We start from the raw sequence: 57,061 nt of genomic DNA, 5'->3' as shown, positions 1-57,061 counted from the left end.
GTGGCGCAACGGCATCGCGCCCGTCACCCGCTATCTTTCCGCCGTCGCCCTGATGGGGCAGCCGGCGTTGTTCGTCTACCTGATGTCCGGGTCGGCGTGGCAGATGGACATGCACATGTACTTCTTCGCCACGCTGGCGCTGACGATCGCCTGGTGCGACCGGCGGGCGGTCATCGTCGCGGCGGGGGCGATCGCGTTCCACCACCTGCTGCTGGACTTTCTGTTGCCTCAGGCCGTCTTCCCGGCGGGGGGCGATCTGGCGCGGGTTCTTCTCCATGCGGGGATCGTCGCCTTCCAGACGGCAGTGCTCGTCTGGCTGAGCGACACGCTGGTCGAAAGCTTCGGCCGGATCGGTGCGATGAGTGCCGAGATCATGGCCAAGAACGAGGCGCTCGAGGCGCGGACGCAGGAGGCGGAGGAAGCCAATCGGGCCAAGAGCATGTTCCTGGCGAACATGAGCCACGAGATACGCACGCCCATGAATGCGATCCTGGGCTTCTGCCACCTGGCGTTGCGCACCGACCTCACGCCGAAGCAGAAGGCCTATGTTTCCAAGATCAACGGCGCCGCCGTTGCGCTGCTGCGGCTGATCAACGACATCCTGGACTTCTCCAAGAACGAGGCCGGAAAGCTCACGCTCGAGACCCGGCCTTTCAGCCTCCAGATGTCGCTCGACAACCAGCTGCACCTGGCCGCGATGGACGCGGAATCCAAGGGCGTGGTCGTTCGCTCGGTGATCGACAAGGCCGTGCCGCGAACGCTGGTGGGGGACGAGCTCCGCTTCAATCAGGTGGTGCTGAATCTGGTGAGCAATGCGGTGAAGTTCACCGAGAACGGCACCGTCACCGTGTCGGTGGACGTGCTGGCCCGGAGCGAGAAAGGCATCACGTTGAACGTGTCCGTGCAGGACACCGGCATCGGCATGACGCAGGCGCAGCAGGCGGCGCTGTTCAATTCGTTCAGCCAGGCCGACAGCTCGACCACCCGCCGCTTTGGCGGCACCGGCCTGGGCCTGGCGATCAGCAAGCAGATCGTCGAGCTGATGGGTGGTTCGATTCGCGCGGAGAGCCGTCCGGGCGCCGGCAGCACGTTCTTCTTCACGGTCGTGATGGGCATCGGCGAAGACATCGCCGTGCCGGCCACCGGCCTGCCGTCGGCGGAAATACGGGATCTGCGCGTCCTCATCGCGGACGACAACCCCGCGTCGCGGGAGATCCTGCAGGGTGTCTTCGCGTCCTGGTCGATGCCCGTGGACCTGGTCGCCTCCGGCGAGGAAGTGCTCGGCGCCCTGGACATCGCGACCACGGCAGGGAACCCCTACGATCTGGTCCTGATGGACTGGAAGATGCCGGGCCTCGACGGCATCGAAACCGTCAAGGCCATGCGCGCCAACACCAAGTTGACGCGCCTGCCGGTCGTGCTGCTCGTCACGGCCTACCGGCACGACGAGTTCAGGGGCGAGGCCGAGGCCAACAACATCGCCGCCTTCCTCGTCAAACCGGTCGACCCGAACGTGCTTCTCGAGACGATCACCGGCCTGTTTTCTGCGGGCGGCGCGCCGAAGGCCGGCAGCGCGGAAGTCACGAACGCGATGATCCCCATGGTGACGGTGCCGCTGCGCGGGTTGCGGGTGCTGCTGGCCGAAGACAACGACATCAACCGCGAGATCGCCGTCGAGTTGCTGACCGATGCTGGCCTGGAAGTCGACACCGCGGAAAACGGCCGCATCGCGTGCGAGCGCCTGGCCGAGGACGGGGCGCGCTACGCCGCCGTGCTGATGGACGTGCAGATGCCCGAGATGGACGGCGTCGAGGCCACGATCCGCATCCGGCAGGATTGGTCGGCCGACAAGCTGCCGATCATCGCCATGACGGCACATGCCTACGAGGCCGAGCGCCAGCGCTGCTTCGCGGCGGGCATGAACGATCACATCGCCAAGCCGGTCGATCCCGCGCTGCTGGTGCTCACGCTCGACCGTTGGCTGAAGCCGCGCGGGTCCGGCGGCGAAGTGCGTGCGCCGGTGCGCACCGTCGTTGCGGAACCGGTGGCCGTGAAGGTCGACGACCTGCCCGACAGCCTGCCGCCTTTCGACATCGAAGCCGCCCTGAAGCGTGTCAACGGCAAACGGCCCTTGCTGCGCAAGCTGATCCTCGGCTTTGCGGATGGTTTCGCCGAGGCCGTGCCGACCTTGCGCAGCCAGATCGCCAGCGGCAGCCGGGCGGAAGCCAAACGACTGGCCCACACGCTCAAGGGTGTCGCCGCATCGCTGGAGGTGCCCGCGGTCTCCGATGTCGCCGCCCGCATCGAGGCCATGCTGAGCGACGGCGAGCTGGATGGCATCGAGGCCCTGCTCGACGAGTTGGCGCAGCACATCGCGCCTGCGCTTGCGGCCGCCCGGAGCCTTGCGCCGCCGGTCGCGCCGGCCGCTCGACCGCAGGCGGGCGGGGCGGTCGATGCCTCCGCCGCGGAAGCGTCGACCGAGGCGTTCCGCATGGCGCTCAAGCGCCGCAGCCTGGGCGCGCGCACCGCATTCGAAAAACTGGGTCTGGCGCTGGGCATGGCACCCGACACGATAAGGACGCACCCGATCAAGGCCGCACTCGACAAGCTCGACTACGACGGCGCCATGCGACTTCTCGATGAAGGCTCCGCCACCGGCGTCGCCTCCGGACCTTCAACCCCATTCCAAGAGCGCTCCGATGACTGACCGTGCCGTGATACTGATCGTCGATGACGAGGTCTCGAACATCGAGATCATGAATGCGGCGCTGGAGGACGACTACGAGATCTGCTTCGCGACTTCCGGCGAGCAGGCCATCGAGGTCGCGCGGTCCGTGCTGCCCGACCTGATCCTTCTCGACGTGCTGATGCCCGGCATCGACGGCTACGAGGTCTGCCGCACGCTGAAGAGCGACCGGCTGCTGGCCGACGTGCCCATCATCTTCACCACCGGCCTGGACGATCAGGACGCGGAAGCCAAGGGGCTTTCTCTCGGCGCGATCGACTACGTGACGAAGCCGATCCAGCCGGTCGTGCTGCATGCGCGCGTGCGCAACCACATCGAGCTCAAGCGGCTGCGTGACCAGCTGGCCCAGATGGCCGTCACCGATGCGTTGACCGGTCTCAGCAACCGCCGCCGCCTGGAGCAGACGCTCGAGGTCGAGACGGCCCAGCTGTCGCGCACGGGCGAGTGGCTGTCGGTGTTGATGGTCGACATCGACTTCTTCAAGCTGTTCAACGACACCTATGGGCACCCGGCCGGCGACCGCTGCATCACGATGGTCGCGTCGGCACTCTCGCGCGCCGTTCGCCGCGCGTCCGACCTGGCCGCCCGCTACGGCGGGGAAGAGTTCGCCTGCGTGCTGCCCGGCACCGATTCGGACGCGGCCCTGACGATCGCCCGGGAGATCCATGCGCAGGTGCATTCGCTGGGCATTCCCCACACGGGTTCCACCATCAGCTCGCACGTGACCGTGAGCATCGGCATCGCGACCGCGCGCTGCCTGCCCGGCATGGCGGCCGATCTCTGGATCAAGCATGCCGACCGCCAGCTCTACCTGAGCAAGTCGGGCGGGCGCAACAGGATCCTGGGCGACACGTTCGAGGCGGCTTGAGCGGCATCGTGAACTCCCCGCCGAGGCCGTGCCGGCATGTCCATGCGGCGCCGCACCGCGTTCGTCGTTGAATAACATGGAAGAGGCACCAATTGCCCAGGATGAAGACCATCGACGAGATGCTGAACCTCGATTTGCTCACGTCCGAGCAGCACCATCAGATCGGCTCCTGGATCGCACGTGCCAGTTCGCCTGAAGAGATCATGAAGATGCCTGCACCGCTGTGGCAGGCCATCGAACGGGCCAGCGAGATCATGGGGGTCAACGAAGACCTCATGCGCCCGCCGGCGTTGGACGGCGGCTGAGCCGCCAGGCCGCATTCGTTCGCTCCGTCAAGGCGGCCGGCGTGTTTCGTGTCTCATGACGCCACGGCGAAACGCTCCGCCATGAAATCGATGAAGGTCTTCAGCTTTGGCGACCGGTACCGGTCTTTCGGATAGACCACGCTCAGCGGCCGGCTCGGCAGTTCATGCGCGGGGAACAGCCGCACCAGATGCCCGGCGGCCACGTCGGCCTCGAGCAATATCGCGGGCTGCAGCACGATGCCCAGGCCGTGCAGGGCCGCCACGCGCAGTGCGTGGCCCTGATTGACCTGAAGCCGCCCGGAGACGGGAATTCGAAACCGCCCATCCGTGCCGTGCGTTCGCCAGCCGGCCAGCGCGGCCGGGTTGAAGGACAGGCATTCGTGCTGGCTCAGGTCCTCCGGCTTGCTCGGCGAGCCTCTGCGCGCCAGGTAGTCGGGCGAGGCGCAGATCATCAACCGGTAAGGCGCGAGCGGCTTGGCGATCAGGGCCGAGTCCGGCAGCTGGCCGATACGGATCGCGGCCTCGAAGCCTTCTTCCACCAGATCGACCACGCGGTCGCTCAGCGACACGTCGACGCTCACTGCCGGATAGCGCGCCAGGTACACCGACAAGGCCGGCATCAGCGCCTCGGTGCCGAAGGTCACGGGCGCGCTGATGCGCAGCGTTCCGGCAGGCGACGATTGCAGGTTCTGCGCCTGCGTGTCCGTCTCGGCCACCAGCCGGAGGATCTCCTTGCACCGGACGTAGTAGTCCTCGCCCAGGGCCGTGAGGTGCTGGCGCCGGGTGGTCCGATGGAGCAGCTGCATGCCGAGGCGCTTTTCCAGCGTGCGCAGATGGTTGCCGGCCATCGTCGCCGAGATGCCGCTCGCCGCGGCGGCTGCGCTCAAGCTGCCTTTTTCGACGGCCAGGACATACACCTGCATGCTGTCGAGCAAGTCCATTGGCAACTCCTGATTTCGAATGAGTCAAACGGGCCGCAGTTTATCTCTCGGAAATTTCAAATGACACTGCCCCCTTCTGCAGTTTTGCGAATTCGAAAGGGCGTGATGGACTTGAATCTCAAGGGGCGTACAGCCCTGGTCACCGGTGCCAGCGCCGGCATCGGAGCGGGCGTGGCCAGGGTGCTGGCATTGGAAGGCGTGCGCGTGGCCATCACCGCGCGCCGCGGCGATGCGCTCGGGCAACTGGCGGCCCAGATCGCCAGGAGCGGCGCCGAGGCGCCCTTCGTCGTGACCGGGGACATCACCGATGCGAACGACGTGAAGCGCCTGGTGGCCGAGGCCACGGCGGCCGTCGGCCCGATCGACATCCTGGTCAACAGCGCGGGCGGTGCCCGGCTCATCCAGCAGGATGCGCCGGACGCGGATTGGGACGAAGCCTTCGCGCTGAATTTCAGCGCCGCGCGCAGACTGGCACAGGCCGTGTTGCCAGCCATGCAGGCGCGGCGGTGGGGACGCATCGTCAACATCAGCGGGTCGATGGAGCCGCGCTCGCTGAATGCGGCGAGCGCCGCCAAGGCGGCGCTGCATCTGTGGGCCAAGGGGCTGTCGTGCGAAGTGGCGGCGCAGGGCGTCACCGTCAACACGATCCCGCCCGGCCGCATCAACAGCGAGCAGATCCTCGGCAAGCTGCATCCGACCGAGGAAAGCCGGCGCGCCTTCATCGCAAGCCACATTCCCATCGGCTATTTCGGCGAGCCGGAAGACATCGGCCATCTCGTGGCGTTCCTGGCTTCGCCACTGGCGCGCTACATCACCGGTGCCGTGATTCCGGTGGATGGCGGGATGCACTTCTTCGCGCATTGAGCCGGCACAGCGCCAACAAGGCCGTAGCGCGCGGCGCGGATTCCCGGCCGTGACCTACGTGACAATGTGAAGGCATCAAGGTGTCACGTGTCGCTCAACTCTCCCCTCGAATCCGCGCCGGAAGGTCCTACCAAACAAGTGCGGGCCGCCATCCGTGCGCTGGACATCATCGAAACCGTGGCCGCTGCGCGATCGCTCAAGCATTCGGACATCGCCGAGCGGCTCGGCATTCCCAAGAGCACGACCACGTTGATCCTGGACACGCTGGTGCAGTCCGGCTACCTGCAGCGAGATGCGATGAGTCGTGCCTATTCGCTGGGTTCGCGCATCCTCGGCATCGCGGGCCGCTATCTCGCCGAGATGGACATCGTGCAGATCAGCCAGCCCGTGCTCAGCCGTCTGGTGGTCGACGTCGACGAAAGCTGCTTCCTGGTCCAGGCCGAAGGCAACGAGGTGATCGTGCTGTGGCGCGAGGCCTGCAAGCGGCGTCTGACCTACACCTTCTCGCTGGGTGAGCGCGCAGCCATCACCGAGACGGCGGGCGGCCTGGCGCTGCTGGCCTGCCGCGATCCGCAGCAATGGGCGCCGACGCTCGCGGCCTGCGGCCCTGCCGATCCCGCTGCACGGCGGGAACTGCTTGCGCAGCTCGAACGCATCGCCGATGGCGGCGTGGCCGTGCAGACGCACGGACAGGTGCGCGAGGTGTCGTCGCTCGCGCTGCCGATCCTCGGCTCGTTCGGCACGCCGCTGGCGGCGCTGTCGGTCGCCGTGCCCGCAAGCCGGCTCGACGCGGCGCTGCAGGCGCGCATCGAGACCGCGCTGCGGCAGGCGCGCGACGAGATCGCCGCGCAGGCTGGCTACGGGGGCTATCCGCGCCGGGCCTGAGCGCGACGTCGGTGCTTACCAGCCCATCGCATAAAGCAGCGCAATGAACACGCCGGCCGCCGCCGAGGCTGCCAACGTGTAGCGCAGGTTCCAGCCGAAGGCGATCTCGCGCGGCGACACACCGGTGATGCCGCCAGCGATCAGCAGCGTCGCGCTGACCGGCGAGATGCCGATGGCGAGCGACCAGCCGAGCGTCAGCGCACACGCGAAGGTCACCGGCGTCGCCGTGCCGAAGCCGCTGTGCGCCACCAGTTGCGCGAGCAGCAGCACGACGATGGTCGGCGCGATCGACAGCATCGCGATTGCGGGGATCAGCCACACGCACAGCAATGCAAGCGACAGCGGCCCGAGCAGCGGCGGCCATCCCGCGCCGGCGCTTGCCGCATGGGCCAGGATGATCGCGACGATCGCCTGTCCGATGAAGGTCGACGCCGAGAAGATGAAGGTCTCGCTGCGCATCTCCGTGAGCACCTGGAAGAAGCGTGCGGGGAGCCCCGGCCCGGCGGTCGGTGCGGGATCGCGTTCCAGTGCCAGCCAGAGCAGGCTGAAGCAGGGCAGCGTGGTGGCCGAGGCCATGATGAAAGGCAGGCCGGACAACTGGTAGAGCAGCAGCGTCGCACCGAACAGCGCAGCGGCCATGCCGAGGATGATGAACAGCGACTGCACGTCGCCGTGCGGCGCATCGGCGGGCGGTTGCCGGTCGAGCGGCATCGGCCTGTGCAGCAGGCAGCCGCCCGCGAGCACCAGGGTCGCGGCCAGCAGGCCGGCGCCCATGAAGGCGAGCGGGCGCATCTGCGGCAGCGCGGTGCTCACGATCGCAAAGCTGATCGCCATCGGCGACCAGGCCGTGGTCATCGACAGCCCGCGGATCACCGCCATCAGCATCTGGCGCGCGCCGGGGCTGGTGCGCGCGTCGAGGCCCGATCGCCGCAGCATCTCGCCCATCATCGGCACCACGCCGAAGCTGAAGATCAGGCTGAGCAGATGGCTGCCGAAGGACAGCGCAGCGTAGCGCCGCCGTGCACCGGTCGCGACCAGGCAGGCTGCGGCGCGCGCGATGAGGCGGGACCGGCGCATCGGCAGCCGCAGTGTGGCGAGCGCGGCGAGCAGCGTGGCGAACTGCACGCTCTGCACGCCGGCGCCTGCCAGTACGGCCGTACCCGCATCGCTGAGCAGGAAGGCCGCACCGCTGGCGACCGCGCCCAGCACGACGAATACGCGAGCCTGCCGGCCGACGCCGGGCCACACGGCGGCCATGAAGCCGAGCAGCGCGGCGCAGGCGAGTTCGAGCAGGGCGTCGAACGGCCAGACCAGCCGCAGGTAGGTGCTCGCCACCAGCACGACCATGCAGATCGCGGCCAGCCGTTCGCGCGGTGCCATGGCGGCCGGCGCTGTGCCCACAGGGTGCCTCCGCCCCGCGGGCGGTTGCGTGGCGCTCATGCGTGCAGGATGTGCACGGCCGAGCGCTGCCATTGCGCGCGCACCGGCGTGCCGACGCCGAAGGGCAGCGCGTCTTGCAACAGGCCCTGGTCGTTGCCCTGGCGCACGCTGAGCATGCTGCCGTCGGGCAGGCGGACCATGTAGTCGGAGGCACTGCCGTGGTAGATCGCCTGCGTCACCTGGCCTTGCACGCCATCGCCGCCGAGCGGACCGGCTGCGCTCAGCCGGATGCGTTCCGGCCGCAGTGCGACCTCGACCGGCTGGCCGATCGGCAGCGTCGTGGACGGCGCCTCGAACGCATGGCCGAAGGCCTGCAACGTGCAGCCGTCGTCGTGTGTGCCCACCACCTGCGCACGCACGAAGTTCGACAGGCCCATGAACTCCGCCACGAAGCGGTTGCGTGGGCGTTCGAAGAGCTCGATCGGCGAGCCGACCTGCTCGATGCGGCCCTGGTTCATCACGGCCACGCTGTCGCTGAGCATCAGCGCCTCTTCCTGGTCGTGCGTGACGAAGAGCGAGGTGATGCCGAGTTCCCGCGTGATGCGGTAGAGCTCGGTCTGCATCGCCTCGCGCAGCTTGCGGTCCAGCGCGCCGAAAGGCTCGTCGAGGATCAGGATGCTGGGCTCGACTACCAGTGCGCGTGCCAGCGCCACGCGCTGCTGCTGGCCGCCCGACAGCTGGCGCGGATAGCGTTCGCCGAAGCTGCCCAGGTGCACCAGGTCGAGCGCACGCTTCACGCGCGGCGCCTGCTGGCCCGCAGGCACGCCGCGCATCTTCAGGCCGAAGGCCACGTTGTCCTGCACCGTCATGTGCGGGAACAGCGCAAGGCTCTGGAACACCATGCCGATGTTGCGCCTGGGTGCGTCCAGGCGCGTCACGTCGCGGCCTTCGATCAGCACGCGGCCCGAATCGGGTTGCGACAGGCCGGCGACGATGCGCAGCGTCGAACTCTTGCCGCAGCCGCTCGGGCCGAGCAGCGTGAGGAACTTGCCGCTCGGGATGTCGAGCGAGATGTCATTGACCACGACGTTGGCGCCGTGGCTCTTGTGCAGGTGGTTCAGCGAGACATGGGCCATGGTCAGCTCCCGAGGATTTTCTTGAGGCCGAAGAAGCGTTCCACGGCCAGTGCACCGCCCAGCGTCGCGATGATCAGCATGGCCGAGATCGCGGCGATCGAGGGGTCGAAGTTGTATTGCATGTAGGACATGATGGCGATCGGCAGCGTGGTGGTCTGCGCACTGCTCAGGAACAGCGAGACCGACACGTCGTCGAAGGACAGGATGAAGCTCAGGATGGCGCCGGCCGCGATGCTGCCGCGCAACTGCGGCAGCGTGACGTGCCACAGCACCTGCCAGCGCGAGGCACCGAACACGCGGCCGGCTTCCTCCAGCGACGGGTCCATCCGCGCCAGGCTGGCAAGCACCGTGCGCACGGTGTAGGGCAGCACGATCAGCGTGTGGCCGAGCAGCAGCCGCAGCGGCGCGGTCGCGAAGTCCATGCCTGCGAGTGCGACCAGCACCGCAATGCCGATCACGATGCCCGGCACGATCAGCGGCGACAGGAAGAAGGCCTCGAGCGCCGCCTTGCCGCGCCATTGGCCGCGCGACAGGCCGAAGGCCGCCGCCACGCCGATCGGCACCGCGATCAGCGCGGCCGCCAGCGCCAGCCAGGCGCTGGTCGCCAAGCCGCCCATGAAGTTCTCGGACTGCAGTGCGACCGCATACCACCTGAGCGACAGGTCGCGCGGCGGGAAGCTGGGGACGGGGCCGCCGTTGAGCGACACCACCACCACGAACACCAGCGGTGCGAGCAGGAAGACATAGAGAAAGGCCGTGGTGGCCTGTCCGAGTCGATGAAGAAGCGCGTTCATTTGGCGGCGTTCCAGTGGCGCGTGTGCCAGCCGGCCCACGACAGGATGGCGCACAGCACCAGCAACGTGGCGCCCAGCAGGACCGCCACCAGCGTGGCGCCGAAGTGCCAGTTCATCGTGACCGAGAACTGCTGGTAGATGAAGGTCGTGAGCACGCCGGACCGGCTGCCGCCCATCAGTGCCGGCGTGACGTAGGACGACATGGCCAGGCTGAAGACGATGATCGATCCGCTCGCCAGGCCGGGCACCGTCAGCGGCAGCAGCACGTGGCGGAAGGTCGCCCAGCGGCTCGCGCCGAGCGAGCCGGCCGCCTCGCCGAGTGACGGATCGATGCGGTCGAGCGAGCCGAGCAGCGACAGCACCATGAAGGGCAGGAACACGTGCACCAGGCCGATCAGCACGGCGGCCGGCGTGTACATGATCTTCACCGGCTCGTCGAGCAGGCCGACGCCGACCAGCAGCGTGTTGAGCACGCCCTTGTCGCCCAGCACCACGATCCAGCCATAGGTGCGCGCCACGATGCTCACCAGCAGCGGCGCGAGGATCGCGATCACCATCAGCCCGCGCCAGCGCGGTGCCGCGCGCCAGACCGACAGCGCGAGCAGCATGCCGAGCGCGGCCGTGATCAGCGTCGTCAGGCCCGACAGCCACAGCGTCTTGAACAGCACGCCCAGGTAGAAGTCGCTGCCGAAGTAGCGCTGGTAGTTCTGCAGCGTGAGGTCCATGCCCGGCGCCATCACGCCGGCCTCGGGCGGGTTCAGGCTCATCCAGAGTACCTGGCCGACCGGGATCAGCATGCCGAGCACCAGCAATGCGCAGGCCGGCAGCAGCAGCCACAGCGCGACCGGGACGCGCGGCGCGCGTGGTTCCGGCGGGAGCGGCAGATGCGGTGCGGCGGGCAACATGTCGAGTCGCGCGCTCATGATGCGGCGAGTGCTGCCGGCACGTGGGTCTGCCACGCGTCGATGATGCGATCCGACGGCTCGACCAGTGCGAAGTAGGTGCGCAGCTGCTCGAGTGAAGCTTCATGCAGATGCCGTACCGAGTTCTTGGTGCCGACGCAGTCTTCGGCGACCACCAGATAGAAGTCGAGCATCGACGCATCGCGTGCCGAGGATTCGATGCAGCAGTTGGTCGTGACGCCCGCGAACACCAGCGTGCGGATGCCGCGTGCGCGCAGCAGCGCTTCCAGCGGCGTGTCGATGAACGCGCTGAAGCGATGCTTCGTGATGACCGGTTCGCCCGGCAGCGGCGCGACCGCATCGATCACCTGGCCGCCCCAGGAGCCACGCAGACAGACCTCGACCTCGCCGGGTGGAAACTCGTGGTTGCCATGCAGCTCTGCGGCCGATGCGCTCCAGACGGCGCCTTCGCGTGTGCGCGTGCTCGGAAAGCGATAGGGCGAACCGACGTGGCGCACGTGCTGGCCATACTCGGCACGCACGTGGACCACCAGGCAGCCGGTGTCGCGCGCGTGCTGCAGCAGCACGGGAATGCGCGCTGTCGCGCGATCGACCATCGGCATGGCCTCGCGCTGGCCGGTGGCGCCGGCCGGGCTCACGAAGTCGTTCTGCACGTCGATCAGCACCAGGGCCGTGTGTTGCGGCGCCAGTCGCTCGTCGAGCGTGCGCAGCAGCGCGGCTTGCTTGGCGTCGGCATGCCAGTTGCGCGGACCCGGCCGCGCGGCCGTCCATGCGGCGGCGATTGCGTCGGCCGCGTCGGCATGGCGCCCATCGGCGCGGCGAGCGCGGTATCCACGCACGTCGGCGTCGCGTACCGTGCAGGAAATGCCGAGCGACTCGTCGCTGCCCGCGAGCACCAGTTCGGCGATGCCGTTGGCGCGCAGCACCAGGCCGAAGGTGCTGGTGCCGAACGGGCTGCCGCCCAGCGTGCGGATCACGAACTCGCTGGGGCCGGGCTGCGGTGCCAGGCTTTCGTCGAGCCCGGCTTCGGCGTCGTCGCGTTCCGGTTGCAGAAAAAGGATCAGTGCCTGGGCGCGGCGTGCGGCTGTCAGCAGCCGCCGAAGCGTCTCGGCGGCCGGCGTACCGGCGGGCAGTGCCTCGGGCGTCGCGTCGACGATCACCAGCGCGGACTGCGCCGGGTCGGGCAAGGCCGAGGCAGGGGCGGCTGCCCCATCGAAAGAAGTGCTCAGCATCGGATCAGCCTGCGATTTCCTGGTTCCAGCGGTCCGTGAGTTCCGACATCTGCGGGATCACCTTCTGCCAGTCGAACAGCTTCAACTGGTCGAGCGAGGGCACGCGCTCGGCGGCGCGGCCGCTCAGCCTGGCGTTCTTGTTGGTCGGCCCTGCGATGACCGCATTGCAGAAGGCTTCCTGCGCTTCCTTGCTCAGCGCATGGTTGATGAACTGCATGCACAGGTCGGCGTTGGCCGCATTCTTCGTGACGTGATAGGACACCATGCCCACCATCGCGCCGTCCTTCGGGAACACGAACTTCACCGGCTTGCCGCTGTCGATCAGCGCATAGGCCGGGATGTTGGTGGTCATCGCCACGACCGACACCTCGCCGGTGTCGAGCATCTGCATCGCATCGGTCGATCCGGTGAAGAAGCGCCGCACGTTGGGCTTCAGGTCGCGCAGCGCCTTGAAGCCAGGGTCGAGGTTCGACTCGCTGCCGCCGCGGGTGCGCGCCGCCGCGACCAGCATCTCCCAGCTGCCCCAGACGCCGATGTCGGGCAAGGTGACCTTGCTCTTGAGCGCCGGGTCCCAGAGGTCGCTCCAGGATTCGGGCGCCTTCTTCACGAGATCGGTGCGGTAGGCGATGCCGTAGGCCACATAGTCCAGGCCGACCGCCTCCTGGCGGAACTGGTCGAACCACATCGGATGCACGTCCTTGATGTTCGGGATCTTGTCCGCCGACAGCTTCTGGCCGATGCCGGCGCGCACCGCCTTGATGCTGTCGGGGTAGGGCAGCAGCAGCATGTCGATCTCGGGCTTGCCGCGGTTGACCATGGCGCTGGTCAGCCATTCGCTCGCGGTGCCGAGCTTGAGTGCGACCTTCACCCCCAGCTTCTTCTCGAAGCTGTCGACGATGGCGGCGCGGTAGTTCTTCTCCCAGACGCCGCCGAAGACCGTGGAGGTCATCGTGCCGGCGGCGCGGGCCGGCAGGGCCAGGCCGAGCGTGAGGGCGGCACCGCCGGCGAGAACCGATCGGCGGGACAGGGCAAGGGTGTCGATAGGCAGCGTCATGGTGTGGGTTTGTTCAATATCAAGAACATAGTTCAACGGGATGAACAAACTCAAGCAAGACGTGTGCCCGGCCGCTTCGACTGATTCGGACCCCAAGCGTGTGATTGAAGAGATGCCGGAATCGCTCCATTGGCAGATGCGCACTGAGAACGGGCAACGCGCACCAGTGCGGCATGTGGCGGCGAACCTTCCGACCTGCCGGAGGGCATGCCGGTCTCGGCCTGCGCGGCTTGCGCACGTGCAGCGCATCGACGAAGCGCTGGCGGCCATAAACTGCCAGGTCCATTCAATTGCTCGAATCCGCCATGCCTGAATCCTTGCAAAGCCTGCGTGACTGGGTCGAGGCGGCAGACGGACCGGTGCTGTTCGCCGTCGAAGAGAAGCAGGACCATGAACTGGGCTCCGGCCCGCACCGCCACGCGCGTGGCCAGTTGTTCGGCTCGCTTCGCGGGCTGTTGTCGGTCGGCGTGGAAGACGGCGTCTGGCTGGTGCCCGCCATCCATGCGGTCTGGCTGCCGCCACACCACGAGCATTCGGGGCGTTCGCACGGCGCGTTCCATGGATGGAGCGCCTACGTGGCGGAAGCGGCCTGTGCCCAACTGCCTCAGCGGCCTTGCACGATACGAACCTCCGGCTTGTTGCGCGAGGCCGTGCTGCGCGCATGCGCCTGGCCGGTGGACGTCCCGCTGCGGGAACTGGAGCCCGACGAGGCGCACCTGGCGGCGGTGATCCTCAATGAAATCCGGACCTTGCCGGTCGAGCCCTTCGGGTTGCCGCTGCCCACCGATCCGCGGATCCAGCGGATCGCCCGGGCGTTGATCGACAACCCCGCCGATGAGCGCGACCTGGATCGCTGGGCCGAGTGGGGCGCGGTCAGCGCACGCACGCTGAGCCGGCGTTTCGTTGCCGAAACCGGCTTCAACTTCACCACCTGGCGACAGCGCGCCCGCATGATGCGGTCGCTGGAGATGCTTGCCGCCGGAATGCCGGTGGCCCACATCGCACTCGACCTCGGCTACGCGACCGCCAGTGCCTTCATCCATCTGTTTCGACGCACGTTCGGCGAGACGCCGACCCGCTATCGACAACGGCTCTGAAGGTTCGGGCGCTCCCCGGCAGCGCGTTCATGCCGATGCTGCCTGCCCGATCGCGTCTGCGTGCCGGGCGACGAATGCGTCCATCCCTTCCTGGCCCATGTCGACGGCCTTCGCACCGCCGCCCGCCACGATCGTCACGTCCGAGATGCCGATGACACCCAGAATCAGCCGGAGATAGGGCGCGGCGATGTCCCGGTCGCGGATGGGAGAGCCTTCGGTATAGACCCCGCCCGAAGCGATCAGCACCGTCGCCTTCTTGCCCGCGACAAGACCCTGGCCATCGAAGCCGAGCGTCTGCCCCTTTCGAACGATGTGGTCGATCCACGCCTTGAGCGCGGCAGGCACGTTGTAGTTGTAGACGGGCGTCGCGATGACCAGATGATCGGCCGCAAGAATCTCGGCGACGAGGACATCCGACAGGCGAAGCGCCTCCTTCATGTCGGGCGACTGCCGATCTTCCGGCGTGAAGTAGGCCTGCAGCCAAGGCGCGTTCACGTGAGGAAGGTCGATCTCGGCGAGATCGCGCAGGACCACCTCGCCCTGTGGGTGCGCGGCCTGCCATTCGGCGACGAAGCGGCGCGTCATCTGGCGCGATACCGAGGCGGCACCGCGGGGGCTGGTTTCTACGACGAGTAGCTTGGACATCTTGTTGTTCCGTGGATGGATGATCAGTGACAGGAGCGAATCTATGGCGTCAAGACCCCCTGCGGAAGAGATGAAAATATGATCATCTCCATCAGATGGATAGATTGATCATGATCGGCAGCCTCACTCTCGACCAACTGCGTGTGCTCGTCACCATCGCCGATACCGGCAGCTTCTCCGCTGCGGGGCGGCAGCTTTACCGGGCGCAATCCGCGATCAGCCAGGCCGTGGCCGCGCTGGAAAATGTTCAGGGTGTCGTTCTGTTCGACCGCAGCGGGCATCGCCCCCGGCTGACCGAGATCGGACGGGTGCTGGTCGATCAGGCACGCAAGGTCCTGGCGACCGCCACCAGGTTCGAAGCCGTGGCGGCCGGCACGCGGGCCGGTATCGAGCCCGAGCTGGCGCTGGCCATCGATCCGCTGATTCCGACGGCACCACTGATCGAAAGCATCCGGGCGCTGAATCTCGCGTTCCCGGACCTCGCGGTCACCTTCTCGACGGAAGCGCTGGGCGGCGCGTTGCGACGCCTGCGCAGCCGGTCAGCCGCCCTGGCGGTCTGCGTGCTGCTCCCCGCGGTGCCGGACGACGTCGTCGCTTTTCCGCTCATGCGCGTCCGCCTGCAGGCGGTGGTGTCGCGCGACCATCCGCTCGCTGCGCTGGGGAGGCCGGCCGATCGCGACGATCTGGCGCCCCATGTGCAACTCGTCCTGTCCGATCCGGCCGATCCGGGCAGTCCGAATTACGGATTGGCCGGCGACACGTTGTGGCGATTCGTCGATCTCGGACGGCGGCTCGACTTTCTCCTGGCAGGTTTCGGCTGGTGCCGGATGCCCTTGCATCTCGTCGAGGAGCCGCTGGCAACCGGCCGTCTCGTGCCGATCGAGATCGCGGAAGACCCGACACCGGCGGACGGCCTGACCATCCACGCCGCGCATCTCCGCGAGCGCGTGCCGGGGCGTGCCGGGCGTTGGCTGCTCGACGACCTGAGGGCGCGGCTCTCCGGAGCGAACCTGGCTTGATCGTCCGTTCTGCAGAGGCCTGAGCGCACCTGTCAGTGCGACGTCACCCATGCCTGCTCTCCGCGCACGGCAGGCATCGTAAAGCCGGACTTCAGGCGCGCGACTTCTTCGCTGGGGCTGAGTCCGAAGAAGCGCTTGAACTCGCGGCTGAACTGCGATGCGCTTTCGTATCCCACTTCGATGCTCGCCGCCGACGCCGTCTTCGCGTTCCGCAGCATCAGCAGCCGGGCCTGATGAAGGCGTACCGACTTGAGGTACTGCATCGGAGAGTTCTGGGTGACCGCGCGAAAGTGGGTGTGAAATGTCGGAATGCTCATGCCCGCTTCACGGGCCAGGCGGTCGACACTGAGCCGGTCGCCAAAGGTGGTGTGGATGCGCCGGACGGCTTTGGCGATCTTTCCGAACTGACCTCGGCTGGCGAGCGCCGCGCGCATCGATGCGCCTTGCTCTCCGATGAGCACCCGAAAGTAGATCTCGCGCACGATCGCCGGGCCCAGCAACACAGCCTCGACCGGCGAACTCATCGCCTCGAGAAAGCGCAGGACGGTCTGCGCCAATGCGTCGTCCATCGGTGTCGAGAACATGCCGACCGGCGGCACGCCCGAACTCCCGATGAGTTCATCGACCTGCAATGCGAGTCCGGCCAACACGGTGAGATCGAGGCTGAAATAGATCGCGAGCAAGGGCTCTTCGGCGCTGGCGTCGGTTTCCATCGTGAACGGAACCGGCACGGACACCGCCAGGTAATGCTGGGCGTCGTAGAGATAGACCTGATCGGCCCAGAGTCCGCGCTTGCGTCCCTGGCAGACGATGACGATGCCGGGTTCGTACAGCACCGGGGTCGAAGCCAATGGCCGGTCGGAGCGCAGAAAGCGCACGTCCGCAAGGGCGGTCGGCGTGTAGCCTTCCGTCGGAGCGAGTCGTTTCAAGAGCATCACCATGCGGGCCTGGCGCTCTTCGTGCGCGTTGCGGAGGCGATGGGTCATTGATGCTTGCACTTTGCTCATTCGGCGTACTGTGCATCAATTCGAGTGATCGATCGCCTGCAAGACGATGGCTTTCATAGGAATAGGCAAGTCATCCAGACGATTGCAAATGGCCTGCCGACAGTCCCGATTTCACAATCGGTGCATGCAAAACACCAAGACATTCTTCATCACGGGCGTCAGCAGTGGCTTCGGCCGTGCCATCGCCAACGCAGCGCTGCGGGCGGGTCACCGGGTCGTCGGAACGGTTCGTACCGAGCAGGCGGCCATCGAATCCGAAAGGCAACTCGTGGGCGATGCCCATGTGAGGCTGCTCGATGTGACGCAGTTCGACACCGTCGCGCCCCTGGCGGCCGCCGTCGAAGCGGAGATCGGGCCGGTGGATGTCGTGATCAACAACGCGGGCTATGGCCACGAGGGCATTCTGGAAGAGTCGCCGCTCGATGCGATGCGGCGGCAATTCGACGTCAACGTCTTTGGTGCGGTCGCAGTCGTCAAGGCCTTCCTGCCGTTCATGCGCCAGCGTCGGCGCGGCCACATCATCAACATCACGTCGATGGGCGGCTACATCACGATGCCCGGAATCGCCTATTACTGCGGCAGCAAGTTCGCCCTCGAAGGAATCTCCGAGACCTTGGCGAAGGAAGTGAAAGACCTCGGCATCGCCGTCACCGCAGTCGCCCCGGGCTCCTTCAGGACAGACTGGGCCGGCCGGTCGATGGTGCGCAGCGAGCGGTCCATCGGCGACTACGACAGCCTGTTCGATCCCATCCGCCAATCGCGCATCGACAAGAGCGGCAAGCAGCTGGGCGATCCTGGCAAGGCAGCGGCGGCCATCCTCGCCCTGGTGGAGATGCAGGAGCCGCCGGAGCACTTGCTGATCGGCAGCGATGCGCTGGGTTTGGTCCGGGCGAAGCTGGATGCGATGCAGCTGAGTCTGACGCGGCATGAAGAGTTGACTCGCTCGACCGATGGCGATCGAGATGGCGCCTGAAACGACGAAGGATGCCGCATACGGCGCGACCCCTGAAGAGAAACACGCGCATTTGCTGGCGCCGTCATCGACCACCCTCCAGACATGATGGTCTCTAACGCAGTCATCAGCAGGCCATGTCAGGCCCATAACCTTCCTCCCCATGTGCCGCGAACCCGCGGTATTTTGAAAGGGAAGACATCATGAACTCCGCTACCAACTCCATCACTCATCGCATCCTCGCCATCGCAGCAGTTTCCTGGCTGCTTGCCTGCAGCGCCGTGCAGGCCCAACCGACGCAAGGCCGCAGCCGCGCCGAAGTCGAAGCAGAAGCCGTGGCTGCCGCTCACGCACCCAATCAGAACGTCACGCGCGGCTCCCGCGGCGCGGACCCCTTCACGTCGACCGAGGACCCCGTGGCCGTACAGCGTCAGGCAGTGGAAACCGCCAATGCGCAGAACCAGAACGTCACCCGCGGTTCGCGCGGTGCCGACCCGTTCACGTCGACCGCCAACGAGAGCTCGGTGCGCCTGCAGGCCCGGGCTGCCGCATGGGCGCCCGATCAGAACGTGGTCAGCGGCTCGCGCGTGAACAGCAAGGTCATCTCGACCATGCGCCCGGCCGAGGAAGGCGCACGGGCCTCGATACAGCCGACACCCGCGCGCTGATGCATCTGCTGGCCGAGTCCTGAGGCCATGACACAGAGCCCGCAGTGGCACGGCACATGCCGTGCCGCTCGCGGAGTCTCACAAGAGTTTCACCGGGGAGCGCAGCTGGCGCCTGCATCGAAGAGGCAATGCATCCCGGATTCACATACATGAAATCTCTTTCACATATGTGAAAGACGTCGAACGACAGCGATTGATGAAGATACTTGGGGTTCTTTCTCGGAACACCCAATGTCTTCTACGTACGATTCAATCCTCATCGACAAGAACGGACCGGTCTGGCGGATCGTCCTGAATCGGCCCGAGGTTCGGAATGCCCACGATCTCGGCACCTTCAAGGAGCTGGTCCACGCATTCGACGAAGCAGAGAATGCCGCAGAGTGCCGTTGCATCGTCTTGACCGGACAGGGCGACTTCTTCAGTGCCGGCCAGGATATTGGATTCACGCGCGACGCCGATGCGCAGGCCATGGATGCATATGGGCGATGGAACGTCGCGGCGCGGCAGCGCATCCAGCGCAACTTCAAGCCCGTCGTTGCTGCGGTCAATGGCCCCGCCATTGGCGGCGGGACCTATCTCGCCGCGGCTTGCGATCTCATCGTGGCGGTCGATACCGCGTACTTCCAGATGCGAGAGATCCAGGCCGGCAACCATGCCGGCGGCGCCTTCCTGTTGTCGATCGGGCGTGTCCGGTCGCTCGAGCTGTCGCTGCTCGGACGAAAGCTCGGTGCACCGCAAGCCCAGCAATGGGGCCTGATCAATCGCAGTGTTCCGGCTTCTGAATTTCAGGCCGCGGTCGATGACTATGTCAACGCGCTGGTGGAACTGCCTCCATTGGCAATCCGCTATACCAAGAGTGCGACGAACCTGCTCATGGACTCTGCCGGATTCAGCAGCCATCTCGAGTCGGGAGGCAGCCTGCAGCGCTACCTGAGCCTGACGCCGGATGGGCGCGAGGCAAAGCGCGCGTTCAAGGAGAAGCGCAAGCCCAGGTTCACCGGCGCGTATCCGCGTACCGATGCATGAGGCGGAGTGCGAGGGCATGAATCAAGCACTTTTCAACTATCGCATCCTCGACTTCAGCCACGTGCTGGCCGGACCGATCGCGACACACTTTCTCTGCATGCAGGGCGCCGATGTCATCAAGGTGGAGTCGGGCAAAGGCGACACGATGCGAAATTACGGCGGCGAAAGCCATGCCGAGGGAATGGCGCCATCGTTCGTCACGGTCAACACCGGAAAGCGATCGATCGTCCTCGACCTCAAGGATCCTGAACAGCTGGATGTGGCGAGGAAGCTGGTGGGATGGGCGGATGTGCTGGTGGAGAACTTCCGGCCGGGCGTCATGGAGCGCCTGGGCCTGGGGCCGGCGGCGTGCAAGGAGATCAATCCGGCACTCGTGTATTGCTCGATATCGGGCTTTGGGCAAACCGGGCCTTTGCGTGGGAATCCGGCCATCGACCAGATCATCCAGAGCATGTCGGGATTGATGGAGGTCTCCGGCGATCCCGGTGATTCACCCATGCGCGTGGGATTCCCGATCGTGGACACCTTCACCGGACTGCTCGCAGCCTTTGCAATCACCAGTGCGCTGTTGCAACGTCACTCGAGCAATACGGGGCAGTACATCGACATTGCCATGCTCGATGCGTCTCTCGTGATGATGATGTCGATTGTCGGGCCCTACCTCATTGCCGGCGTACAGCCGCGCCGGACGGGGAATCTGGGGTACAGCAAGTCGCCGACGGCCGATACCTTTCCCACGGGTGAAGGGCAGATCACCATCGGTGCCGTAAGGCAGGAGCAATTCGAAGACCTGTGCCGCGTCATCGAAAGACAGGATCTGGTGGCCGACGATCGATTCAAGGACAGACGCAGTCGCCAGGTTCATGCCGAAGCGCTGCGCGCGGAAGTGATCGTTGCACTCCGTGCCCACTCCGCACTCGAGTGGGAGCATCGCTTGAACGAAGCAGGCGTCGCCGCCGGTGCGGTGCGCACGCTTTCTCAGGCACTCGATCTCGATCACGTCGCGCAGCGGGGATTGCTGCAGCCAACGGCCATACCTGGAGCTTCCGATGCCGCTGTTCTTCGCACCGGCTTTCTCTTCGCACACGACGGTGCCGGCGCAAGCAGGCCACCCCCACGGCTTGGCGAGCACACGCGCGAAGTCCTGATGGAAATCGGCTGCGAAGCCTCGGTCGTTGAACGAATCGTTGGTTCGATGCAATTGTGAAGTCGAGGAAAAAAATGAATAAGAGAGACATCCTGAAGTTGTTGGCCGTCACGCCAGTTGCGGGCGCGATATTTCCCGGCATCGCCGAGGCTCTGGCCTATCCCGTGCGGCCGATTCGGCTGATATCGCCTTTTGCCGCAGGCAGCACCAGCGACACGTCGGCGCGATTCATATCGCAGCATCTGACGATGGCTTTGGGGCAACCCGTCGTCGTCGAGAACCAGCCCGGCGCAGACGGTCGGATCGGCATCATGACCGTCAAGAATGCACCTGCCGACGGCTATGCCATCGTGGCTGGGAGCTGGACCAATCTCGCGGTCAATCCCATCCTGATCAAGGACCTGCCCTACGATCCGTTGAAGGATTTCAAGCCGATCGCCGGCATCGGCCGCAGCATGCTTGGCATCGGTGTCGCCGACAAGTCGGACATCAAGACCTTGCAGGACTTGCTGGCCGAAGCGAAGCGCAGACCACGGGCTGTCAACTTCGGCAACTTCGGCGCCGGCTACAGGTTGGCCGTGGAATGGCTGTCTGAACATGCGGGCGTGGAGTTCACCCACGTGCCGTATCGCACGACGGGTCAAATGAATACCGACCTGGCTGCGCAACAGATCGATGCGGCCATCGATGGCGTCACATCGATGGCCGCCCTGGTGAAGGGCCGGCAGCTGCGGTTGCTCGCCGTCACCGGGGACAAGCGCCACCCTGACTTTCCTGAAGTCCCGACAGTCAAGGAGCTATATCCGGACTACTCGATCTATGGCTGGTCGGCGCTCATGGTGCGCACCGAAGTACCCGATGCCATTGCCGAACGACTCGCGGACGCAGTTCAGAAGATCCTGACGTCGAAGGAAGGCCGGGAATTCGCCGTCAAGGTGGGATCCGAGCTGCTCAACCAACGCACCGGGGAGATGCGCAAGTACCAGATGGCGCAGATCGAGCGGCTTCGCCAGGTTGCCAATACGGCAGGACTGAAAGCCGAATGATGTCGTCATCGTCTGCGAGGCGAGTTCGCTGGAACGAAGGTGTTCGGAAGCGCTTCCATGTGATGCCGGTGCTGTCGGACCACCTCATTCAATGCGTCGACGAACCGGTCTCTGTTGGCGCGCAGCGCCGTGATCCTTCCGCCCAGGCCGATCACCATCGGCGGTTGATGCTGGGGTGCGGCCAAGAGCATCGTGATGGTGCCCGAGCCCGCTGTGAACAAGCCCTCGCTGCTCGCATACCCCTGGCTCTTGTAGGTGTCGATCCGTGTCAGGAGCTCCGACATCCGGACCTGGTTCTGCGGCTGTTCGCGCGCATTGAGGCGACTGACCAGGCCGCGGAGTTCCGCCTTCGTCTTGAGTGCCAGGATCACCAGTCCCATTGCACTGCGGAGCAAGGGTCGAACGGCACCGGTGGCGACGTCGGTGCGGTCGGCGGCGTCCGTGCCCTTGACGACATGGATGTACTGCACCTGGTCGCCGCTTTGGACACCGAGCACTGCCGTGCAACCGGTTTCGTCGCGGAGTCCATACATGAGACGGACGATCGTTCCGTTCTGCAAAAGCGCATCGTTGACCCACAGGCCGAGGAGCGCCGCGCGCACGGTCGGAACGAAGGTGCGGTCTTCCGAGGCGTAGTCCAGGTAACCCAGGTCGCGCAGCGTGTTCAGCAAAGAGAAGGTGCTCGACGGGGGATAGTCCAGCGTCGAGCAGATCTGAGTCAGCGTTGCCGGAGCGCGCCGTTGTGCGAAGTACTCGAAGACTTCGACGACGCGCTGGGCCGATTTGACGCGAGGTGCCATGCACCGATCGTAGCGTCCATTTATCCAATTCGAACCACAAAGGCTATTCAATGAAGCTTGTCACGATAGATCAATCGCCCACTGCAGTTGCAGCGTTGTATTGCGATGATGGCGTCTATGACCTTTCCGCCGTGCTCGCCAGCATGACGGCCGATCGATCCGGATCGATAGGGCTGCGTCACGGAGATCCGCTCACCATGCTGGACCTCATTGCGGCCGGCGAGGCAGGGTTGGCGCTCGCGCGCGAGGTCCTGGAGAACAGGAGCTCCTTTGCCTGGGCGCGCAAGGATGCGCGCACCGTGCGGTTCCTCGCGCCCATTCCGCGACCTCCGAAGAACGTGTTCTGTCTCGGCCGGAATTACGCGGAGCATATCCATGAGGACAACGTCTCTCGCGACAAGGAAACGGAGTTGCCGCAGCACGCCCAGTTCTTCACGAAGCCGGCGACTTCCATCGTGGGGCCCGATGCAGACATCCGCTATGACGAGAAGGTCACGCGTCGACTGGACTATGAAGTCGAGTTGGCGGTCGTCATTGGCCGGCAGGGCCGTGATATTCCGGTCGATCGAGCCTATGAGCACGTCTTCGGCTACACGATCGTCAATGACGTCTCGGCACGCGACCTGCAGAAACGCCACGACCAATGGTTCAAGGGAAAAGGGCTGGATACCTTCTGTCCCATGGGGCCGTGGATCGTGACCGCGGACGAGATCGCGGATCCGCATGCGCTGCGAATCCAACTCTCCGTCAATGGCGAGTTGCGTCAGGACGCGAGTACCGGCGACATGATCTTCCGCATACCGGAGACGATCGCTTCACTCTCGGCCGGACTGACGCTGGAGCCCGGCGACGTGATCGCCACGGGCACTCCGTCGGGCGTGGGCTATGCGATGAACCCGAGGCGCTGGCTCGGAAACGGCGACAAGATCGTCTGCAGCCTGGAAGGTGTCGGTACGCTTGCCAACCAGGTGGTCGCTGTCTGAGAAGTCGCCGGGGGATGGGCGCCCGGATGGAGATTCGAGTCGCCGTGTAAAGAGTTGCTTGACGCCGCACGTCCCCGGGCCCGCGACGCCGAACCGCCATCGAGGGCGGGTAAGCTCGCGGCCCATGAAGCGCAACAGCACCCCCAGGCCGCCTGCCGGCAAGGCTTCTGCCGCCGCAGACAAGAGCCACGCATTGCCCGCCGCCGAAACTCCCGATGCATCGGTCTCCGCCGTGCTGGCACGCATCCAGACCCTGTCGTCATCACTGGGCCCGGTGGGCCAGCGCATCGCCGACTTCATCGTGAAGAACGCGCGCGAGGTGGTGCACATGTCGGTCAGCGAAGTGGCCGAGCGCACGGGCTCCAGCGAAGGCAGCATCGTCGGCCTGTGCAAGAACCTCGGGGCCACCGGCTTCCAGCAGATCAAGATCGCACTCGCGCAGGAACTGGTGCGGCCGGTGCAGTTCATCCATGAAGACCTCGACCCGCAGGACAACGCCACGGCGGTGATCCGCAAGATCTTCCAGAGCAACGTTCAGACGCTGCACGACACCGAGGCCACGCTCGACGCCAAGGCGATGGAGCGCGCCGTGAAGCTGTTCCGCAAGGCCGAGCGCATCGAGATCTACGGCATCGGCAGCTCGGCCACCATCGCCGAGGACGCGCACTACCGCATGCTGCGCATCGGCCTGAACGTGAAGCTGGCGGTCGACTCGCACGTGCAGGCCATCAGTGCGTCGCTCACCGATGCGAAGACGGCCGTCCTCACCATCTCGCATTCGGGCAGTTCGCATGAGACGGTGACGGCGACGCGTCTGGCCAAGGAGGCGGGCGCCTCCACGGTGTGCATCACCAACTTCGGCAAGTCGCCGATCCAGGCCTACGCCGACGTCCTGTTGTTCACGATGGCGCGCGAGACCCACTTCCGCACCGAGGCGATGACGAGCCGGCTCGCGCAGCTGGCCATCATCGACGTGCTGATCGCCTGCCTGGCGCTGTCGGACTACGACGCTTCCGTGCGCACGTTGCGCCAGACCTTCGACGTGCTGTCGCTCAAGCGGTACTGAGACGACTCCGCTGCGGTTTCGGCTGCCGCGGCAATAGTCTCCTCGGGCCCGGCCAGCAGCCCGGCCACCGACGGCGCGACCGCGCCGCTCGCCGTTCCGACCAGCACGCAGTCCATGCCCAGCCGGGTGGCGCCCTCGGCGTCGGTGAGCGGGTTGTCGCCGACCACCACCGTGTCTTCCGCGCGCGCGCCAAGGCAACGCAGCCCTTCCTCGAACAGCAGCGGCGCGGGTTTGCCGGTCACGCGCCAGGGCTGAACGCCGCTGGCCGCCACCACGGCCGCGAGCAGCGCGCCGGTCTCGGGCACCACGCGGCCTTGCGGGCCGGGATGGGTGGCGTCGGCATTGCTCACGATCAGGCGTGCGCCGCGCAGCAGCTCGTTGACCACCAGCGCCAGCCGCGCGTGGCTGAAGTGCATGTCCAGCGCGAGTAGCACGAAGTCGGCGCCGGCCTGCACCTGCTGGCAGCCCAGTGAACGCGCCAGCCGTTGCAGCGCGGGGCTCGCGGCCATCAGCACGCGGGCACCGGGGTGTTCGCGCGCCAACTGCCGCACGGTGAGCTCGCCGGCCAGCACGATGCGTTCGGGCGGTACGCGAAATCCGAGGCGGCGCAGGCGTTGCGCCAGGCCCGGCGCGGTGTGCGTGGAGTTGTTCGAAACGATGGCGTAGCGCCCGTCGAAATGCGCCAGCAATTCAGCCGCACCGGCGATCGGCTCCTGCTGGCGCACCAAGGTGCCGTCGAGGTCGACCAGCAGGTGGCGAGCCCGCGCCAGGCGGGCGTCGGTGACCACGCCGCGCGGGCTGCCGTTGTCTGAAGGGGCGCTCTGTGTCTTGAGGTTCGTGCTCATGGCGGCGCATTGTATTGAACAATGTTCAGAGAATTGCTTGGTTTTGATTGAGCAAATTTCATTTGCTTGTCATCTTGGGTTTCTAAAGTTCCGGACATCGGCCCTTCAACACCGCCTTGAAACGAAAGAAACGCACCATGAAAAAGCTCCTCGCCCTTGCTGCCGCCGCCATGTCGCTGACAGCGGCACTCTCCCTGCCGTCGCATGCCCAGTCGGTGGCCGACGGTTCGCGCGAACATCCGCTGCGCGTGCTGCTGATTCCTGCGGACGGCGGCACCGAGTCGGGCACCAAGGCCGACTACGCGCCGGTGTTCAACGCCATCACCCGCACCACCGGCCTGAACTTCGACCTGAAGGTGGGCCAGTCGTACGGCGCCGTCGTCGAGGGCATGTGCAACCAGCTCGCCGACATCGCGTTCTTCGGGCCCGTGGCCTACGTGCAGGCCCACAAGCGCGGTTGCGCCCAGCTGTTGGCCGTGGGGGTGGAGAAGGGTGCCTCGGTGTACTACGCCGGCATGTTCGCCAAGGCCAACGCGCCCATCGCCGGGATCAACGACGTCAAAGGCAAGCGCGTGGCCTTCGGCGACGTCAACTCGGCCTCGAGCTTCACCTTCCAGGTCGCGATGCTGCTGGACGCGGGCATCGATCCCGCGCGCGACCTCGCGGCCATCCGCATGACCGGCAGTCACGCCAGCAGCCTGGCCGCGCTGGTGCAGGACCAGGTCGACGTGGCGTCGCTCTCCTTCGACTCGTTCGAGAAGGCCGTCAAGCAGGGCGCGGTCGATCCGAAGACGGTGAAGGTGATCGCCAAGAGCATGGCCATTCCGTATCCGCCGCTCGCGCTGAATTCCAAGCTGCCCGAGCCGCTGAAGGCCAAGTTGAAGGACGCCTTCCAGACGGTGAACAAGGCGCCCGGCGTCACGCCCGACATGATCCGCGGCTATGGCGGCGGCAAGATCGACGGCTACGACACCAAGTTCTCGGAAGACGAGTTCAACGTCGCGGCGGAGAAGCTGGGCCTGCTCACCGACGAGCTCAAGGGCAGCATCCTGGCCAAGGCCGCACAGCGCTGAGCACGGTGCCATGCTGAATTTCGAATCGGTCGCCATGCGCTATGCCGACGGCACGCAGGCGCTCGGCGGCGTCTCCCTGCAGGTGCCCGCGGGCCAGTTCTGCGTGGTGCTCGGCTCCTCCGGCGCAGGCAAGTCGACGCTGCTGCGCATGGCCAACGGCCTGGTCCGGCCCACGGAGGGTGCGGTGCAGGTCGACGGCGTGCACATTGCGGCCGATTCGCTCGCCCGCATCCGGCCGCGCATCGGCATGATCCACCAGCAGTTCAACCTGGTGCTGCGCGCCACGGTGGCCGAGAACGTGCTCGCCGGCGCGTTGCCGACCATGCCGACCTGGCGCGCACTGCTGGGGCTGTTCACCGACGAGGCACGGCGAACGGCCTGCGAACTCGTCGCGTCGGTGGGCCTTCAGGAGCAGCACCTGCTGCGCCGCGTGAGCGAACTCTCGGGTGGCCAGCAACAGCGCGTGGGCATCGCGCGCGCCTTCATGCTCGCGCCGCCGCTGGTGCTGGCCGACGAGCCCGTGGCCAGCCTCGATCCGCAGACCAGCCACGACGTGCTGTCCCTGCTGCGCGGGCAGGCGCGCGAGCGCGGTACCACCGTGCTGTGCAGCCTGCATCAGATCGAGCTGGCCTGCGAGTTCGCCGACCGCATCGTCGCGCTGCGCCAGGGCGAAGTGGTGTTCGACGGGCCGCCCGCCGCCTTCGATCCGCGGGTGTTCGACGCGGTCTACGGCCGCGGCGCAGCGCCTGCGCGACCCGGCAGCCAGAGTACGGAGCCCGAGGCCGCATGGCCGCTGCACGCCGCCGCACTGGAGCTGGTGCCATGAACCGCCCCGCATCCGCATGGGAGCTTCCACGGCCCTGGGGCGCACGCAGCCTGGCCGTGCTGATGCTCGTGCTGGTGGCCGGCTTCTTCGCCGGCCAGCGCGTGGAGATGGGCCGCATGCTGTCGCTGACCGGCGAGGGCGTGCTGGCCGCCGTCGGCCTGCGCGAGCATTCGCAGGTGCTGTCGGGCCTGGGCACGATCGCGCGCTCGCTGTTCCCGCCGCAGGTTTCCGAACGCACCGAGACGGCGCGCATCGAGGGCTTCGACCGCAACCGCCTGCCATGGTTCTCGCACGTGGAAACGGTGGAGACGCGCGAACCCAAGCTCAACCCACAAACGCTGCAGATCGAAGAGGTGGTCGACAGCCGCGAAGTGCTGGTCGAGCCGCTCGGCTATCTCTGGCATGTGGCGATGAAGATGCTCGAGACCTTCGAGATCGCCATCTGGGCGACGCTGCTGGCCATCGTGCTGAGTGCGCCGCTGGCCTGGTGCAGCGCGAAGAACTACACGCCGAACCGCATCGTCTACACGCTCGCGCGCAGCGTGGTCGGCCTGTGCCGCGCGGTGCCCGAGCTGGTGAGTGCGCTGTTCCTGGTGCTGGCCTACGGCTTCGGTCCCATCGCCGGCGTGCTGGCGCTCGCGCTGCACTCGGCGGGCTTCCTCGGCAAGTTCTATGCGGAAGACATCGAGACCGCCGACGACAAGCCGCAGGAGGCGCTTCGCGCCATCGGGGCGAACAAGCTCAAGGTGATGCGCTTCGCGGTGCTGCCGCAGGTGATGCCGCAGTTCATCGCCTACACGCTGTACGTGCTCGACCGCAACGTGCGCATGGCCACCGTGGTGGGCCTGGTCGGCGCGGGCGGCATCGGCCAGGAGCTCAAGGGTCGCTACGACATGTACAACTACGCGCACGTGGGCACGATCCTGATCGCGATCTTCCTCACCGTGCTGGTTCTTGACCGCCTTGCAGCGCGCCTGCGCAGTCGCTATGCCTGAGCCCTGACCACCCCGGCGCCGGAGCGTCCACACCGTGGACCTCGCGGCGCACCACCCCTGATTTCTTCGAGCCGGTGCAACCCCGAGGGGGCTGCTCGGCCCCGCTTCGCCTGTCTCTCGTCCGTCTCTCGTTCGTCCGTCGTCCCCGTCTTCTTCGATCAAAGGAAATTGTCATGACCCCACGTGTCTCCCGGTATGGCTTCGCCGCGTCGGCCGCGGCCGGCCTTCTTCTGTGCCTGAGCCTCGCTGCATGCGGTGGCAGTGGCGGCAGCGATGCCGGGGCGCCGACGTCGCCGCCCACCGACACCACGCCCCCGGCCACCACGCCGGACCAGCCCACGCAGCCGGCGGCCCCGGTGCTGAAGTGCGCGCCCTGAGGCGCGACCTTCTGCATCCACCTGCCTTCCATCCATCCGTTTCGTCCTCGCGTTGAAAGACACCCATGAACCACCTCTCCCGTCGCGATTTCTTCCGCAAGTCGGCAGGCGCCGTCGGTGCGGCTTCGGCCCTCACCATGCTGCCGCCCGCGATCCGTCAGGCCCTCGCCATTGAGGCGGCGGTCGACACCGGCACCATCCAGGACGTCAAGCACATCGTCATCCTGATGCAGGAAAACCGCAGCTTCGACCACTACTTCGGCACCCTGCGCGGTGTGCGCGGCTTCGGCGACCGCTTCCCGATTCCGCTGGCCAGCGGCAAGTCGGTGTACTTCCAGCCCAACCCCAGCGGCGGCGCCGAGATCCAGCCCTTCCGCCGCGACTCGCGGATCAGCAACGCGCTGATCGGGTCCGGCACGCCGCACAATTTTCCCGACCAGCAAGCCGCATGGAACCAGGGAAAGATGGATCGCTGGATCCAGTTCAAGAACCAGGCGACGATGGGCTATTACCAGCGCGAGGACATTCCTTTCCAGTTCGCGCTGGCCGATGCCTTCACGCTCTGCGACGGCTACCACTGCTCCATCCTCACCGGCACCGACCCGAACCGCATCGTGTTCTGGTCCGGCTCCAACTTCAATCCGGAGCTGCGCAAGAAGGGCATCAACAGCACGGACAGCGATTCGGAACCCGTCAACTCGCGCTGCTGGCCCAGCCCGTCGAACTGGGTCGCTGACAGGGTGCAGCAGGCGGACGGCTCGGGCCAGAAGGACCCCGGCACCGGTGCCTACAACTACAAGTACGTCAACAACTCGTTCAAGTGGGACACGCTGCCGGACGTGCTGCAGAAGGCCGGCATCAGCTGGCACATCTACCAGAACATGAACAACAACTGGACGGGCGCCATGAACGGCTGCCTGGCCTTCGAGAGCTTCCGCACCGCGCAGCCGGGCTCGCCGATCTATGAGCACGGCCTGACGGGCGGCCCCGCAACGGCCGACGGCGCCACCAACTTCCTCGCCCAGCTCAAGCAGGACGTCATGAACGACGCCCTGCCGCAGGTCTCGTGGGTGCTGCCCACGCAGGCCCTGGCCGAACATCCGGGCAGCAGCGAAGGCGTTGCCGGCGCGGCCGACTTCATCTCAGACGTGCTGAGCGCGCTGACGTCCAACCCCGCGGTCTGGAGCAAGACGGCGCTCTTCGTGACCTTCGACGAGAACGACGGCTTCTTCGACCACCTGGCCATGCCGGCGGTGCCCTCGTACGACGCCAACGGCAGCCTGGTGGGCAAGTCCACCGTGCCGCTGGACGGCGAGTATTTCGACGCTTCCGTGGGCAGCTACCTGAGCGCCCTGGACACCACCAGCGGCAAGGTTCGCCCGTGGGGCCTGAGCTCGCGCGTGCCGATGTACGTGGTGTCGCCCTGGAGCAAGGGCGGCTGGGTCAACTCGCAGGTGTTCGACCACACCTCGATGGCCAGATTCCTGGAGGTGCGCTTCGGCATCACCGTGGACGCCATCAGCCCATGGCATCGCGCGGTCTGCGGCGACCTCACCACCTGCTTCGACTTCGTCAGCCCGAACGATCCGGTCGTGCCCAGGCTGCCCGACACCAGCAACTATCCCGCGATCAATGCAGCGCAGCGGCTCCTGCCCACGGCCCCGGTGACCACCGCGCCCGGCACGCCGCAGCCGCTGTTCCAGGAGACCGGCACGCGCTTCTCGCGTGCGCTGCCCTACGAGCTGCACACCAGCGCACGCGTCGAGTCGCGCGGGCTGCTGCAACTGATCTTCGCGAACACCGGCACGCAGGGCGCTGTGTTCCACGTGTACGACAAGCTGCACCTGGACCGCATTCCGCGCCGCTACACGGTGGAGGCGGGCAAGCAGCTCACCGACTACTGGAACACCAGCGCCACCGACAGCGGCAAGTACGAGCTGTGGGTCTACAGCAGCAACGGCTTCGTGCGCAGCTTCAAGGGCGATGCGCTCGCGGCCGACACCGCCACCTTCAAGCCCGAGGCGCAGGTCTGCTACGAGCCGGCCACCGGCCAGGTCTACCTGAAGGTGCACAACACCGGCACGACCGCAGGCACGGTCACGGTGAAGTCCAACGCCTACCGGACCGACGGCCCCTGGTCGCTCGACGTGGCAGCGGGCGACACCGGCATGCTGCACTGGAACCTGGACGACAGCGGCCACTGGTACGACTTCACCGTCACGGCCGGCAACGCCGAGCGCCGCTTCTCGGGCCGCGTCGAAACCGGCAAGCCCGGCGTGAGCGACCCGGCGATGGCGCTGCACCTGTCGGCCCAGAGCTGAGCCGGATGTCGAAAGCAGATATGCACATCTCCACGCATCATCGGGTCCGCAAGCCATCGCGCCTGCGTCCCCTGGCCGCGGCACTTGGCCTGAGCTGCATGGCGGGGCTCGCCATCGGGCAGACCGTGCCCATCCAGTGGAATTCCACGACGAAGAACCTGGGCATCGGCACCAATGCCAGCGCCACGGGCGTCACCGGGTCGAACAACCAGGCGATCGGCGGCAATGCCGGCAACAACGTCTCGACGCAATGGAACCTGGCCATCGGCGAAGCCGCCGGGACCAACGTGAGCGGCGGCAACGCCAACACGGCCATCGGCTACAACGCCGGGCAGAACGTGGTCGGCGGCTGGAACCAGTCAATGGGCCGCAGTTCCGGGCAGAACGTCACCGGCAACTACAACAACGCCACCGGCTTCTGGGCCGGCACCGATGTGACGGGTTCCTACAACGTGGCCACCGGGACGAATGCGGGCCGGAGCGTCGTCGGCAGCAACAACATCGCCACCGGGAACGGCGCCGGCAACAACGTCAGCACCAACTGGAACCTCGCCATCGGCGAAGGCGCCGGCACCAACGTGAGCGGCAAGAACGCCAACCAGGCGATCGGCTACTACGCGGGCACCAACGTGGTCGGCGGCTGGAACCAGTCCTTCGGCCGCAGCGCGGGCCAGAACGTCACCGGCGACTACAACAACGGCACCGGCTTCTGGGCCGGCACCAACGTGACGGGCAACAACAACGATGCCTACGGAACCAACGCCGGTCAGAACGTCAACGGCAACACGAACCAGGCCTTCGGCAGCGGGGCGGGCAATGGCGTGGCCGGGTCCAACAACATCGGCTTCGGCCAGGGCTCGGGCGTGAACGTGACCGGCGCCAGCAACCTCGCCATGGGCACGCAGGCCGGTGCCGGCGTGAGCGGCAGTGCCAACACGGCCTTGGGGCAGGGGGCCGGCGCGGGCGTGCAAGGCAACCAGAACGTATCGCTGGGCACGGGCGCCGGTCAGTTGGTGGTCGGCTCCGGCAACATCGCGCAGGGCCAGGGTGCGGGCCAGAACGTCATCGGCAACGCGAACGTCGCGATCGGCACCGACGCCGGCGTGTACGTCAATGCCAGCCAGACGGTCTCGCTGGGCGCATCCGCCCGCGCCAGCGCGGACAACGCCGTGGCCATCGGCGGCAACGCGAGCGCCTCGCACGCCAACAGCGTGGCGCTCGGCGCGGGCAGCGCCACCACGCGCGGCGCCCAGACGGGTTACACCGCCGCGGGCATGGCGGCGCCGCAGTCGTCGGCGGGCGAAGTGGCGCTGGGCAATCGCCAGGTCACCGGCGTGGCGGCCGGCAGCGCGCCGGACGACGCGACCAACGTCGGGCAGGTGCAAGGCCTGGTGAGCCAGGGCGTGGCCTCGGCCAATGCCTATACCGACAGCGTCGCCGCGCAGGGCCTGCCGGCGGCCAAGGCCTACACCGACCAGACCGCGGGCCGGCTGCAGCAGCAGATCGACCAGAACGCCCGCCGGGCCTATGCCGGCATCGCGAGCGTGGCCGCCATGGACGCCGCGCCGATGGTGCCGGGCAAGAGCAGCTTTGCGGTCGGCCTGGGCAACTACCGCAGCGAAAGCGCGATCGGCGGCTCGATCCGCCACACCGCGCAGGACGGCCGCTACAGCGTGACGGTCGGCCTCGGCGCGAGCAGCTCGGGTGTGGTGAGCCGCGTGGCGTTCACCGGCGTGTTCGACTGACGCACGACGCCGCAGTGCCGTGAGAGCCCGGCTTGGGCTTTCACGGCGCTCGGCGCATTCCGCCCGAAGGTCTTGATCGCAAGCGGCGGCGATCAACGGCCCGCGTCTGCCGTCGTCTTCAGTCCAGTGACGGCAGGCTCGCCAGATGCTTTTCCAGCGGCCCCTTGGTCGACAGCACACCGATCTCATAGGCGGTGAAGCCATGCTTTTCGATGGCGGCCCTGACTGCCACCAGTTTCTCGAAGCGCTCGACTTCCAGAAGTTCGAACGGCGTGAATTGCTGTTCGGCGATGGTGGCTTTCAGGGCCGCGAGCTTCTTGGCACGTGATCGCTGCGAGTTGCGCAGCTTCGCCGTGACAACTTCCAAGTCTGCAATCTTCTGTTCGAGCGTCTCTAGATCTGGCATTGAACCTCAGTGTCGTGTGTCGGCTTGTTCAGTGTAGCCATAGCTCACTTCGTTCTGAGCACATGGAATCTGCGTCGTTGTCCATGGATCGCGCGGCACTTACGCTCTTCCCGGGAAGAGCCATCGGCCAATGACTTCGATCCATCCATCCATCCGGCTCCGGCCGCAAACGACCATGCTGCACGCAACGACGACACACTTCGAAATCGACCCGCCCGGTCGATCCGTCAGGCAGGCCCTGCGCGACCTCGCGCTGAGCGGCTTCCTGGTGTGCGTCGTGGCATTGCTCGTCGGCCTCTTCACGGCCAATGCCGCACATGCGCAGGCAGCCAAAGGCGAGCTTCGCATCGGCTACCAGAAGTCCGCGAGCCTGTTCGTTCTGCAGAAGGCACAAGGGACACTCGAGAAGAAGCTCGCCCCATTGGGCTTCGGCGTCAAATGGGTGGAATTCCCGGCGGGGCCGCAACTGCTCGAAGGCCTGAACGTCGGCGCAGTCGACGTGGGCTATGTCGGCGAGGCACCGCCGATCTTTGCGCAAGCCGCGGGCGCCAGGTTCGTCTATTTCGGCTTCGACCCGGCGTCGCCGCGCGCCGAGGCCATCCTGGTCACGAAGGACTCGCCGATCCAGTCGGTGGCAGAGCTGAGGGGCAAGAAGGTCGCGCTCAACAAGGGCAGCAACGTGCACTACCTGCTCGTGAAGCAGCTCGAGAAGAACGGCCTGAAACTCGGCGACATCCAACCCGTCTATCTGGCGCCGGCCGACGGTCGCGCGGCCTTTGAAAGCAGGAACGTGGATGCATGGGTGATCTGGGATCCGTTCCAGGCCGCGGCAGAAAAGGCAACCGGCGCACGCGTGCTGGCCGACGGCACACCGGGCGTGGTGAGCAACTACCAGTATTACCTCGGCGAGCGCGGCTTCGTTGCCAGGCACCCGAAGGTCATCGAAGCCCTGTTCGAAGACGCCGTGTCGCAAGGCATCTGGTTGAAGAAGAACCTGCATCAGGCGGCGGAACTCATTGCGCCGCTGCAGGGGCTTCCCGTCGACGTGGTCGAGCTCGCCCTGCAGCGCTACGAGTTCAACGTCAAACCGATCACCGCCGAGGTGGCGGCCGACCAGCAGAAGATCGCCGATACCTTCTTCGAGCTCAAGCTGATTCCGAAGGCCATCAAGATCAGCGACGCGGTCGTCGCCACAAAGCCCTGATCGCGTCACGGTGCCGGGTGCATCTGTAGCGTAGGGGGTCCACGCACCGCTCCCATGTCTTTTCAATGATCACTTCACTGTCTCCATCGACCCCTGACCGCTTCTTCGATCGACGCCGGACGCTGCTCATGGGCGCGGTAGCGGCCCTGCTGGCGCCTTACGCTATCGGCGCGCACAGCGAGACGACCGGGCCCGCAACGGCTGCATTGCAGGCCGCCATCGACGGTCCGCAGCGCAGCGCGGCCAATCGCACCCGCGATGCCGCTCGGCATCCACTCGAGACACTCGCGTTCTTCGGCCTGAGGCCGGATTGGAACGTCGTCGAGATCGCCCCCGGCGGCGGCTGGTACACCGAGATCCTGGCCGCCTTCCTGAACCCGCGCGGGCGCCTCTATGCGGCGCATGTCCCGGCCGACGGCACAGCGGAACAGCGGCGTGCGCGCGCCGCTTTTCAACAGAAGCTGGCAAGCGACCCGGCCGTCTATCGGCGCGTGGTGCTCGGCACCTTGCCTGTCGCACGCTTCACCGACATCCATCCGCCGGGCGGGGCCGATGCCGTGCTCACCTTCCGCAACATCCACAACTGGATCGCGGACGGCCATTTCGACGAGACGTTGCGCGCCTTCTTCGATGTGCTCAAGCCCGGCGGTGTGCTCGGCGTCGAAGAGCATCGGGCCGCACCCGGGACCTCGCTCGAACGGATGATCGAGAGCGGCTACGTCACGCAGGACTTCGTGATCGCGCGTGCCCGGGCGGCGGGTTTCGAGTTCGCCGGTGCGAGCGAGATCAACGCGAATCCACGCGACACGCACGACCATGCGAACGGTGTGTGGGCATTGCCGCCGACATTGCGTGGCGGCGAGGTCGACCGCGCTCGTTATCTGGCGATCGGAGAGTCGGACCGCATGACGCTCCGGTTCATCAAGGCACCTGGCCGGTGAAGTTGCCGGCCTCGTGAAGGTGGACTGTCGGCCGCCTTGCGGCGGTCGACATACCTTCAGCGGATCGTCTTGAACCGCACGTCGTCGGCGATGAAGCTCTTCTCGTTGAACGCCTTCTCGTTCGAGCCGAAGGGCAGTTGGGCGCGCAGCTTCCACGAGGCCGGAATGTCCCAGGTGCTGGCGACCTGCGCGTCGATCAGCGGTGCGTAATGCTGCAGGCTGGCACCGATGCCGGCTTCGGCCAGCGCGGTCCAGACGGCGAATTGCGCCATGCCGGTGGAGTGCTCGGAGAAGGATGGGAAGTTATCGGCATACAGCGGATATTTCTGCTGCAGGTCCTTGATCACGTCCTGGTCTTCATAGAAAAGCACCGTTCCGGCACCTGCCGCGAAGGAGTTCAGCTTTGCATCGGTCGACGCGAATGCATCTGCCGGAACCAGGGGACGAAGGATCTCCTTCGTGATGACTTTCCAGAGCTTCTCGCTGGCTGCGCCGAACAGGATGACGGCACGCGAACTCTGCGAATTGAATGACGACGGCGCCAGACGGATCGCCTGGCGAATCAGGGCGTCGACTTCGGCTTCGGTGATGGAAAGATTCTTGCCCAGCGCGTATTGGCTGCGGCGTGTCGTGAAAAGGGTGAGGGCGTTGTGGCTCATTGGAAATGGCGATGAATGGACATACGGCGCGTGCAATGGCGGCAGTCCGCCATCGCGATTCCAGTCTATTGCGTTGCAATGAATCGTGCACGGCATGTCGAAGCATCCCCAGGAAAGGACAGGGCCGCAACCAGGCTCTTCGCAGGGATGGCAGACCGCACGCAGAACGCATCTGCATAAACGGATTCCTTCGTTGGAGAGGGCGAATCCTCTCCATAAGATCCGACGCGTTCGCATGCCATGTCGGCTCCGACCCACCCTTACCTGATCGGCTCATCATGTCGCTTCGCCAGCCTGAATCGTTCGCACCCCGCGCGCTGTCCGTCCTGCGCATCGTCTCTGCGTTCCTGCTGCTCCAGCATGGGTCAGCCAAGTTGTTCGGCTTTCCTCATGTCGCCTATTTCGACAATCTCCAGATCGTTTCCCTGATCGGACTTGCGGGAATCCTGGAAGTCGTCGGTGGTGTCCTGTTGCTGATCGGGTTCTGGACTCGACCGGTCGCATTCATCCTGTCGGGCGAGCTTGCCTTGGCCTATTTCATCGGGCATGCACCCAAGGGATTCGCGTGGGCGCCGCTGCTCAATCAGGGCGAGTCCGCCGTGCTGTTCTCGTTCGTGTTCCTGTACCTTGCCGCTGCGGGCGCTGGCCCATGGAGCGTCGATGCGATCCTCCGTTCGAAGAAGAGCGCGGTGGCGGTTTCGGCCGTCCCTGCATGACCTCGGCGTGACGCGCATTGCCGTCGCTCGCCGCAACGCACCGATCTCGATGCCGATCTGCCTTCTGCTGCCATGACGCTTCGCGTGTTCCTCGTCGAGGACGATTTTTCGGTCCGAAGCCTGTTGGTGGACATGCTCGAGGACGCCACCGCCTGCGAGGTGATCGCCGTGGCCGAATCGCAATACCAGGCCTTGCAATGGCTGGCACGCAACGGCGAAAGCTGGGACCTGGTGGTCGCCGATCTGTTCCTCACGGAAGGCTCGGGCATGGAGGTGGTCAAGGCCTGTGCCCGGCGCCAGCCCCACCAGCGCGTGGTGGTGCTGAGCAACTATGCAGAGGCGGCAAACGACCGTGCCTTGTCCCAGGGCGCGGATGCCGTCTTCGACAAGAGCGGGCAGGTCGAGGACTTCCTGGACTATGCCAATGCGCGCGCGATGGAAGGTGCGCGCAGTCATTGAGATGCGGCTCTCTCAATTACCGTATTGCTTGAGCGCCAGCGTCCGGAGCAGATCGGCCGTCAGCCGCGCCGGCCGCGTCGTGGGGCGTGCCTTGGGGATCGCCAGCACCACCCGGTTCCGCATCGCAGGAGAGACGATGCTGGCCTCATACAGCGGCTGCGGATGGGTCCAGAGCCGCCGCGCGCTGGCCGGCAAGACCGTGTAGGCCACGCCACGCGCCACCAGCGAAAGAACGGTCAACACCGAGTCGACCTCGGCCACGATGTCCAGCGCCAGGCCGCGCGGCCGGGTGTGCGTTTCCAGCAGCTGCCTGAGGGCATTGGGGCCACTGGGCATGACCAGTGGCAGAACGCTCAGTTCCGCCAGCTTGACTCGGCGTGGCAAGGGCTTGGGGCCGAACAGCAACAGCGGTTCCCGGCCGAGCGTCTCTTCGGCCAATTGCGGCGAGGGCGGCGGGTCGAAGAGGATGGCCATGTCCAGCGTGCCCGCCACGAGCCACTCGCGCAACCGGATGCTGAGCGATTCGACGATGGTCACGGTGGCGTCGGGATACTGCGCGCGAAAGCGTTCGACCAGATCGGCCGAGAGCACCTGTGCCACACGCGGCGGCAGTCCCACGGTGACCTGGCCACGCGGACTGGACTGGCGCTCCCGCATGTCGGCGCGCGCCTTGTCGGCCAGCTCGAAGATGGCGCGCGCATGCGCCAGCAGCGCCAGCCCGGCCTCGTTGGCCGACGCACCCCGGCCATTGCGCACCAGCAGGCGCTGGCCGACTTCTTCTTCCAGCAGCAGCACCTGCCGGCTCAGCGCCGGCTGCGAGAGGTGCAGCGCAGCGGCGGCGCGACTGAAGCTGCCGCCTTCGACTACCGCGACGAAGTAGCGCAACCGTGTCAGATCCATGAGGCTTCCTTGCGTCCACAAACGCCGCATGCATTCTATGGATAGCTGATATCGAAGGATCCGATCGATTCGTGACTCGGACGGCCGGACAATTTCGGCATGCCAGCCATCCTCACCTACGACGTCGAACCCAGGGCTCCGGGCTTTGCGCTGCCGCCGCTGAGCTGCGACAGCCATGTGCATGTCTTCGGTCCGGCCACGCGGTTTCCGTATGCCGAAGGCCGCAGCTTCACGCCGGTGGATGCGCCGAAGGAAGCCCTGTTCGCCTTGCACCGCACGCTGGGCATCGGCCGCTGCGTGATCGTGCAGTCGGCCGTGCACGGCATGGACAACCGCGTGGTCGAGGACGCCATCGCCGCCGGCGGCGGCCGCTACCTGGGCATCGCGCTGGTTCCGCCCTCGGTGTCCGACGCCGAACTGGCGCGGCTGGCCGCTGCCGGTTTTCGGGGTGTCCGCTTCAATTTCATGGCGCACCTGCCGGGCACGCCGCTGGACGAAGTGCTCGCGCTGACCCGGCGGCTGGCGCCGCTGGGCATGCACCTGCAGGTGCATTTCGAGAGCAGGCTGGTCCACACGGTGGGCGCCGCACTGGCACGGAGCGCGGTGCCCGTGGTGATCGACCACATGGGGCGCGTCGATGCCGCGCTGGGCCCCGACCACGAGGACTTCGCCGGTCTCTGCCGGTTGATGGCCAATCCGCTGTTCCGGGTGAAGGTGAGCGGCGTGGACCGCATCGCTACCGCCAGCACCTACCCGCATGGCGTGGCGCTGGCGCGCCGGCTGGTGGAGTCCTTCGGCGACCGCTGCCTGTGGGGCACCGACTGGCCGCACCCCAGCCACACCCATGTGCCCGATGACGCCGCGCTGGTCGAGTTGCTGCCCGACATCGCACCGGACGCCGGCCTGCGCGACAGGCTGCTGGTCGGCAATCCGGCCGCTTTCTACCGATTCGAATGAAGGACCCGACGACATGAGCGCAGAGATGGAATTCCACTACCAACCCGCCGGCCGACTGAAGGGCCAGGTCGCCTTCGTGAGCGGTGCCGGTTCGGTCGGGCCGGGCTGGGGAAACGGGCGCGCCATCGCCGTGCGTTTTGCAGAAGAAGGCGCGCTGGTGTTTGCCACCGACCGCGATCCGGGCCGGCTGGTCGAGACGGCCGAACGGATCGCCGCCGCCGGCGGCACGCTCGTCACCGGCCAGTGCGACGTCACGGACAGTGCCTCCATCGCCGCCGCGGTCGCCCAGTGCGCCGAACGGTTCGGCCGCATCGACGTGCTGGTCAACAACGTGGGCGGCTCGGCCAGGGGCGGGCCGGTCGAGATGCCGGAAGACGTGTGGGATGCGCAGGTCGACCACAACCTGAAGAGCGTGTTCCTGAGCTGCAAGCACGTGCTGCCCTTCATGGAGCGTCAGGGCTCGGGCGCCATCGTCAACATGTCGTCCACCTCCGGCCTGCGCTGGACCGGCGCGGCGCAGGTGGCTTATGCCGCGACGAAGGCGGCGGTGATCCAGTTCTCGCGGGTGCTGGCGGTGCAGTACGCCGACCGCAACATCCGCTGCAACACCGTCGTGCCCGGGCAATTGCACACGCCGATGGTCGAAGTGCGGCTGGCCGGCCAGCGTGCGGGGGGCGACGTGCAAGCCCTTCTCGCGCAACGGCAGGCACGCATCCCCTTGCCTTTCATGGGTGACGGGCGCGACACCGCGGCTGCCGCGCTGTTCCTGGCATCGAACGAGGCGCGGTTCATCACCGGCACAGAAATCATCGTGGACGGCGGCATGTCGGTGCGCTGCGGCTGATCCATTTCCGACAAGAACTCCAGGAGACGACACCATGCAGATTCCCTTTCTCGCCCGACGAGCCTTCGTCGGCCTTGCCGCCATGGCCTGCCTGGCCGTTGCGGCGCCCGCGGCCTTGGCCCAGGGCGCCAAGGTCACGCGGCTGGTGGTCGCCTTTCCGCCCGGCGGACCGGTGGACTTCGTGGCCCGCGCAGTGGCCGAGCAGCTGGGCAAAGAAATCGGCCAGCAGGTCATCATCGAGAACCGGGCCGGCGGCAATGGCGCCATCGCCGCCGAGTACGTCTCGCATGCCGCACCCGACGGCAGCACGCTCTGGCTGACCAGCGTCGGTGCCGTGGCCATCAACCCGTCGCTGTACGAGAAGCTGGCCTATGACGTGCAGAAAGACCTGCAACCGGTCTCGCTGGTGGTGCGGAATGTCGAGGTGCTGGTGGTGCCGGCCAACGCGCCCTACAACAACGGGGCCGATTTCGTGGCCGCGGCGCGAGCGTCGAAGCAGCCATTGACGCTGGCCTCGTCGGGCACCGGCAGCGTGCCGCACCTCGCGATGGAACTGCTGTCCGATGCGGCCAAGGTGCCATTGCTGCATGTGCCCTACCGGGGCGCGGCTCCGGCGATCACCGATGTGATCGCCGGCCACGTCAACGGCTTCTTCGGCGACATCCCGGGGCTCCTGCCCTTCATCAAGAGCGGCAAGCTCAAGCCGATCGGCATTGCCGCCGAAAAGCGCAATCCGCTGCTGCCGGAGGTGAAGACCTTCGCCGAGATGGGCGTGCCCGGCGTCGACTCGGACAACTGGTATGCCATCTTCGCCGGCAGGTCCGTGCCGGCCGCCGAGATCGACAAGCTCGGCGCCGCGCTGCGCAAGGTGCTGGCCGACGAGGACGTTCGCAGCCGGCTGCTCGCGTCCGGTGCGGAGCCCGCGCCGTCCAGCCCGGCCGAACTGGCTGCCTTGCTGAAGAAGGACGGCGACAAGTGGGGCCGCATCGTGCGGGCCAAGAAGATCAAGCCCGATTGAATGGAAGAGAGAAGACGCATGCGCATCCAGGCCATCCAACCCGGCACCGATCCGGACCTCGCCACGCTCGAGACGCAGATCGAGGGTGCGCGCGGGCGCATCTCGGTTCTCTACCAGGTGCTGCTCAACAGCCCGCCGATCGCGCACGGATGGGAGCAGATGCTCTCGTCGATCCGCAACCACAACAGCCTGCCGGCGGGCCTGCGCGAGATGATCATCCTGCGGGTGGCCGTGATCAACCGCGCGCCCTACGAGTTCGACGCTCACGTGCCCCACGCGCTGGCAGGCGGCGTGCCGCAGGCCACGATCGACGCCCTGCGCTCGGCCAGCCTGCCCGTCGATTCGGGCCTGAGCCCGGCCGAGCGCGTGGCACTGGAATACGCCGACGCCATGACCCGCGACATCGAGGTGCCCGACGCGCTGTTCGCGCGCGTGGCCGAGCATTTCGAGGGCCAGGCGCTGGTCGACCTGACCGCCACCGTGGCGGCCTACAACATGGTGTCGCGCTTCCTGGTGGCGCTGCGCATCGGCCACTGAACCCGGAGACGCCGATGCGCAGACAAGCCACCGATCAGATCCTCCTGCAGGCCCGGCTGGACGAAGCGGCATCGGCCGCTTTCGTGAACGCCTGCCGTGCCGCCGCTGCGGCCATGCCCGGTGCCAGCATCCGGCGCATGGCCTGGTCGGCCGCCGAAGGCGACGCCTATGGCTACATCGCGTTGCCGCAGCGGCAACTGCTCGACACGTCCGACCTGGCCGCCGTGCTGGCCGCTTTCTCGCTGGCGCTGCCCCGAGACGCGCAGCCGCGCGTGTCGCGACTCGAACAGGCGCTGGTGTTGCCCGGTGCCAGCCACGGCGCGCAGGCCGCCTTCCATTACGTGGTCGAGATGGACCCCGAGACCGGCTGGCGCGACGAGCTGCTGCGCTGGTACGACACCGAACACATGCCCGGCCTGGCGTCGGTGCCCGGCAACGTGCGCGCCGCGCGCATGCTCAACCACGATCACGGTCCGCTGTCGCTCGCCTGCTATGACCTGGTCAGCCCCGACACCTTGGGGTCGCCGCCCTGGCTCGCCGTGCGCGGCACCGAATGGAGCAGCCGTGTGCGGCCGCATTTCACCAACACGCGCCGAACCATGTTCAGGACGCTCGGCTGACCGGCATGCCGCTCACATCGCGGGGACGGGCTCGCTGACCTTGATCGATGTGTAGCGCCCGTCGTGGTAGGCCAATGGCGCCGCTTCCGAGCGCGCGCCGCTCAGGACACGTCCGATGAAGATCGTGTGCGTTCCGGCGTCCACTTCCTGGACCGTTTCGCATTCGAGCGCCGCGAGCGCACCGGCAAGCAGCGGAATGCCGTGCGCGCTGAGTTCATGCGCGATCCCGTCGAAGGGCGTCTCGTGCTTGCCGGCGAAACGGTCTCCGAGCTCGGCCTGATCTTCGGCCAGCAGATTGACGGCGAAGCGCCCGCTCGCGCTGATCAGCGGATGGGTTCGGGTGGTCTTGTTGAGAACGATCAGGACCGTCGGCGGATCGGCGGACACCGATGCGAAGGCGGTGGCGGTCATGCCATGGATGCCGTCTTGGCGTGAGGTCGTGATGACCGTCACCGTGCTCACGAGCGTTCGCATGATCGAACGGAAGCGGAGCGGATCGATGGGTTCCATGGTGTGGATGGATTTCGGCACGGCCGTCACTTCCGTGGGCAATGCGCGATGGCATCGATCTCGATCAGGAACTCCTTGCGGCGCAGCGAATGGACCGTCACCCCGGTGCTGGCAGGTCCATGCGGACCGAAGAAGGGCGCCCGGATCTTGAAGTAGTCGGCGACCTCCGCCATGTCGACCTGCGGCGTCAGGTACGTCGTCAACTTCACGACATCGTCCATGGAAGCGCCGGCACGCCCGAGAACGTCCTGCAGCTTCTCCAGACAACGCGTCGCCTGCGCCTTGAAGTCGCCGATGCCGATGACTTCTCCGTCAACGCTGGTCGAGGTGATGCCCGACACGTAGATCGTGTTGTCCACCTGGATGCCCGGCACCCAGGCCGACTCCCAGTTCTCGCTCGGCCATTTCTTGGGAAGCCGCACCATGTCATCTCTGCTCATGATTTCTCCGAATGAACGCGTCATCAATGCGTCGGGAAGGCGATCGTCGATTGCAACGTGCCGGCCAGGCCTTTGCCACGACCTGCGTCAGGCCGTTGCGCGCAGTGCGGCGTTGGTTTGCACCCCGAGTTCCAGCATGCGGGGCAGGACCTCGTTGCCAAAGGCGCGCAGGTCTTCGTCGTAGTCGGCAAGGACGACCATCACGCCGTCGAGCCTGGCCGACCGGACCGTATGCGCCAGCCGTGCCGCGATGGTGTCGGGCGATCCCCACATCGTGTTGGACATCAAGGCCGACGCGGCCTTGGCCTGCTCCAGGAAGACCTTGGAGCCCTGGTTGCTCGAGACTTCCTTGTCGTCGTTGTATTCGTCCGCCATGCGGGCGACGGCGACGAGGTCGACACCGGCGTTGTAGAGATCGACCTTCGCTTTCGCATCCTTGTCCGTCTCGCCGATCACGAGGTTGAACAGGCCGAAGGTCTTCAGGCCCGGGTTCTGGTTATCGACGGCAATCTCCTTCGCCCGCAAGGCGCGCCCGATGAACTTGTCGCTGTCGTCCGCGGCCATGAACGCGACGTTGCAGTTCTGCGCGGTGAACTTGAAGCCTCGGTCCGACATGCCGGCGCAGATCAGCGGCGGAATCTTCGATGGCTTCGGAAAGATCTGACAGTCTTCCGTCTCGTAGAACCTGCCCTTGTGGGTCACGCTGTCTTCAGTCCAGATCCGGCGGACCAGCGCGACCCATTCGTCGGCGAGGTCGTAGCGTTCGTCATGGTTCAGGTCCTGCCAAAGTCCCATCTGGCGCATGAGTTGCGGGCGTGCGCCGGTGACGACGTTCAAGCCGATCCGTCCGGGCGCGATCTGGTCGAGGGTGGCGACGATCTTCGCGACGACCGCCGGCGGAAAGACCATCATGTGGGCGGTGGCCCAGATATTGATTCTGGACGTCGCCTGCGCCAGTGCCGCCATGCAGGTCAGCGACTCCAGAGAATATGTCATCGAATTGGATTCGCCACCGTATCCGCGCCAATTGGCGGGACTCATTGCGAAGTCGAATCCCATTTGTTCTGCCAGGAGCGCGATCGCGAGATTGCTGCTGTAAGAGCCGGTCAATGCAGGCGAAGTGGTGGACTTGATCCAGCCTCGGCTGAATACGGGAAGAAAGACACCGATATCCGTTTTGACGGATTCCTGATTCATGACGCTCATCCGGATTTACCTCGAATACACAGCAAGATTGCTGGCTGTTCCACTTCAGCCTTGAAGCGGAAAGCTGTGATTCGATGGTACGAACGGTGAAGAGCGGCGTCGATGACAACGTTTGAACGCCAGGTTCGCCAAGTCTCAAACCGACCGTCTCAAACCAGACGCCTGGATTCGAGACTGGCGCGCGCCGGTTGCGCGGCGGCCCTGATGCAGTCCATGAACACCATGGCGGCAGGGGACAGCAGGCGGCCTTGCTTGACTGAAAAGCCGTATTGATAGTCCAGGCGATACAGGTCCTGCCGCACCGGCCTCATTTCTTCTTCCAGAACCCAGTGCTCGGCGTAATGCTCCGGGAGAAACCCCACGTAATTGCCCGTCAGGATGAGATGCGCGGTCGCTTCGATATGAAAGGTCTCCACCTGGGCCACGTCGGGGTTGTGCCCCAGCAGAACCGGTGCAGCATCGAACCAGCGGGACAGGTACGACGTGTTTCTCAAGTCGGCTTCCGATATCTCGGCGTCTGGAATGCCGAATAACGGATGCTTCGATCCGCAATAGAGAAAGCTCGAACGCCTCAACAAAGGCGTGTAGTCGAACTTGCTCGAATAATCGTGCACCGCGGTAATGCCGACATCCAGCTTGCCTTCGTCGATGCGTCGCTCGATCTCATCGGGATGAAAGACGAACAACTCGAGGTTCACGTCCGGGTTCTCGTTCGTGAACGTGCACAACGCATCCTGAAAACGGAGCTCCTTCAGCCAGATGAACGAATCGAGCACCGCGACTCGCAGGCGCCCGCGCACGGAATCGCCCAGGGACTCGATCTCGTCCTGGAAGTCGTTGAGCGACTTCATCAATTCCGTCGCGGCCTTGTAGACCTTGACGCCGTCCTCGGTCAGTTCAAAGCCGTGGCGGCCCCGCTCGCACAGCCGCACGCCCAGGCGGGTCTCGATGTTGGACAGGTAGGTGCTGATCGTCGAGCGATTGATGCCAAGCCGCAGCTCCGCCGCCGCCAGGCCGCGGCATTCGGCAACGGCTTGAAAGACGCGCAGCAGGCGCAGATCGAGGTCGCTGATGCGACCCAGCTTGGCGCGGCGGTGTCCCATCTGGCGCTCACTCCACTTTCGCTGTCATCGCCGTTGGCCGCATCAACTGCTGCGCGACAGATCCGCGGATGAGTCGGCCCAGAAGATGACGCGCTTCGACAGGCGGCTCACCGCGGCGTGGAGCCCGAGGCCGATCAGGCTCAGGACGATCAGGATGGCGAATACGCCCGCCGTGTCCATCGAGAAATTGCGCTGGAGAATCAGGTAGCCCAGGCCCGCTTCCGCCCCGACGAACTCGCCGACGATGGCACCGATGACGGCCAGCACGATGCCGATGTCCAGGCCGGCGAACACGTAGGGCAAGGCGTGCGGCAGCCGAATCATCCGGAACACCTGCCATTGGTTCGCCGTGCACGCGGTCATCAGGTCGATCTGATCCTTGGGTGCCGAGCGCAGGCCCACGATGGTGTTGGCGACCAGCGGGAAGAAGACGATCGTTGCGGTGATCACGATCTTCGAAGTGGCGCCAAAGCCGAACCAGACCACGAAGAGCGGTGCGATCGCCACCTTGGGCATCGTCTGGAAAGCGACGACGTAGGGATACAGCAAGGTCTCCAGCAGGTCACTCAGGCCGATCGCGGCGCCGAGGACGAACCCCAGTGCGGCACCGATGACGAAGCCCGCAAGGATCTCGCCCAGCGTCACCAGGAGGTGCCGCAGGATCTCGCCGCTGACCAGGCCATCGAACAGCGCGTTCACCACGCTCGCCGGCCCCGGAAAGATCAATGGCGAGACCTTGAACAGCGCGACGCCGGCCTGCCACAGCGCAACGACGCACAGGAAGACGACTGCGATCAGCACCCGTCGCGCGTTGGGACTCATCCGGGCGCTGGCTTTTCGGCGTTGCGTTCTCTTCGCGGACGGCTGGAGCGCGCGCATCGGCCGGTCCGCCGCTGGCGTCATGGTGGGCGGGCGCTGGGCGGTGGCGGATATCGTCGGGTCCATCATCAGTCGAGTCCTCCCGAGGCATGAAGGTCGTCGCGGATGCCGCGGACGTACGCTCCAAAGCGCTCGGTGTTGATCAGGTCAAGGGTGCGCGGATTGGGCAGATCCACCGTCAGGATGCGGGTCACCCGCCCGGGTCGCGGCGACATCACGACGACACGATCGCCGAGGAACACCGCTTCGGGAATGCTGTGGGTCACCAGCATGATCGTCGCGCCCGTCTTCTCCTTGAGCCGGAGCAACTCCAGGTTCATCGACTCGCGCGTCATGGCATCGAGCGCACCGAAGGGCTCGTCCATCAGCAGGAGCAGGGGGTCGTTCACCAGTGCGCGCGCGATGCCGACGCGCTGCTGCATGCCGCCCGACAGCTCGCCGGGATATTTGGTCTCGAAGCTGGAGAGGCCCACCATGTCGAGATAGTGCCGGGCACGCTCCAAGGCCGTCGCACGGTCCCGCTTCTGCACTTCGGCCGGCACGAGCACGTTCTGCAGCACATTGCGCCAAGGCAGCAGGACCGGCGACTGAAACACCACGCCCACCTCGCGGCCCGGGCCGTCCACGATCCGGCCGGACACCGCGACTTCGCCTTCATTGCTCCACGCCAGCCCCGCCAGGATGCGCAGCAGCGTGCTCTTGCCGCAGCCGCTCGGCCCGACCACCGTGACGAACTCGCCCTTTCGGACTTCGAAATTGATGTCGCGCAGTGCCGCGACATCGCCACCGTCCTTGGAGCGGTATGTCTTGTTGACACCTGCGAAGCGGAAAGCGGGTGGTTCCGCCGCCGGCGCGGATAGCGAGGTTTGCATGCGATCAGACACCCTTGCAGGCCTTGGCCGCGGCGATGACCGCATCGTGGTCGAATCGATTGATGGCGGCTGCAAAGCCTGGCGTCGAGATCAGCATCGATTGCGGGGGAAGCTTGCGCTTGATCAGCTTCTCCTGGAACATGAAGTCCTGCATGCGCCCGTATGCCGCCGGGTCCATCGCACCGATGAGCTTGCCACCGTGCAGCTCGTGCGCCTCGCGCATCGACTTGAGCTGCGCCTGCAGCAAGGCCATGTCCCATTTGACGAGCGTCGCCTCATCCGCGCCGGTGGGCTTGGTGGACGGGAAGGCCTTCCATTGCACGCGGCGTGCGCAGTCCGGATTGGTCTGTGCAAACAGGGTCGCCATCGCCGAGCCGCGCGAGATGGCTTCCACCATGGCGGGGTCGGCGTCGATGGTCTTCTGCGTGGTGGCAAAAGTGAAGTCCGGCATCTGCGGCCAGCTGGGATCGCGCAGGACCCTGAGCGGCAGCCCCGCGTTCTCGAAGCCGACCAGCGCCGCGCCCCAGAACATCAGCGCCTGCACGCGATCGTTCTTCAGCGCCTCCAGCGCGGGCGCGCCGGCGCCCGTTGCAATCAGCTGGATGTCCGTGTCCGGGTTGATCCCGTTGTTCCTCAGGTAGCCCTTGAGCAACGGGACACCGCCCGTGCCGAGACTGAAGATGCCGATCTTCTTTCCCTTGAGATCCTTGATGTCCTTGATGCTGCTGCTCGCCGGAACGCCCACGCCCCAGTCCACCGGGTTGGTTCCCATCAGGCCGCGGACCGGCACATCGTTCTCGGTGTTGGCCTGGATGATGGCGGTGGAATTCAACTGGGCGAAATCGGCGCTTCCACCCACCATCTGTTGAACGGCGACCAGGGAGCCCGACACCGGAATCAGCTTGACGTCGTAGCCGGCGTCGCGCCAATAGCCGAGAGCGACCGGCAGTGTCAGCCAGGCGTACACCACGTTGATCACCTGCGTGCCGATGGCGATGGTCACGGGCTTGAGCGGAGCGGCCGGTGCCTGGGCATTCGCCGAAATGGTGCAGGCGAGAAGCGCCACCGAAGCGATGAATGAAGCTGCGCGCCGGGTCCAACGGTGTGGGTGCGCCTGCGGTCGCCCATGAAGTGCAGGGCGATGCGTGATGGTGCTGAAAGCAGAGGTCATTGCAACTTACCGGGTTGAGATCGCAAGTCGCTTGCACCACTGACTAGCACAAATCGTACCTGCGAAGGTTGAGTCGCGTCATGGTAAGGACGAGGTCGCCATCCTTCGATCACTACGTTTGCACGTGAGGTTCGCCTTGTTTCAAACCGACCGCGGACGGTTCGAGAGAGAGGGCAGCTGGTGCCATTGCGTTGCGCGCCGGCAATTCACACGGCTGCGCATCAGGGATTTCTCTGACCACCGCAATTCGCCGGCAGACACGCGCATTGCGTTCATTGCTCTGGAAATGAATCAAAAAATACTAATGATTCAATTTCTTCGTCTATTGATGGATGCGCTGACTAATACAGACTCCAGGAATTGTCTATCGCCCGGAACCACGGTTTCAAAACTAACAACTTGTTTGATGAAACACGCCTTTCCAAGCATCGGTTAACAAACGATAAATGCCCCTCTTTCGGCGACTTGGGGGGCTTTTCCCTTCGGGCGGCTGCCTTTTATCCGCTGCATTAGGTAATTCGTGTGACATGTGCAATTCGTGTTACTTATAGGCATGGAGCGCCGCCATGGCGCCCCTTCTCCCCAGTGACTGGGCAGCAGTCGCATTTCTCCAATTCCGATCCGGTGGCCCGATGCATGGCGGTTTTCCGCGCTGCACGCGCGCGCGCCGCCAATCTTTCCCGCGGGATCTGAACCATGGCCAGAAAGACACCTCGTTCCGACAAGCGCGCCGGCCGTCCCGCGGCCGCGGCCACACCCGATCCGCGTTTCGGCCTGCGAGCGATCGCGCTCGAAGCGCGCTACATGTTCGACGCGGCGGCGGTGGCCACCGGCGCGGACGTGCTGGCGCAGCAGACCGCCGACCAGCAGGCCGAGGCCGCGCTCGCCAATGCCGCGCATCAACAGGCCGAGCACGCGGCGGCGCCGGCTGCCGCGGCGCCCGACGACAAGGCCGCAGCGCATGGCGCCGCTTCGGCCGACCCCGCCGCACATGCCGACGTGCCGGCGGCCGATGCCGCCCGCACGCAGGACCTGGGCGACGCGCTGGCCGGAATGGACGCCCCGCAGGCGCACGGCGGTACGCAGATCGTCTTCATCGACGGCAGCGTCGAGAACGCCGCGACCCTGCTGCAGGGCATCGATCCTTCGGCGGAAGTGGTCTTCCTCGACCGCAACAGCGACGGCCTGGCGCAGATCGAACAGGCGCTGCAGGGCCGCACCGACATCGGCGCGATCCACATCCTGTCGCACGGCGATCCGGGGCAGATCCAGCTGGGCAACGCGGTCTACGACAACGCGGCGCTGTCCGCACGGGCGGCCGACCTCGCGGCCATCGGCGCGGCGCTGAGCGCCGACGGCGACATCCTGCTGTACGGCTGCGATACCGCCGAAGGCGTGCTCGGCCAGCAGTTCACCAACAGCCTGGCGCGCCTGACCGGTGCCGATGTCGCGGCGTCCGACGACGTGACCGGCGCCGCCAGCCTGGGCGGCGACTGGAACCTCGAATACCACGTCGGCCAGGTCGACACGGCGGTGGTGGTCGACGAGCGCACGCAGGCGCTGTTCGACAGCACGCTCGACGCCACGGCCAACAACGGCACCGGCGCGGTGCTGGCCGTGTATGGCCGAGACATCGTGAGCATCGACGTCGGCACCGGCCGCGCCACCGTCATCACCAGCGTGCCGGCCACGGTGGGCGGCGTGCAGGTCGGCAACACGCTCAACGCGCTGTCGCTCAACGCGGCGGCCGGGCTCATCTACTACTTCGACGGGTCGTCGACCACCTCGCGTGCGCTCTTTGCGTACGACTACATCAACAACACCCACATCCTGATCGACTCCGACATCACCGACGCCGGCAGCGTGGTGGTGGCGGGCTCGCAGGGCGTGAGCGGCGGCGGTGCGGCGTTCGCCAACGGCACCATGTATCTCGGGGTCGAGAACATCACCGGCACGTCGAGCGCCGACCGCATCTACCGCCTGAACTTCTCGTCCGACGGCCGCACCATCGCCAGCACCTCGGTCCTGGTGAGCGCGGTGTCGGGCGGCATGGACTGGGGCGACCTGGCGATCGACACGGCCAACAACGCGCTGATCAGCGTCGGCTCCAACGACAACAACGGCCGCTCGTTCGTGCGCTACGACCTGACGACCGGCAACCAGCTCACCAACGTGAGCTACACCGCCACGTCGATCCAGCTGGCGACCGCGTCCAACGGCAATCTCTACGCGCTGGGCGGCACGACGATCCAGAACATCAACCCGACCACCGGTGCGGTGATCTCGACCGCCAACGTGACGACCGATGGTTCCACCGCGATCACCGGCACCGTGACCGACGGCGCGGGCGCCGTGCCCGCCACCGGCGTGATCGGCGACAAGATCTTCGACGACAACAACGGCGACGGCGTGTTCGGCACGGGCGACACCGGCATCGGCAACGTCACCGTGCAACTGGTGGACGACGTCAACGGCAACGGCGTCGCCGACACCGGCGAGACCGTGCTGGCCACCGACACCACGGACGCGGGCGGCAACTACCGCTTCACCGGCGTGCTGCCGGGCGCCTACGTGGTGCGCGTGACCGACACCGGCAACGTGCTCGGCGGCAGCGCGCCGACCAACGGCACGGCGGTGCGCGCGGTGTCGCTCGCGACCATCGGCGCGTCCGACCTCACGCTGGACTTCGCCTATGCGAAGAACCCGCCGATCGTCGACCTGAACTCGGACATCACGACCACCGACGTCGTGACCAACGGCGGCTTCACCGGCGGCGGCACCGGCTGGACGTCGACCGGCTCCACCACCTTCTCGAACGACCGCGCCCAGTGGACCTCGGACACCACCAACGGCACGCTGACGCAGTCGGGCTACAGCGGGCTGCAGTCCGGCCCGGGCATCAACGGCGCGGCGCAGGTCGTGTTCGGCTTCGGCTGGAACAACAACAACATCCTGCTGGTGCCGGACTCCAACGTGTCCGGCGTGTTCACGGTGAGCGTGGGCGGCGTGGTCTACGCGACGATCACCACCGGCCGCTCGGGCGCGACCATCGCGACGGTCGCGTACTTCAACGGCGCCTCGGGCCCGAACAGCACGATCGCTGTGAGCACGCAGGGCACCTTCAGCTTCACCGACGTCACCATCAACCTGCCCAATTCGGTGGCCAACAACGGCGCGCTCGCGTTCAGCTATGCGCCGGGCGGCGCGCTGCTCACCGCGGCCGACGACGTCGCCATCGACAACGTGCGCGTGCTGACCTATGTCGACCCGACCGCGGGCCGCGACTGGACGGCCACCTTCACGGAAGACGGCACGGCCGTGTCGATCGCCGACACCGACGCGTCGATCGTCGACAGCGACTCGGCCAACATGATGTCGGCGCAGGTCGTGCTGACCAACGGCCAGTCCGGCGACCTGCTGCGCATCGGCGGCACCGCGCTGTCGAACGGATCGACCGGCACCGTCAACGGCGTGACCTACAGCGTGAGCGTGGCCAGCGGCGTCACCACCATCAACCTGAGCGGGTCGGCCACCAAGGCGGTCTACACCAGCCTGATCCAGTCGATCACCTTCGAGAGCACGAGCCAGAACCCGAGCGCATCGCCGGTGCGGGACATCACCGTCACCGTCAGCGATGGCGGCTTCAGTTCGAACACCGCGCACACCTACATCACCGTGGTGCCGGTCAACGACGCGCCGGTGCTCGCAACCGGGTCGACCGTCACGTACACCGAGAACGGCACGGGCACCGCGGTGAACGGCGCGATCGTGGTGTCCGACGTGGACAACACCACGCTGGCCAGCGCGTCGGTGGCGATCACGGGCGGCTTCGCGGCGGGGCAGGACGTGCTGGCCTTCACGAACGTGCCCGCGACCATGGGCAACATCGCGTCCAGCTACAACGCCACCACCGGCGTGCTGACGCTGACGTCGGCCGGCAACACCGCGACCGTGGCGCAATGGCAGGCCGCGCTGCGCGCCGTGCAGTATTCGAACAGCAGCGACAACCCGTCGACCGTCGCGCGCACGGTGAGCTTCACCGTCAACGACAGCGCGGCCAATTCGAACGTCCTGGCGTCGACCGTCAACGTCGTGGCCGTCAACGACGCGCCCACGCTGGCGACCGGCTCGACACTGAGCTACACCGAGAACGGCAGCCCCGCAGCGATCAACGGCGCCATCACCGTGGCCGACCTCGACAACACCACGCTGGCGAGCGCCACCGTGGCGATCAGCGGCAACTTCGTGCCGGGGCAGGACGTGCTGGGCTTCACGAACGTGCCGGCGAGCATGGGCAACATCGCGGGCAGCTACAACGCGGCCACCGGCGTGCTGTCGCTGAGTTCCGCAGGCAACACCGCGACCGTGGCGCAATGGCAGGCCGCGCTGCGCGCGGTGCAGTATTCGAACAGCTCGGAGAACCCGTCGTCGCTGGTCCGCACCGTGAGCTACACGGTCAACGATGCGGCCGCGAATTCCAACACGGTGACGTCCACCGTCAACGTGACGCCGGTCAACGATGCGCCGGTCAACACCCTCCCCACGGGCTGGACGACGAACGAGGACACCTCGCTGTCATTGACCGGCCTGCAGGTGACGGACGTGGACGCCGGCACCGGCAACGTGCGCGTGACCTTGAGCGTGCCGAGCGGCGCGCTGACCGCGACGTCGGGCAGCGGCGTGACGGTCGGTGGCAGCGGCACGGGCACGCTGACGCTGGACGGTTCGCTGGCCAGCATCAACGCTTATCTGGCAAGTACCGCGCGGCCGAACTACGTGCCCGTGGCCAATGCCAACGGCAGCGTGACGCTGACGATGGTCACCAGCGACCTGGGCAACACCGGCGCCGGTGGCGCGTTGACGGACACCGACACCACCCTCATCACGATCACGCCGGTCAACGACGCGCCGTCCGGTGCCGACCGCACGGTGGCGATCAACGAAGACACGGCCTACACCTTCTCGACGGCCGATTTCCCGATCACCGACCCGAGCGACACGCCGGCCAACACGCTGCAGTCGGTGATCGTCACCACGCTGCCGCCGGCATCGCAGGGCGTGCTGCGCCTGAATGGCGTGGCCGTGACGGCAGGGCAGACCATCGCCGTCGCCAACCTGGGCCAGCTGACCTTCACGCCGACAGCCAACATCAACGGCAACGGGCTGGGCAGCTTCACCTTCCAGGTGGTCGACAGCGGCGGCACGGCCAACGGCGGTGTCAACACCGACCCGACGCCCAACACCTTCACCTTCAACATCGCGCCGGTCAACGATGCGCCGGTCGGCAACGCCGACACCAACACGATCGCCGAAGACACGACCGCCACCGGCAACGTGCTGACCAACGACAGCGACGTGGACGGCGACACGCTGACCGTGACGCAGTTCGTGGTTAACGGCACGACCTACACCGCAGGCCAGACCGCCACGCTGGCCGGCGTCGGCACGCTGGTGATCAACGCCAACGGCGCATACACCTTCACACCGGTCGCCAACTACAACGGATCGCCGCCTGTGGCGACCTACACCGTCAGCGATGGCACGGCCACCGCGACGTCGACGCTGACCCTGACGGTCACCGCGGTCAACGACGCGCCCATCAACACCATCCCGACGGGCTGGACGACGAACGAGGACACCTCGCTGTCGCTCACCGGCCTGCAGGTGACGGACGTCGACGCCGGCACCGGCAACGTGCGCGTGACCTTGAGCGTGCCCAGCGGCACGCTGACTGCGACGTCGGGCAGCGGCGTGACGGTCGGCGGCAGCGGCACGGGCACGCTGACGCTGGACGGTTCGCTGGCCAGCATCAATGCGTACCTCGCGAGCACCGCGCGGCCGAGCTACGTGCCCGTGGCCAATGCCAACGGCAGCGTGACGCTGACGATGGTCACCAACGACCTGGGGAACACCGGCGCCGGTGGCGCGTTGACGGACACCGACAGTGCCGTCATCACGATCGCGTCCGTCAACGACGCGCCTTCGGGCGCGGATCGCACGGTGGCGATCAACGAGGACGTGGCCTACACCTTCTCGACGGCCGATTTCCCGATCACCGACCCGAGCGACACACCGGCCAACACGTTGCAGTCGGTGATCATCACCACGCTGCCGCCGGCGTCGCAAGGCGTGCTGCGCCTGAACGGCGTGGCCGTGACCGCGGGGCAGAACATTCCGGTGGGCAGTCTGGGGCTGCTGACCTTCACGCCGGCCGCGAACATCAACGGCAACGGCTTGGGCAGCTTCACCTTCCAGGTGGTCGACAGCGGCGGCACGGCCAACGGCGGCATCAACACCGACCCGACGCCGAACACCTTCACCTTCAACATCGCGCCGGTCAACGATGCGCCGGTCGGCAACGCCGACACCAACACCATCGCCGAAGACACGACCGCCACCGGCAACGTGCTGACCAACGACAGCGACGTGGACGGCGACACGCTGACCGTGACGCAGTTCGTGGTCAACGGCACGACCTACACCGCCGGACAGACCGCCACGCTGGCCGGCGTCGGCACGCTGGTGATCAACGCCAACGGCGCGTACACCTTCACGCCGGCCGCCAACTACAACGGATCGCCGCCTGTCGCGACGTATACCGTCAGCGACGGCACGGCCACCGCGGCATCGACGTTGACCCTGACGGTCACCGCGGTCAACGACGCGCCCATCAACACCATCCCGACGGGCTGGACGACGAACGAAGACACCTCGCTGTCATTGACCGGCCTGCAGGTGACGGACGTGGACGCCGGCACCGGCAACGTGCGCGTGACCTTGAGCGTGCCCAGCGGCACGCTGACTGCGACGTCGGGCAGCGGCGTGACGGTCGGCGGCAGCGGCACGGGCACGCTGACGCTGGACGGTTCGCTGGCCAGCATCAATGCGTACCTGGCCAGCACCGCGCGGCCGAGCTACGTGCCCGTGGCCAATGCCAACGGCAGCGTAACGCTGACGATGCTTACCAACGACCTGGGCAACACGGGCGCCGGTGGCGCGTTGACGGACACCGACACCACCCTCATCACGATCACGCCGGTGAGCGACGCGCCGTCGGGTGCGGACCGCACGGTCGCCATCAACGAAGACGCGACCTACACCTTCTCGGCAGCCGACTTCCCGATCACCGACCCGAGCGACACGCCGGCCGACACGCTGCAGTCGGTGGTCATCACCACCTTGCCATCGGCATCGCAAGGCGTGCTGCGCCTGAATGGTGTGGCGGTGGTGGCGGGGCAAAGCATTCCGGTCGGCAGCCTTGGCCTGCTGACCTTCACACCGGCCGCGAACGTCAACGGCAATGCGCTGGGCAGCTTCACCTTCCAGGTGGTCGACAGCGGCAGCACGGCCAACGGCGGGCAGAACACCGACCCGACGCCCAACACCTTCAGGTTCAACATCGCGCCGGTCAACGACGCGCCGGTCGCCGGCAACGACACGGTGAACGCGACCGAGGACACCGCGCTCACGATCCCCGCGGCCACGCTGCTGGGCAACGACAGCGACGTCGATGGCGACACGCTGACCATCACCAGCGTGCAGGGTGCCGTCAACGGCACGGTGAGCCTGTCCGGCGGCAACGTGCTGTTCACGCCCGCGGCCAACTTCAATGGCGCGGCGAGCTTCACCTACACCGTGAGCGATGGCAATGGCGGCACGTCGACGGCCACGGTGACGGTCAACGTCGCGGCCGTCAACGACGCGCCGGTGGCCGGCGACGACGTCGCCAGCACGCCGATCAACACGCCGCTCGCGAACATCCCGGTGCTGGCGAACGACAGCGACGTGGACGGCGACACGCTCACCATCACGAGTGCCACGCTGGTCAACCCGGCGCAGGGCACGGTCACCATCAACCCGAACGGCACGCTGAGCTTCAGCCCCGCCAGCAACGTCGCGGGCGCCGTGCTCGTCCGCTACACCATCAGCGACGGCAACGGCGGCACGGCCACCGCCACGCTGACGGTCAACGTCGGTGCCAACACACCGCCGAACAGCGCCAACGCCACGGTCAACGGCACCGAGGACACGCCGGTCACGCTGGGCAGCGGCAGCTTCTTCTTCAGCGACGCCGACAACGGCCAGACGCTGGCTGCGGTGCGCATCGACACGCTGCCGGCCAACGGCACGCTGCTGCTCAACGGCGTGGCCGTGAGTGCGGGGCAGGTCGTCACCATTGCGGACATCAACGGCGGCGCACTCCGGTTCGTGCCGGCCGCCAACGGCAATGGCGCCGCTTACGCGAGCTTCAACTTCTCGGTGCAGGACAGCGCCGGTGCGTTCGACACCACGCCGAACACGCTCACCTTCAACATCGCCGCCGTCAACGACGCGCCCGTGGCCACGGCGGACAGCGCCACCATCGCCGAAGACACGACCGCCACCGGCAACGTGCTGACCAACGACAGCGACGTGGACGGCGACACGCTGACGGTGACGCAGTTCGTGGTCGGTGGCACGACCTACACCGCAGGCCAGACCGCCACGCTGGCAGGCGTCGGCACGCTGACGATCGCCGCCAACGGCGCCTACGTCTTCACGCCGGCCGCGAACTACAACGGCCCGGTCCCGGTAGCGACGTACACGGTCAGCGACGGCGCGGCCAGCGTCACGTCGACACTCACGATCAACGTGACGCCGGTCGACGACCCGTTCACCGACGCCGACGAGAACGTCAGCGTGAACGAGGACACCACGTTGACCGGTTCGGTGCTCACCGGCACGACCAGCGTGGACGGCCCGGTGACCGTCACCGGCTTCAGCGTGGCGGGCGACGCGACGAACTACACGGCCGGCCAGAGCGCCACCATCGCGGGCGTCGGCACGCTGGTGATCAATGCCAACGGCAGCTAC

At 66.4% G+C, this 57,061-nt stretch carries 51 protein-coding genes (1 of these 51 only partly in view); 30 read left to right on the top strand and 21 right to left on the bottom strand.

All coding sequences use genetic code 11. The features are described from left to right. The 3 genes from AC07PZ_RS12940 to AC07PZ_RS12930 form a co-directional block, all read left to right on the top strand. A protein-coding gene (locus AC07PZ_RS12940; RefSeq protein WP_495295494.1) for a response regulator crosses the window boundary here: on the top strand, window positions 1–2,707 show its 3' portion. Its footprint begins 167 nt before the window's first position; the window shows 2,707 of its 2,874 coding nt (coding positions 168–2,874); the start codon falls outside the window, past its left edge; its stop codon occupies window positions 2,705–2,707. Next, window positions 2,700–3,614 (top strand): diguanylate cyclase, encoded by a 915-nt coding sequence (locus AC07PZ_RS12935; protein ID WP_495295493.1) that lies wholly within the window; start codon window positions 2,700–2,702, stop codon window positions 3,612–3,614. The genes AC07PZ_RS12940 and AC07PZ_RS12935 overlap by 8 nt, the downstream gene beginning before the upstream one ends. A gap of 101 nt (window positions 3,615–3,715) precedes the next feature. Then, the gene (locus tag AC07PZ_RS12930; RefSeq protein ID WP_495295492.1) at window positions 3,716–3,919 is read left to right on the top strand and encodes a hypothetical protein; all 204 of its coding nucleotides are present in this window, start codon (window positions 3,716–3,718) and stop codon (window positions 3,917–3,919) included. 53 nt (window positions 3,920–3,972) lie between these two features. On the opposite strand, the gene AC07PZ_RS12925 is transcribed toward AC07PZ_RS12930, so the two are convergent. After that, window positions 3,973–4,860, bottom strand: a complete 888-nt coding sequence (locus AC07PZ_RS12925; RefSeq protein ID WP_495295491.1) for a LysR family transcriptional regulator — start codon at window positions 4,858–4,860, stop codon at window positions 3,973–3,975. A gap of 105 nt (window positions 4,861–4,965) precedes the next feature. On the opposite strand from AC07PZ_RS12925, the gene AC07PZ_RS12920 reads away from it, so the two are divergent. Then, window positions 4,966–5,724 (top strand): SDR family NAD(P)-dependent oxidoreductase, encoded by a 759-nt coding sequence (locus tag AC07PZ_RS12920; protein WP_495295490.1) that lies wholly within the window; start codon window positions 4,966–4,968, stop codon window positions 5,722–5,724. Between the two features lie 66 nt (window positions 5,725–5,790). Further along, window positions 5,791–6,609, top strand: coding sequence for an IclR family transcriptional regulator (locus AC07PZ_RS12915; protein WP_495295489.1), 819 nt, complete (start codon window positions 5,791–5,793; stop codon window positions 6,607–6,609). Window positions 6,610–6,624: 15 nt separating this feature from the next. On the opposite strand, the gene AC07PZ_RS12910 is transcribed toward AC07PZ_RS12915, so the two are convergent. The 6 genes from AC07PZ_RS12910 to AC07PZ_RS12885 are packed head-to-tail and all read right to left on the bottom strand — an operon-like array spanning window position 6,625 to window position 13,128. Continuing rightward, window positions 6,625–8,010, bottom strand: coding sequence for a hypothetical protein (locus AC07PZ_RS12910; protein WP_495295488.1), 1,386 nt, complete (start codon window positions 8,008–8,010; stop codon window positions 6,625–6,627). A gap of 35 nt (window positions 8,011–8,045) precedes the next feature. Beyond that, complete coding sequence (locus AC07PZ_RS12905; RefSeq protein ID WP_495295487.1) at window positions 8,046–9,125, bottom strand: ABC transporter ATP-binding protein; 1,080 nt, start codon at window positions 9,123–9,125, stop codon at window positions 8,046–8,048. Window positions 9,126–9,127: 2 nt separating this feature from the next. Then, entirely contained in the window at window positions 9,128–9,919 is a 792-nt protein-coding gene (locus tag AC07PZ_RS12900; RefSeq protein WP_495295486.1) for an ABC transporter permease, read from the bottom strand. Continuing rightward, window positions 9,916–10,842: an ABC transporter permease gene (locus AC07PZ_RS12895; protein ID WP_495295485.1), complete on the bottom strand. Its 927-nt coding sequence runs from the start codon at window positions 10,840–10,842 to the stop codon at window positions 9,916–9,918. Before AC07PZ_RS12895 ends, AC07PZ_RS12900 begins: the two co-directional genes overlap by 4 nt. Beyond that, window positions 10,839–12,074 carry an isochorismatase family protein gene (locus AC07PZ_RS12890; protein ID WP_495295484.1) on the bottom strand — a complete coding sequence of 412 codons (1,236 nt, stop codon included), beginning with the start codon at window positions 12,072–12,074 and terminating at the stop codon, window positions 10,839–10,841. The genes AC07PZ_RS12895 and AC07PZ_RS12890 overlap by 4 nt, the downstream gene beginning before the upstream one ends. 4 nt (window positions 12,075–12,078) lie before the next feature. Next, the gene (locus tag AC07PZ_RS12885) at window positions 12,079–13,128 is read right to left on the bottom strand and encodes an ABC transporter substrate-binding protein (RefSeq protein WP_495295483.1); all 1,050 of its coding nucleotides are present in this window, start codon (window positions 13,126–13,128) and stop codon (window positions 12,079–12,081) included. 305 nt (window positions 13,129–13,433) lie between these two features. Between AC07PZ_RS12885 and AC07PZ_RS12880 the strand changes: the two genes are divergently transcribed. Further along, window positions 13,434–14,225, top strand: coding sequence for an AraC family transcriptional regulator (locus tag AC07PZ_RS12880; RefSeq protein WP_495295482.1), 792 nt, complete (start codon window positions 13,434–13,436; stop codon window positions 14,223–14,225). A gap of 27 nt (window positions 14,226–14,252) precedes the next feature. On the opposite strand, the gene AC07PZ_RS12875 is transcribed toward AC07PZ_RS12880, so the two are convergent. Next, window positions 14,253–14,870, bottom strand: a complete 618-nt coding sequence (locus AC07PZ_RS12875; protein ID WP_495295481.1) for an FMN-dependent NADH-azoreductase — start codon at window positions 14,868–14,870, stop codon at window positions 14,253–14,255. A gap of 110 nt (window positions 14,871–14,980) precedes the next feature. Between AC07PZ_RS12875 and AC07PZ_RS12870 the strand changes: the two genes are divergently transcribed. Then, the gene (locus AC07PZ_RS12870; RefSeq protein WP_495295480.1) at window positions 14,981–15,889 is read left to right on the top strand and encodes a LysR family transcriptional regulator; all 909 of its coding nucleotides are present in this window, start codon (window positions 14,981–14,983) and stop codon (window positions 15,887–15,889) included. 32 nt (window positions 15,890–15,921) lie between these two features. Here AC07PZ_RS12870 and AC07PZ_RS12865 read toward each other — a convergent pair whose 3' ends face one another. After that, window positions 15,922–16,875 carry an AraC family transcriptional regulator gene (locus AC07PZ_RS12865; RefSeq protein WP_495295479.1) on the bottom strand — a complete coding sequence of 318 codons (954 nt, stop codon included), beginning with the start codon at window positions 16,873–16,875 and terminating at the stop codon, window positions 15,922–15,924. 145 nt (window positions 16,876–17,020) lie between these two features. Here AC07PZ_RS12865 and AC07PZ_RS12860 point away from each other — a divergent pair, with 145 nt between their 5' ends. The 5 genes from AC07PZ_RS12860 to AC07PZ_RS12840 all read left to right on the top strand — a co-directional run bounded on the left by AC07PZ_RS12860 (window position 17,021) and on the right by AC07PZ_RS12840 (window position 21,735). Next, window positions 17,021–17,869: an oxidoreductase gene (locus AC07PZ_RS12860; RefSeq protein WP_495295478.1), complete on the top strand. Its 849-nt coding sequence runs from the start codon at window positions 17,021–17,023 to the stop codon at window positions 17,867–17,869. A gap of 182 nt (window positions 17,870–18,051) precedes the next feature. After that, complete coding sequence (locus AC07PZ_RS12855) at window positions 18,052–18,516, top strand: hypothetical protein (protein ID WP_495295477.1); 465 nt, start codon at window positions 18,052–18,054, stop codon at window positions 18,514–18,516. 231 nt (window positions 18,517–18,747) lie between these two features. After that, window positions 18,748–19,542 (top strand): enoyl-CoA hydratase/isomerase family protein, encoded by a 795-nt coding sequence (locus AC07PZ_RS12850; protein ID WP_495295476.1) that lies wholly within the window; start codon window positions 18,748–18,750, stop codon window positions 19,540–19,542. A 16-nt stretch (window positions 19,543–19,558) separates the two neighbouring features. After that, window positions 19,559–20,749, top strand: a complete 1,191-nt coding sequence (locus tag AC07PZ_RS12845; protein WP_495295475.1) for a CaiB/BaiF CoA transferase family protein — start codon at window positions 19,559–19,561, stop codon at window positions 20,747–20,749. Window positions 20,750–20,763: 14 nt separating this feature from the next. Beyond that, window positions 20,764–21,735: a Bug family tripartite tricarboxylate transporter substrate binding protein gene (locus AC07PZ_RS12840; protein WP_495295474.1), complete on the top strand. Its 972-nt coding sequence runs from the start codon at window positions 20,764–20,766 to the stop codon at window positions 21,733–21,735. Between the two features lie 5 nt (window positions 21,736–21,740). Here AC07PZ_RS12840 and AC07PZ_RS12835 read toward each other — a convergent pair whose 3' ends face one another. After that, on the bottom strand, window positions 21,741–22,535 hold the full coding sequence (locus tag AC07PZ_RS12835) for an IclR family transcriptional regulator (protein WP_495295473.1): 795 nt from the start codon (window positions 22,533–22,535) through the stop codon (window positions 21,741–21,743). Between the two features lie 50 nt (window positions 22,536–22,585). Between AC07PZ_RS12835 and AC07PZ_RS12830 the strand changes: the two genes are divergently transcribed. Together AC07PZ_RS12830 and AC07PZ_RS12825 are read left to right on the top strand one after the other, a co-directional pair. Next, entirely contained in the window at window positions 22,586–23,518 is a 933-nt protein-coding gene (locus AC07PZ_RS12830) for a fumarylacetoacetate hydrolase family protein (protein ID WP_495295472.1), read from the top strand. A 193-nt stretch (window positions 23,519–23,711) separates the two neighbouring features. Beyond that, on the top strand, window positions 23,712–24,584 hold the full coding sequence (locus AC07PZ_RS12825; RefSeq protein WP_495295471.1) for a MurR/RpiR family transcriptional regulator: 873 nt from the start codon (window positions 23,712–23,714) through the stop codon (window positions 24,582–24,584). Here AC07PZ_RS12825 and AC07PZ_RS12820 read toward each other — a convergent pair. Beyond that, on the bottom strand, window positions 24,521–25,429 hold the full coding sequence (locus AC07PZ_RS12820; RefSeq protein WP_495295470.1) for an HAD-IIA family hydrolase: 909 nt from the start codon (window positions 25,427–25,429) through the stop codon (window positions 24,521–24,523). The two genes, AC07PZ_RS12825 and AC07PZ_RS12820, sit on opposite strands and share 64 nt — an antisense overlap. Before the next feature lie 137 nt (window positions 25,430–25,566). On the opposite strand from AC07PZ_RS12820, the gene AC07PZ_RS12815 reads away from it, so the two are divergent. The 6 genes from AC07PZ_RS12815 (at window position 25,567) to AC07PZ_RS12790 (ending at window position 32,766) form a co-directional block, all read left to right on the top strand. Continuing rightward, window positions 25,567–26,502: a phosphate/phosphite/phosphonate ABC transporter substrate-binding protein gene (locus AC07PZ_RS12815; RefSeq protein WP_495295469.1), complete on the top strand. Its 936-nt coding sequence runs from the start codon at window positions 25,567–25,569 to the stop codon at window positions 26,500–26,502. Window positions 26,503–26,512: 10 nt separating this feature from the next. Further along, window positions 26,513–27,328, top strand: coding sequence for a phosphonate ABC transporter ATP-binding protein (phnC, locus tag AC07PZ_RS12810; protein ID WP_495295468.1), 816 nt, complete (start codon window positions 26,513–26,515; stop codon window positions 27,326–27,328). Next, on the top strand, window positions 27,325–28,323 hold the full coding sequence (gene phnE / locus AC07PZ_RS12805; RefSeq protein WP_495295467.1) for a phosphonate ABC transporter, permease protein PhnE: 999 nt from the start codon (window positions 27,325–27,327) through the stop codon (window positions 28,321–28,323). Before phnC ends, phnE begins: the two co-directional genes overlap by 4 nt. A gap of 173 nt (window positions 28,324–28,496) precedes the next feature. Then, window positions 28,497–28,700: a hypothetical protein gene (locus tag AC07PZ_RS12800; RefSeq protein ID WP_495295466.1), complete on the top strand. Its 204-nt coding sequence runs from the start codon at window positions 28,497–28,499 to the stop codon at window positions 28,698–28,700. Between the two features lie 65 nt (window positions 28,701–28,765). Beyond that, on the top strand, window positions 28,766–31,021 hold the full coding sequence (locus tag AC07PZ_RS12795) for a phosphocholine-specific phospholipase C (protein WP_495295465.1): 2,256 nt from the start codon (window positions 28,766–28,768) through the stop codon (window positions 31,019–31,021). 5 nt (window positions 31,022–31,026) lie between these two features. Next, on the top strand, window positions 31,027–32,766 hold the full coding sequence (locus AC07PZ_RS12790; RefSeq protein WP_495295464.1) for a YadA family autotransporter adhesin: 1,740 nt from the start codon (window positions 31,027–31,029) through the stop codon (window positions 32,764–32,766). Between the two features lie 118 nt (window positions 32,767–32,884). Here AC07PZ_RS12790 and AC07PZ_RS12785 read toward each other — a convergent pair whose 3' ends face one another. Beyond that, a complete protein-coding gene (locus tag AC07PZ_RS12785) occupies window positions 32,885–33,172 on the bottom strand; it encodes a hypothetical protein (protein ID WP_495295463.1) in 288 nt (95 codons plus the stop codon). 175 nt (window positions 33,173–33,347) lie between these two features. Between AC07PZ_RS12785 and AC07PZ_RS12780 the strand changes: the two genes are divergently transcribed. Both AC07PZ_RS12780 and AC07PZ_RS12775 read left to right on the top strand, forming a co-directional pair. Continuing rightward, window positions 33,348–34,376 carry a sulfonate ABC transporter substrate-binding protein gene (locus AC07PZ_RS12780; protein WP_495295462.1) on the top strand — a complete coding sequence of 343 codons (1,029 nt, stop codon included), beginning with the start codon at window positions 33,348–33,350 and terminating at the stop codon, window positions 34,374–34,376. A gap of 65 nt (window positions 34,377–34,441) precedes the next feature. Further along, window positions 34,442–35,317 carry a class I SAM-dependent methyltransferase gene (locus tag AC07PZ_RS12775; RefSeq protein ID WP_495295461.1) on the top strand — a complete coding sequence of 292 codons (876 nt, stop codon included), beginning with the start codon at window positions 34,442–34,444 and terminating at the stop codon, window positions 35,315–35,317. A gap of 56 nt (window positions 35,318–35,373) precedes the next feature. On the opposite strand, the gene AC07PZ_RS12770 is transcribed toward AC07PZ_RS12775, so the two are convergent. Continuing rightward, window positions 35,374–35,976, bottom strand: a complete 603-nt coding sequence (locus tag AC07PZ_RS12770; protein ID WP_495295696.1) for a nitroreductase family protein — start codon at window positions 35,974–35,976, stop codon at window positions 35,374–35,376. A gap of 278 nt (window positions 35,977–36,254) precedes the next feature. On the opposite strand from AC07PZ_RS12770, the gene AC07PZ_RS12765 reads away from it, so the two are divergent. Continuing rightward, window positions 36,255–36,692 (top strand): DoxX family protein, encoded by a 438-nt coding sequence (locus tag AC07PZ_RS12765; RefSeq protein WP_495295460.1) that lies wholly within the window; start codon window positions 36,255–36,257, stop codon window positions 36,690–36,692. A 72-nt stretch (window positions 36,693–36,764) separates the two neighbouring features. Next, the gene (locus AC07PZ_RS12760; RefSeq protein ID WP_495295459.1) at window positions 36,765–37,151 is read left to right on the top strand and encodes a response regulator; all 387 of its coding nucleotides are present in this window, start codon (window positions 36,765–36,767) and stop codon (window positions 37,149–37,151) included. Between the two features lie 12 nt (window positions 37,152–37,163). Here the strand turns inward: AC07PZ_RS12760 and AC07PZ_RS12755 are convergent, their stop codons facing one another. After that, the gene (locus AC07PZ_RS12755) at window positions 37,164–38,051 is read right to left on the bottom strand and encodes a LysR family transcriptional regulator (protein WP_495295458.1); all 888 of its coding nucleotides are present in this window, start codon (window positions 38,049–38,051) and stop codon (window positions 37,164–37,166) included. A gap of 99 nt (window positions 38,052–38,150) precedes the next feature. Between AC07PZ_RS12755 and AC07PZ_RS12750 the strand changes: the two genes are divergently transcribed. From AC07PZ_RS12750 to AC07PZ_RS12730, 5 genes are read left to right on the top strand one after another with little or no spacing between them, the layout of a single operon-like run. Next, window positions 38,151–39,008 carry an amidohydrolase family protein gene (locus tag AC07PZ_RS12750; protein WP_495295457.1) on the top strand — a complete coding sequence of 286 codons (858 nt, stop codon included), beginning with the start codon at window positions 38,151–38,153 and terminating at the stop codon, window positions 39,006–39,008. Between the two features lie 13 nt (window positions 39,009–39,021). After that, entirely contained in the window at window positions 39,022–39,852 is an 831-nt protein-coding gene (locus tag AC07PZ_RS12745; RefSeq protein WP_495295456.1) for an SDR family NAD(P)-dependent oxidoreductase, read from the top strand. Between the two features lie 34 nt (window positions 39,853–39,886). Next, the gene (locus AC07PZ_RS12740; protein WP_495295455.1) at window positions 39,887–40,870 is read left to right on the top strand and encodes a Bug family tripartite tricarboxylate transporter substrate binding protein; all 984 of its coding nucleotides are present in this window, start codon (window positions 39,887–39,889) and stop codon (window positions 40,868–40,870) included. Window positions 40,871–40,888: 18 nt separating this feature from the next. Further along, window positions 40,889–41,407, top strand: coding sequence for a carboxymuconolactone decarboxylase family protein (locus tag AC07PZ_RS12735; protein WP_495295454.1), 519 nt, complete (start codon window positions 40,889–40,891; stop codon window positions 41,405–41,407). Between the two features lie 14 nt (window positions 41,408–41,421). Beyond that, window positions 41,422–42,027, top strand: coding sequence for a hypothetical protein (locus AC07PZ_RS12730; RefSeq protein ID WP_495295453.1), 606 nt, complete (start codon window positions 41,422–41,424; stop codon window positions 42,025–42,027). A gap of 12 nt (window positions 42,028–42,039) precedes the next feature. On the opposite strand, the gene AC07PZ_RS12725 is transcribed toward AC07PZ_RS12730, so the two are convergent. The 7 genes from AC07PZ_RS12725 to AC07PZ_RS12695 all read right to left on the bottom strand — a co-directional run bounded on the left by AC07PZ_RS12725 (window position 42,040) and on the right by AC07PZ_RS12695 (window position 48,103). Beyond that, window positions 42,040–42,537, bottom strand: coding sequence for a flavin reductase family protein (locus AC07PZ_RS12725; RefSeq protein ID WP_495295452.1), 498 nt, complete (start codon window positions 42,535–42,537; stop codon window positions 42,040–42,042). 26 nt (window positions 42,538–42,563) lie between these two features. After that, window positions 42,564–42,977, bottom strand: a complete 414-nt coding sequence (locus AC07PZ_RS12720) for a RidA family protein (protein ID WP_495295451.1) — start codon at window positions 42,975–42,977, stop codon at window positions 42,564–42,566. An 87-nt stretch (window positions 42,978–43,064) separates the two neighbouring features. Beyond that, window positions 43,065–44,174, bottom strand: a complete 1,110-nt coding sequence (locus AC07PZ_RS12715) for an LLM class flavin-dependent oxidoreductase (RefSeq protein WP_495295450.1) — start codon at window positions 44,172–44,174, stop codon at window positions 43,065–43,067. A gap of 158 nt (window positions 44,175–44,332) precedes the next feature. Continuing rightward, window positions 44,333–45,286, bottom strand: a complete 954-nt coding sequence (locus AC07PZ_RS12710) for a LysR family transcriptional regulator (protein ID WP_495295449.1) — start codon at window positions 45,284–45,286, stop codon at window positions 44,333–44,335. A 42-nt stretch (window positions 45,287–45,328) separates the two neighbouring features. After that, complete coding sequence (locus AC07PZ_RS12705; RefSeq protein WP_495295448.1) at window positions 45,329–46,108, bottom strand: ABC transporter permease; 780 nt, start codon at window positions 46,106–46,108, stop codon at window positions 45,329–45,331. Window positions 46,109–46,233: 125 nt separating this feature from the next. Next, the gene (locus tag AC07PZ_RS12700) at window positions 46,234–47,037 is read right to left on the bottom strand and encodes an ABC transporter ATP-binding protein (protein ID WP_495295447.1); all 804 of its coding nucleotides are present in this window, start codon (window positions 47,035–47,037) and stop codon (window positions 46,234–46,236) included. Between the two features lie 4 nt (window positions 47,038–47,041). Next, window positions 47,042–48,103: an ABC transporter substrate-binding protein gene (locus tag AC07PZ_RS12695; RefSeq protein ID WP_495295446.1), complete on the bottom strand. Its 1,062-nt coding sequence runs from the start codon at window positions 48,101–48,103 to the stop codon at window positions 47,042–47,044. A gap of 801 nt (window positions 48,104–48,904) precedes the next feature. Here AC07PZ_RS12695 and AC07PZ_RS12690 point away from each other — a divergent pair. Then, a partial coding sequence (locus tag AC07PZ_RS12690; RefSeq protein ID WP_495295445.1) for a tandem-95 repeat protein occupies window positions 48,905–57,061 on the top strand: 8,157 nt, incomplete at its 3' end.

Source organism: Variovorax sp. GW821-FHT10B04 (assembly GCF_059415645.1).
This window is presented reverse-complemented; position numbering and strand designations above follow the sequence as displayed.

Bases quoted from the DNA above. Each gene is read 5' to 3' on its own strand.
- AC07PZ_RS12935 (WP_495295493.1), top strand. From the start codon at position 2,700: ATGACTGACCGTGCCGTGATACTGATCGTCGATGACGAGGTCTCGAAC.
- AC07PZ_RS12930 (WP_495295492.1), top strand. From the start codon at position 3,716: ATGAAGACCATCGACGAGATGCTGAACCTCGATTTGCTCACGTCCGAG.
- AC07PZ_RS12925 (WP_495295491.1), bottom strand. From the start codon at position 4,860: ATGGACTTGCTCGACAGCATGCAGGTGTATGTCCTGGCCGTCGAAAAA.
- AC07PZ_RS12920 (WP_495295490.1), top strand. From the start codon at position 4,966: ATGGACTTGAATCTCAAGGGGCGTACAGCCCTGGTCACCGGTGCCAGC.
- AC07PZ_RS12905 (WP_495295487.1), bottom strand. From the start codon at position 9,125: ATGGCCCATGTCTCGCTGAACCACCTGCACAAGAGCCACGGCGCCAAC.
- AC07PZ_RS12900 (WP_495295486.1), bottom strand. From the start codon at position 9,919: ATGAACGCGCTTCTTCATCGACTCGGACAGGCCACCACGGCCTTTCTC.
- AC07PZ_RS12895 (WP_495295485.1), bottom strand. From the start codon at position 10,842: ATGAGCGCGCGACTCGACATGTTGCCCGCCGCACCGCATCTGCCGCTC.
- AC07PZ_RS12890 (WP_495295484.1), bottom strand. From the start codon at position 12,074: ATGCTGAGCACTTCTTTCGATGGGGCAGCCGCCCCTGCCTCGGCCTTG.
- AC07PZ_RS12885 (WP_495295483.1), bottom strand. From the start codon at position 13,128: ATGACGCTGCCTATCGACACCCTTGCCCTGTCCCGCCGATCGGTTCTC.
- AC07PZ_RS12880 (WP_495295482.1), top strand. From the start codon at position 13,434: ATGCCTGAATCCTTGCAAAGCCTGCGTGACTGGGTCGAGGCGGCAGAC.
- AC07PZ_RS12875 (WP_495295481.1), bottom strand. From the start codon at position 14,870: ATGTCCAAGCTACTCGTCGTAGAAACCAGCCCCCGCGGTGCCGCCTCG.
- AC07PZ_RS12870 (WP_495295480.1), top strand. From the start codon at position 14,981: ATGATCGGCAGCCTCACTCTCGACCAACTGCGTGTGCTCGTCACCATC.
- AC07PZ_RS12865 (WP_495295479.1), bottom strand. From the start codon at position 16,875: ATGACCCATCGCCTCCGCAACGCGCACGAAGAGCGCCAGGCCCGCATG.
- AC07PZ_RS12860 (WP_495295478.1), top strand. From the start codon at position 17,021: ATGCAAAACACCAAGACATTCTTCATCACGGGCGTCAGCAGTGGCTTC.
- AC07PZ_RS12855 (WP_495295477.1), top strand. From the start codon at position 18,052: ATGAACTCCGCTACCAACTCCATCACTCATCGCATCCTCGCCATCGCA.
- AC07PZ_RS12850 (WP_495295476.1), top strand. From the start codon at position 18,748: ATGTCTTCTACGTACGATTCAATCCTCATCGACAAGAACGGACCGGTC.
- AC07PZ_RS12845 (WP_495295475.1), top strand. From the start codon at position 19,559: ATGAATCAAGCACTTTTCAACTATCGCATCCTCGACTTCAGCCACGTG.
- AC07PZ_RS12840 (WP_495295474.1), top strand. From the start codon at position 20,764: ATGAATAAGAGAGACATCCTGAAGTTGTTGGCCGTCACGCCAGTTGCG.
- AC07PZ_RS12835 (WP_495295473.1), bottom strand. From the start codon at position 22,535: ATGGCACCTCGCGTCAAATCGGCCCAGCGCGTCGTCGAAGTCTTCGAG.
- AC07PZ_RS12830 (WP_495295472.1), top strand. From the start codon at position 22,586: ATGAAGCTTGTCACGATAGATCAATCGCCCACTGCAGTTGCAGCGTTG.
- AC07PZ_RS12820 (WP_495295470.1), bottom strand. From the start codon at position 25,429: ATGAGCACGAACCTCAAGACACAGAGCGCCCCTTCAGACAACGGCAGC.
- AC07PZ_RS12815 (WP_495295469.1), top strand. From the start codon at position 25,567: ATGAAAAAGCTCCTCGCCCTTGCTGCCGCCGCCATGTCGCTGACAGCG.
- phnC (WP_495295468.1), top strand. From the start codon at position 26,513: ATGCTGAATTTCGAATCGGTCGCCATGCGCTATGCCGACGGCACGCAG.
- phnE (WP_495295467.1), top strand. From the start codon at position 27,325: ATGAACCGCCCCGCATCCGCATGGGAGCTTCCACGGCCCTGGGGCGCA.
- AC07PZ_RS12800 (WP_495295466.1), top strand. From the start codon at position 28,497: ATGACCCCACGTGTCTCCCGGTATGGCTTCGCCGCGTCGGCCGCGGCC.
- AC07PZ_RS12795 (WP_495295465.1), top strand. From the start codon at position 28,766: ATGAACCACCTCTCCCGTCGCGATTTCTTCCGCAAGTCGGCAGGCGCC.
- AC07PZ_RS12790 (WP_495295464.1), top strand. From the start codon at position 31,027: ATGTCGAAAGCAGATATGCACATCTCCACGCATCATCGGGTCCGCAAG.
- AC07PZ_RS12785 (WP_495295463.1), bottom strand. From the start codon at position 33,172: ATGCCAGATCTAGAGACGCTCGAACAGAAGATTGCAGACTTGGAAGTT.
- AC07PZ_RS12780 (WP_495295462.1), top strand. From the start codon at position 33,348: ATGCTGCACGCAACGACGACACACTTCGAAATCGACCCGCCCGGTCGA.
- AC07PZ_RS12775 (WP_495295461.1), top strand. From the start codon at position 34,442: ATGATCACTTCACTGTCTCCATCGACCCCTGACCGCTTCTTCGATCGA.
- AC07PZ_RS12770 (WP_495295696.1), bottom strand. From the start codon at position 35,976: ATGAGCCACAACGCCCTCACCCTTTTCACGACACGCCGCAGCCAATAC.
- AC07PZ_RS12765 (WP_495295460.1), top strand. From the start codon at position 36,255: ATGTCGCTTCGCCAGCCTGAATCGTTCGCACCCCGCGCGCTGTCCGTC.
- AC07PZ_RS12760 (WP_495295459.1), top strand. From the start codon at position 36,765: ATGACGCTTCGCGTGTTCCTCGTCGAGGACGATTTTTCGGTCCGAAGC.
- AC07PZ_RS12755 (WP_495295458.1), bottom strand. From the start codon at position 38,051: ATGGATCTGACACGGTTGCGCTACTTCGTCGCGGTAGTCGAAGGCGGC.
- AC07PZ_RS12750 (WP_495295457.1), top strand. From the start codon at position 38,151: ATGCCAGCCATCCTCACCTACGACGTCGAACCCAGGGCTCCGGGCTTT.
- AC07PZ_RS12745 (WP_495295456.1), top strand. From the start codon at position 39,022: ATGAGCGCAGAGATGGAATTCCACTACCAACCCGCCGGCCGACTGAAG.
- AC07PZ_RS12740 (WP_495295455.1), top strand. From the start codon at position 39,887: ATGCAGATTCCCTTTCTCGCCCGACGAGCCTTCGTCGGCCTTGCCGCC.
- AC07PZ_RS12735 (WP_495295454.1), top strand. From the start codon at position 40,889: ATGCGCATCCAGGCCATCCAACCCGGCACCGATCCGGACCTCGCCACG.
- AC07PZ_RS12730 (WP_495295453.1), top strand. From the start codon at position 41,422: ATGCGCAGACAAGCCACCGATCAGATCCTCCTGCAGGCCCGGCTGGAC.
- AC07PZ_RS12725 (WP_495295452.1), bottom strand. From the start codon at position 42,537: ATGGAACCCATCGATCCGCTCCGCTTCCGTTCGATCATGCGAACGCTC.
- AC07PZ_RS12720 (WP_495295451.1), bottom strand. From the start codon at position 42,977: ATGAGCAGAGATGACATGGTGCGGCTTCCCAAGAAATGGCCGAGCGAG.
- AC07PZ_RS12715 (WP_495295450.1), bottom strand. From the start codon at position 44,174: ATGAATCAGGAATCCGTCAAAACGGATATCGGTGTCTTTCTTCCCGTA.
- AC07PZ_RS12710 (WP_495295449.1), bottom strand. From the start codon at position 45,286: ATGGGACACCGCCGCGCCAAGCTGGGTCGCATCAGCGACCTCGATCTG.
- AC07PZ_RS12705 (WP_495295448.1), bottom strand. From the start codon at position 46,108: ATGAGTCCCAACGCGCGACGGGTGCTGATCGCAGTCGTCTTCCTGTGC.
- AC07PZ_RS12700 (WP_495295447.1), bottom strand. From the start codon at position 47,037: ATGCAAACCTCGCTATCCGCGCCGGCGGCGGAACCACCCGCTTTCCGC.